Below are 57,671 nucleotides of genomic sequence, written 5' to 3' on the forward strand. Positions count from 1 at the left end.
GTTTTGTCGATTTTGTCCTGTGAGGAAATGCTTGCCAGAATGTCGCTGGCATTCTTGAGTTGCCCAGAAACCAGTTGGTAGTCATCGGTCAAAGGGAACAGTGTGCGTGAAGTCGAGTTGAACAGGCTCAGCCCGATGCGTTCGCCTTTGAAATTGGAGACGAGCCGCTGATAGGAGGCGAGCACTTCGTGATCGTATGACAACATTGAAGGCGAGACGTCCAGGCAGAGCACAATGTCGCGGTTTGAAGCCCTTTCGTCGGCTTCATCGACGGTGGATGGCCTTGAAACCGTCACCAGGGAAAGCAGAAGCGCGATTACCAGCACCACCGTTGCGGTGCGTCCCAATACACGCCACTGGCGAAAAAGCTCGCTGACGACTTCGGTATTAAGGTCCTCGTCAAGGCCGAAGACCGGGATCTGCGCAGAATTGCGGCGTCGACGGGAAGAGACCAGCAGCCAGACGACGATAAGTACGATTGAAAGAGCGAGACCTATTACGCCCGCCCACGGCCAATGCCATTCGAGATTCACTTTCTCCACCTTTCGATCAGGTTGGAGACCCATTCAGCGGCCTGTTCGACGCTGGTGGAGCGGGCTTCGACATGGTGCTCGGCATCCGCGAATTCCGGCGGATAGAGGGCATTGATGGTTTGGCGCAAGAGTTTCATTCCTGGGTCTGAAGAAGCGGAAACAGGTAGATGGTTGATGTCCGCAAGGGTGTAAGTGCTCATGTCCTTGCCGGTTTTCACGCTGGCGAAATCACGTGCCACTTGAGCCAGATCGCGTAGTGCGGCATCGCGCGTCAGTTCGCCGCGCGCGTGGCGTTCGACGATGTCATCGATCCGCTCGCGCCATGCCCGCTTGTCGTTCTGGTTGCTGTGGACGCCATGGGGTTTCGGAGCGGTTTTCCTTTTCGGTTTTGACAACACCAGTATCGCGATGAAAAGAATCACCGCGACCGCAAGAAAGCTGATGAACGCGACGATCAAAGCCGTCGGCATGGTGATAAGGCCTTCGGGCTTGCGTTCGTCTGCGTTCGTCACCATGGCATTGAAGCCGAGGAAACCTTTGGAACGAATGGTTTCCTGCGCGCCCATTGCTTGTCCTATTCGAGGTGGAAGGAGGAATTGCATCGTCGGACTCATGCCATTCCTCCTTCAAGTATGGAAAATGACTGCGGTGATTGGAATGAGGTCTGCTTCAACGTCACACTTACCAGGTTGATGAATTGGGAGAACATATCCTCGCTGGATGTCGCGCGTATCAACATGGTTCCGCTGGCCTTCAGCTGTTCTTGCAACTGCATTGTCACATATTTGCGATGCGTGTCGACGGCATTGGCCGCTGAGTCCCTGATCAGAAACGAGGGGATGCCTCTTCCGTCAAGTCCGTCGGTGATATGGCCGAACCCGACCTTTCTGAAGGGATTCAAAGTCGCCACGTCGATGAGCATCAGCGGATGCATCGCGGCGATGAGCCGCAGAGCATGCAGATGGTCCTGGCTCAAGGCATGCTCGTCAGTGGCGATGACTAAGAGGGAACCCTGGTCGTTGAGGGTTCTGGCATAGCTGAGCAATGCTTCGAAATTTCGCGGGGAACGCTTGGAGCCACCCAACCCGTTGTCGATGGCCCGCTCGAATTGGGCGAGGCCGCCCTTGAACGGTTTGCGGATGATGTTCTTGCTGTCTGCGAATACCAGCGAAATCCTGTCATGCCGGCGTGCACTCAAGGCCGCGAACATGCACATCGCGTTGCCTGCCACCTCAGATGCAGTTTCCCCGGAGGATGTGCGCCCCTCCATTTCCAGGCCATGATCCAGCAGCAGGTGGACCCGTGAGGTCACGAGGCGCTCGCGGTCGATGACCATGGGATGGCCGGCCTTGGCGCTGGCCTTCCAGTCGATGAGTCTTGCCTCATCCTCAAAGGTGTAGTCCCTGGTGGATAGAGGATCGTTATTGCCTCCGAGCCTTGACGAGGAATGTTCGCCTTCGAGCACTCCGAGGGCGCGACGAACCGTGGGCAGAGTCAGTGTCGAGGAAAGGGTCTCGATCTTCCTGCGCACATTTGCCGCTTCGAAAGAGGTCTGACGTGGGTCGGAACTCATGGAACGGGCACCGTTTCGACAATGGAATCGATGATCTGGTCGGTGTTCACGCCTTCGGCCTGGGCTTCGAATGTCAGCAGGATACGATGACGGAGAATCTCATGGACGAACTTTTTGACGTCTTCGGGGATGACGTAGTCGCGCCCGTTGAGCAGGGCCTGGGCCTGCCCGATGCGGACCAGCGAGATTGAGGCACGAGGGCTCGCTCCAAGCCTGACTTTTGCAGCAAGGTTCTTGATCGGGTGGTTGCCTGCGCCTCGTGATGTGGCCACCAGATCGACGGTATAATTCATGATCGCTTCCGAGACATGGACGCGACGTGCGGCGGCGCGAAGGAAATCGACGTCGGCGATGCTCAGGGCATCCTGGGCGGGGACCGTGGGATCCACCACATCCGTTCCTCGTTGGGTAAGCATGGCGAGCATGCGCGTTTCGTCGTCCGCGCTTGGGTAGGTCATGATGGCCTTCATCATGAAACGGTCCATTTGCGCCTCAGGAAGGGTGAACGTTCCCTCTTCCTCGATAGGGTTTTCCGTGGCGATGACCATGAACGGTTTGGGCAACGCTATGCGCTTGCCGCCAATCGTCGTGGCTCCTTCGGCCATCGCTTCGAGCATGGCCGATTGGGTTTTGGCGTTGGAACGGTTGATTTCGTCGAGCAGAACGAAGTTGGCGTGGATCGGGCCAATCTGGGTGGAGAACTGCTGTTTTGAAAAATCGAAGATCTGCGTGCCTACAAGGTCGGAAGGCATGAGGTCGGGCGTGCATTGTACTCGTCGGAAGGTGCCGGAAACAGAGGTTGCCAAGGTCTGTGCGGCCGTGGTTTTTGCAAGACCCGGCACCGACTCGATGAGGATATGCCCTCCTGCGATCATGGTGGTGATCAGCGCCTCACGTAAATTCTCCTGCCCGATAAGCGTTTGGGCGAAGCGCATGCGGATGCGGTCGGCCAGTTGTTTGGCGCGGGTGCCGTCGCTGACTCCGGGCTGAGCGGCGGCAGTCGGCACAGGAATTGAGGTTTCGCCCTGTTGGGCTGCAGATTGTGGCTGTTGCGGACGTGGTGGGAAAAATGCCATGATGATTCATTCCGGTTTCAGATGGTTCGTGTCTCTTGTTGCTCTGTGAGTGGCATTGTACTGGCTGGTACGGTCGAACCCGAAGTGAGGTCCCAGTTGACCGGTTCGGCGCCCATTTGTTCCAATGCCGCGTTGGCGCGCGAAAACGGGCGGGAACCGAAGAATCCCCGTGAAGCGGAAAGCGGGCTTGGATGAGGGGATTTGATGATGAATGCATTGCTCAGCAAAGGTTCCAGGCTTTGCGCGTTGCGACCCCAGAGAATTGCGACCAGAGGCTTGGGACGGCCTTCTTCCTCTTTTCTTGCGTTCAGGGCGGTGATGGCTGCATCGGTTATTTTTTCCCAACCTTTGCCCTGATGGCTGTTGGGTCGACCCACCCCGACGGTCAGGCAGCGGTTGAGGAGCATGACGCCTCTTTCGCACCATGGGGTGAGATCTCCGTTTTGAGGGATCGGCAGGCCCAGGTCGTCGTGCATCTCCTTATAGATATTCTGCAGGCTCTTGGGCACGGGACGCACATCCGGGTTGACACAGAAGCTCAGGCCCACAGGATGGCCTGGTGTCGGGTAGGGGTCTTGCCCGACGATCAGCACCTTGATGGAATCAAAGGGTATGGTGAAGGCACGCAGGATGTTACGGCTCGCCGGCAGATATTGTCGCCCGGCTCGGTGCTCCGCGCGCAGGAAATCTCCCATCCGGTGAATGTCCGGTTCCACATCGGCAAGGGCCTGCGCCCATCCGGCCTCAACTAGCTGTGACAGTGGTTTGATATGGGTTTCGTTCATAGACCCAACCTTAGGTACCGGGCGGTATGTTTGATTTTCTTACTAGACAATATATTTATTTTTTGAGGATTTTTGGTGACGGTCGAGTTTTGGCGCTAGAAGACGCTATAGTTGATAGTAACTGTTTGTAGCGGAAACAACGGAGGAGAATTATGGCGCGCGATGAACGAGGTACCTATGAGTCTTACCAAAAGGACGCGTTCGATAATCCTCCGAAGGGGCCTATAGGCGTTCATCGTGGCAATACTTCTTTGCTTTCACGTTCCATTCCGTACATCGTCGTGGTTGTTGTGGCCATTCTCGCTGGTCTTCTGGTATGGGGGTTCTATTCTGGGGAACTGCAAAAAACCTTTGGCGGGCACAGCCAGAGTCAATCCCAGACGGTGAGCGCACCGAAGGTCGAAAAGAAGCAAACGACAAAGGAAAACACCGATACCAAATCCGATACGGATACTTCTACGAATCAGCCTCAGCAGACGACTCCTCAGCCTGGACAACAAGTGAACAAGCAGACCGCTGTCCAGGTCATCAACGCAACACATACCAACGGGTATGCCGCCAAGAAGACGGATGTGCTGAAACAGGCGGGCTACACCAATGCGACCCCGGCGAATCCCAGCGGTTCGCTTCCTTCCTCGACGGTTGTTTGGTATCAGAATGACACGGATAAGGCCACGGCACAGGATGTGGCGAACACTTTGGGAATTACCGCCGTTCAGCAGAAAAACGGCATCGCCCAGGCGATTGTTGTCGTGCTTCTCAACTGATACAGGTATTTTATTGATTCATATCTGTTAAAAGATGATCCGTTGATCTGGTAATTGTCTTTTTTATGTGTATATTGTTCATTTTCACGGCGTGTTGTGCGTTTTTGACCGGGGTCGTGGCTATAGTAAACGTATGTCATGTGATGTGGTATCCGGAATCAGCCGGGTTCCTCATATTGTTTTCGCGTGACACTCGGATGAGAGAATGGTTATTATGGCACAAGGTACCGTGAAGTTCTTCAATGCTGGCAAGGGATACGGATTCATCAGCCCCGATGACGGGAGCGAAGATGTGTTCGTCCATTATTCCGCTATTCAAAGTGACGGCTTCAAGAAGCTCGATGACGGCGACAAGGTGGAATATGAATTTGAGCAAGGCCCGAAAGGCCTGCAGGCGACTAGCGTCACCAAGCTCTGATTTCTGACCAGTACATATATTTAACGTCGGGTCCCAATTCTTTGGATTGGGCCCGATTTTTTTCATGCCAACAGCGCAATTTCATCAGTTTTGGCACTCGACGCGGGGGAGTGCTAATCTAGCAATTAGCACTCGAAGCCTAAGAGTGATAATCGGCAGCTGACGGTTGGTTATCATGTTTTATCGTTTTGGGTGAGTCAATATTAGCTGTGTAGCCACTTGTGGAGGAAACAATGGCAAAGATGATTGCATATGACGAGGAAGCTCGCCAAGGAATGCTTGCGGGTCTTGATGAACTCGCCAATACCGTCAAGGTCACGCTGGGCCCGAAGGGCCGCAACGTTGTGCTCGACAAGAGCTATGGCGCCCCGACCATTACCAATGATGGTGTTTCGATCGCCAAGGAAATCGACCTTGAAGATCCTTACGCCCGTATCGGTGCAGAACTGGTCAAGGAAGTCGCCAAGAAGACCGATGACGTCGCTGGTGACGGCACCACTACCGCTACCGTGCTTGCCCAGTCACTCGTGCACGAAGGACTGAAGAACGTGGTCGCCGGATCCAACCCGGTGGCGCTGCGTCGTGGCATCGAAAAGGCTTCGGACGCCGTCGTCAAGGAGCTCGTCTCCGTGGCAAAGGACGTGGAAACCAAAGAGCAGATCGCTGCTACCGCTACGATTTCCGCTGGCGATCCTGAGATTGGCGAAAAGATCGCCGAGGCGCTTGACAAAGTCGGCCAGGACGGTGTCGTAACCGTTGAAGACAACAACCGTTTCGGTCTCGATCTTGAGTTCACCGAAGGCATGCGTTTCGACAAGGGCTATATCTCCCCGTACTTCGTTACCAATAACGACGACCAGACCGCCGTGCTCGACAACCCTTACATCCTGCTCACGAGCGGCAAGCTCTCCAGCCAGGAAGACGTGGTTCACATCGCCGAGCTCGTCATGAAGAGCGGCAAGCCGCTGCTCATCATCGCCGAGGACGTTGACGGCGAAGCGCTGCCGACTTTGATTCTGAACAAGATTCGTGGCACCTTCAACTCCTGTGCTGTCAAGGCCCCAGGCTTCGGCGACCGCCGCAAGGCCATGCTGCAGGATATCGCGATCCTGACCGGCGCGCAGGTCGTTTCCGACGATCTGGGTCTGAAGCTCAACTCCATCGATATGTCGGTGCTTGGCCAGGCCAAGAAGGTCATTGTCTCCAAGGACGAAACCACCATCGTTTCCGGCGCTGGTTCCAAGGAAGACGTCGAGGCTCGCGTCTCGCAGATCCGTGCCGAGATCGAGAACACCGATTCCGACTATGACCGTGAGAAGCTGCAGGAGCGTCTTGCCAAGCTTGCCGGCGGCGTGGCTGTCATCAAGGTCGGTGCCGCTACCGAGGTTGAGGCCAAGGAACGTAAGCACCGCATCGAAGATGCCGTTCGCAACGCGAAGGCCGCCATTGAAGAGGGCCTGCTGCCCGGCGGTGGTGTTGCGCTCGTCCAGGCTGCCAAGAAGGCTGAGGAATCCGCAGATGTCAAGGCTCTGACCGATGAAGAGGCTACCGGTGCAGCCATCGTCTTCCGTGCCATTGAAGCCCCGATCAAGCAGATCGCCGAGAACTCCGGTGTCTCCGGTGATGTCGTCTTGAACAAGGTGCGCGAGCTGCCTGAAGGCCAAGGCTTCAACGCTGCGACCAACAAGTACGAGGATCTGCTCGATGCCGGTGTGGCCGACCCGCTGAAGGTCACCCGTTCCGCTCTGCAGAACGCCGCTTCCATCGCCGGCCTGTTCCTGACCACCGAAGCCGTGGTGGCCAACAAGCCGGAACCGAAGCCGGCTCCTGCTGCGGGCCAAGGCGCTGACATGGGCTACTGATCCGTACCTGATGCCTTGGGCGTTAGGGTAGAAACCCGAAGGCGTTAAGGCGTCGATAGGACTGTAACGGGACTGGTATCTCCTAGTGGGATACCGGTCCCTTTCCGATATATGGCCCGGATGAATGAAGATTACGCAAAGGCGGGTTATAGGTCAAAAGTTGGTTGTAATTCAGGTTCGGTCTTGGCGTTTTCGCTGAAACTTGCAATATGCTTTTAATCTTTCGCCAGATTTAAAAATTTTGGTATAAACCAAAAACCGTTTGAAACACAGGAATTCATTTTGTTTATAGGCAACTGCGGGCCGAGTCCTGTGTAGGATTCCTGTCACAGCACATTGCAGGCCCATTGGTGAACCTGCCCGCTACAGTGGTGGATATGTCAGTCAGCACTTCATGTCGTATGAGCAGTACCGAGGACTCCGGAATTTCGTCACATTATGCAAATCGCTTCATGCCTTATGCAGGTCGTCGGCATGTCGCGACAGCGGGACTTGCGTTGGGCTCATTTGTTCTTGCCGTGATAATGCTGATATGTTCCGTCATCGGCCCTGCCGCTTCTGCAAATGCGGCAACAGGATCGGTGGGGGAGCTCAGTTCGGAAGTTACCGACCCCCAGAATCTTCTTGGCGGCCAGGTTTCACGAGTCAATGATGAGATTGCATCGACCAAAACCCAGACCGGAGTGACGGTGCGTCTGCTTTATCTCGCGAATTTCACCGGGACCAAGGATCCCGATAAGTGGGCCGCGGAGACCCTTCAGTCCACCAAACCGCCGGCGAATACGGTTTTGTTGGCGGTGGCTTCGAACGATGGCAGACTTGTGGTGGCGGTGTCCCATAATTCCGACGACTGGTTGAAAGACAAGAAACATGTCTCCGAGCTTTCCCAAGCCGCATTGGGACCCATCCAAAAAGGCGACAATCCGGATTGGCCGGGTTCGGCCTGCGCGATGATGGAGAAGATCAAGGCACTGCATGGCCAAGATACTTCGAAAAAGCCGAAGATCATCATTGCGGTTTGTATTGGTATCGTAGTGCTGTTGGTCGCTGTTGCGGTGGTCCTCCTTGTGCGCCGCTGCAAGGGTTCACGTGCTAAGTCCGGGTCGTCCGGCAAAGCTGGCGAGACCGGAACGGATGGAACCGTAGAAATGACGGAGGCCGGCGGGAGCGGCAATAAGGAACCGTCGGGTCGCCCCACCAGAGGCCCTCGCCACAGGAAAAAGCATTAACGACAGCGGTTTTGCAAGCGATGTTGGCTATGGAAATAAAGGTCTGGTTGATCATGGCCTTTCCTCAGCATTTAGCTGAGTGATGAATCATGCAATTTGTGCAGGAAGCATTCAGGAAACATACAGACAGACGAGTCATTGTTATGGCTATGACCAAACAGATAGAAGCATCAATCGTTGTAGTGGACGATGAGCCGTCGATTCGTGACCTTCTCGTCGCTTCCCTGCACTTTTCCGGGTTCGAGGTCGCTACGGCGGCCTCTGGAACCGAAGCCATCGAAGTCATCGAAAAGACACAGCCGGACCTGATCGTCCTCGACGTGATGCTGCCTGACATCGACGGCTTCACGGTGACCCGTCGCATCCGTCAGGAAGGCATCGACGCACCGGTGCTGTTTTTGACCGCACGCGACGATACCCAAGACAAGATCATGGGACTTACAGTGGGCGGCGATGACTATGTCACCAAGCCATTCAGTCTCGAAGAGGTGGTCGCGCGCATCCGTGCAATCCTGCGCCGAACCCACGAACAGGTGGAGGACGATCCGGTCATCCGTGTGGGTGACCTTGAAATCAACGAGGACTCCCACGACGTTTCCCGCGCGGGTCAGACCATCGATCTGAGCCCGACGGAGTACAAGCTACTCCGTTACCTGATGGACAACGAAGGCCGTGTGCTTTCCAAAGCCCAGATCCTTGATCATGTCTGGCAATACGATTGGGGCGGGGATGCGGCCATCGTCGAATCCTATATCTCCTACCTGCGCAAGAAGGTCGACGGTGTGGTGGTCACCGATTCCGATGGTACGAAACACAAGGTATCCCCATTGATTGAGACCAAGCGTGGCATCGGCTACATGATCCGCGAGCCGAAGGACCAGTAATAGCCATGAATCAAGCACAGGCGTCGGGCAAACCGGAGGACAGCGGGGGTGCTAAGGCGGGTTTCCCAGAAGCGAAGGTCGATTCGGTGCAGCAACCTTACGCACAAAACACTGCCGAGAAGTCAGACAAAGGCAGCAAACCCAGCAGGTTTCCCGCATTTGCAAGAATGCGCAAACGCTGGCTTGGACGTCTCGATGCAGTGCCGCTTTCCACCAAACTGGTAGCTTGTACGCTCGTGCTGCTGATGGTCGGTACCTTTGGCATCTCGCTGACCATACGACAGCTGGTCAGCAGTTATCTCGTCCAGAAGACCGACACCCAGCTGCGCGACCAGGCCCAGCTGGTATACAGCAACGTCGATTTGCTCAGCAGCAAGGACGAAAACGAAAATGTCGGGCCCAACGAATACTTCATGCAGCTGCGCGATACTCATAACAACATCGTCAGCACCCCTCTGGTTCCGGTGCTGCGCAACAGCATCGTCTCGGAACCGGTGCTCCCCGCCAATGGTTCCATGGGCGATGTCCAGTTCGACAAGCCCTTCACCGCCCAAGCAAAGGTTCGAGAACTAAGCTCATCGGTCAAGGCGGACAAACGAACGATGCAGGTGGCCCAGGCCCCATGGCGCGTGCTTGCGCTGGAAGGCCGGGAACGTGGGCCTGATGGCACCAGCGTGTTGAAAATGACCGTATACATCGGCGTTTCCATGGCCGATCAGATTGACATCATCAGTACCTTGACCCAATACTCGATTTTCGTCAGCATCATCATTGTGTTGCTCGGTGCCGTCGTGGCGACGCTGATTATTCAACGCACGTTGCTGCCGTTGAAGCGCATCGAGAAAACCGCTGCCAAAATCGCTGCGGGTGACCTGAGCCAACGTGTTCCGACGGCCCCTGAAAACACGGAGGTCGGTTCGCTCGCCGCATCGTTGAACGCCATGCTGGCGCGCATTGAATCAAGCTTCCGTGAGCAACGTGAGACCACAGAAAAAATGAAGCAGTTTGTCTCCGATGCCAGTCATGAGCTGCGCACCCCGTTGGCGACGATTCATGGATACTCGGAACTGTATCACATGCAGCGTGATCTGCCAGGGGCCTTGGAACGGGCCGACGAGTCCATCGACCATATCGAGGCTTCAAGTCAGCGGATGACCGTGTTGGTGGAGGATCTGCTTTCGCTTGCGCGACTCGACGAGGGGCGTGGCATCGACATGACCCAGCAGGTCAATCTGACCCAGCAGCTGCGCGATGCCGTTGACGATCTGCATGCATTGGACACCAGTAGGACAATACGGCGCGGAAGACTTGAACTCAATGCCAAGGACGGCAACAAGCCGGCGTATCTTGCGTTCAAGGAAGGCCAATTCCCACTGGTGACGCTTACCGGTGATGCATCGAGGCTGCGTCAGGTCATCACCAATATTGTGGGCAACATCCATCGATACACTCCTTCGGATTCCCCCGTCGAGGTTGGTCTGTCCCTTCTTCCTGCCTCAATCAGTCCAGAATCGCTGCAGCGTATGCCGTCCAACCCACAATCATTGCGTTATTTCCTTGAGGCGGTGGAAGTCGGACAATCCATGCAGATGGGTATGAACTATGCCGTGTTCAGCTTCATGGATCACGGGCCTGGCGTTCCTGCCGATCGCCAATCCCAGATCTTCGAACGCTTCTACACCGCCGACCCATCGCGCGCCCGCCAAAAGGGAGGCACGGGGCTTGGCATGTCCATTGCGCAGTCCGTGGTGCGGGCCCACCATGGGTTCATCGACGCGACCACAACGCTGAATGGCGGAGGTCTGACGCTGACGGTGATCCTACCCGTCGGCCCGGTGGAACCCCAAGTGCCGCAACCAGCGTTGAGTGCCGAGGACGGAAAAGCCGGTAAATCGGATAAGTTAAGCAAGTCATCGCGGCAAAACAGGCAGGGGAGTCGTCAAGGCAAGTGGTCACACCGCGAGAAAAACAAGACGAACCGATCCGACCCGCATAGCCACGAAAACTAATCCAAAGAAACTTACTGAGACCGATTTTTCCGATTGTCTCGGTGGATATGGCATTAGGCGACGGGTAGGCGCTTTCGAAACTTATTGTATGACAATTTATCCGATTCGCTTATCCTTTATTTGTCCGTTTCCAGCCCGCTAACGTGCACTGATTGGCTCGTCGTTGAAAAATCTCCTGTTTCCAACCCATGGTTTCGCGGTTTGCGTAGCCGTTAGGCTAAACTGGTGATATTAAGGAAAATACGGAATAAGAACAGAGTGTTCCGTTTGAAGTTTTCAGGATGAATGAGGTGTGTCATGCCCAGTGGAAAAGTGCGTTGGTTCGATTCCAAGAGGGGTTACGGTTTTATCACCGACGAAGAAGGAAACGATGTGTTCTTGCCTGCGGCCGCATTGCCGACAGGTACGTCGACCCTGCGTAAAGGTGCGAAAGTAGAGTTTTCTTTGGTGGACGGACGCAAGGGGCCTCAGGCCATGGATCTGCATGTATTGGGACCGGTGCCTTCCGTGGTGCGTGCAACCAGGCCCAAACCCGATGATATGGCAGCCATCGTCGAGGATCTGATCAAGCTGCTCGACCAGGCCGGTAATTCGCTGAGGCGCCATCGCTATCCGAACCCCGGCGAAAGTCGTAAGTTGGCGACGTTGTTGAGGGCTGTTGCCGATGATTTCGATGTCGAGGACTAAAGAAGGAAACTGGAAGACAGTATGGCAGAGGACAGTATGACGGTAACCACTGCAGACGAGACTGCTGGGGATGACGAGGCGAAGCTCGATCCCCGCGCTTTGGCGAAGTCGGTGGTGCTGAGCGTGGCCGACGAGCCCGAAGAGGTCGGGGACTTCGTGCAAAGCATCGATCTGGGCGACAATGTCACTGATTTTCGTTTTGAGGCCTTAAGAAAGGGCTACGAAGGCTGGCAATGGGCGGTGACGCTCTACCACGATGTTGATCGTGACACTTGGAGCGTCAATGAATCCACGCTGGTTTCCACGAAGGACTCCTTGCTGGCACCGGCGTGGATTCCTTGGAAAGACAGACTTGAGGTAAGCGATCTTTCGGTGACCGATTCGCTGGGCACCGATCCGGATGACCCGCGTATGGAAGACGGATTTCGCAAAACCGAAGCCGTTGGGTCCGAAGACTCCAGTGTTGCCGAAGATGATGCGAAAAGTAGCGGTACCTCTGATGGAATCGACGGTTCTGATGACGGAATGTCATCGGCTGAGAACGTCGACGGCTCAAAAAGCGCCAAGGATGGAGTAGAGAATGCCACGGAGGACGTGCAAAATGCCGTCGATCGCGCTGAATCTGAAAACGCTCCAACCCAGGAAACGCGCTCCGAAGACGATCAGATCGATCCCGAAACCGGAATCAGCACCGAACTCGAGGATACAGTGGAGGAGTTCGCCCTTTCCCGCCGACATGTGATGAGCGAGCTGGGCCGTTCGCAGACCGCCAAACGGTGGTATGAAGGTCAGCACGGTCCGAAATCGCTTTCCACCAAGACGGCTGAAGGCAACCTGTGCTCGACCTGTGCCTTCTTCATCGGCCTCAAGGGTGACCTTGACACCATGTTCGGGGTGTGCGCAAACCGTTGGAGTCCTGATGACGGGCGCGTCGTTTCGTTGGACCATGGTTGCGGTGAACATTCCGAAATCGAGCAGCCTGAGCCTTCGCACCTGTGGGTGCAGTCCAAGCCGGCGTTCGACGACTTGCACATCGATATCATCGCGCAGGCGCCGCGTGAGGAACGTGGGCAGGTGGAGCTCATCGAGTCAATCGACGATGACGAGGACACGGACGAGGATACGGCAACCGAAACCGATATCGCCGAACATGCAGTTCCTGGGTCGTTGGACGATGATGTGGATGCCGATGACGACAATGACAATGACAATGACAATGACAATGACAATGACCAGGGTGCCGTGTCAAGTGCCGTCGCTACCGAAGTTGCCGTGGAATCGACCATTGATTTAAGCGATGACGATGACCTGCAGGATGAGAACGACGATGATGATTCGTCGGACGATGATAGCGATGACGATTCCGATTCACTTGGCGATCAAATCGAGCAGACGGATGAAGACGAATCTGATGACGACGATGAATCAGACGATGCTGATGACGCCGAAGTCGATGGCGAAGGCGAAACGCAAAGACAGTCTGAAGATTCCACGCAGGCCGCGTCTGCTGCCGATGACGATGCCGGCGAAGTCACAACGCAATCTCACGATGACTGAGAACAGGAGCGTAGCGTTGATGACGTCGAACGAAACGGGTCAAAAACGGTATGAATGATTGAAGTCTAGCCGTTTTCGCCGTGTTTGTTGCGTTCTCAGCGCAATCGTCGTGCGGCATGAAATAAACGTCATCGTAAATCGGTAGAGTTAAATGGATTATCAACAGTGGAAGGACAAGTATGTTCGAACGGTTTACTGACCGTGCCAGGCGCGTGATTGTGCTGGCGCAGGAAGAAGCCAAGGCCCTCCAGCACAACTATATCGGTACCGAACATTTGTTGCTCGGTCTGATTCGTGAAGGCGAAGGAATCGCGGCCAAGGCGCTTGCCGCCAAGGGCGTCACCTTGGAGGATACGCGCAAGCAAGTTGAGGAAATGATCGGCAAGGGCAACGCTGCGCCGAATGGTCATATTCCGTTTACCCCGCATGCCAAGCAGGTTCTTGAACTGAGCTTGCGCGAAGCGCTGCAATTGGGCCATAGCTATATTGGCACCGAGCACATTCTGCTCGGTCTCATCCGCGAGGGTGAGGGGGTGGGCACTCAGGTGCTCATCAAGATGGACGTTGATCTGGGCGATCTTCGTAGTACCACCATCGACCTGATCCGTGGAAACTCCGGCGGTGCCGAAGCCGACAACAAAGGTGATCTTGCCAACGCGGGTAGTGTGGAGAACAAGGGTCGTCAGACCGGTTCTGCAATCCTTGATCAGTTCGGCCGCAACCTTACCGCGGAAGCTGCGGAAGGCAAGCTGGATCCGGTCATCGGGCGCGCCAAGGAAATCGAGCGTGTCATGGTTGTGCTTTCCCGGCGCACCAAGAACAACCCGGTGCTGATCGGCGAACCCGGTGTCGGCAAGACTGCTGTCGTCGAAGGCCTGGCTCAAAAGATCCATGCCGGCGACGTGCCGGAGACCTTGAAGGGCAAGCAGGTCTATTCGCTTGACTTGGCCTCCATGGTGGCCGGTTCGCGTTATCGTGGCGATTTCGAGGAACGTCTGAAAAAGGTTCTGAAGGAAATCAAGACCCGCGGCGACATCGTGCTCTTCATCGACGAAATCCATACTATCGTGGGTGCAGGTTCGGCCGACGGCGCATTGGGCGCTTCCGATATTTTGAAGCCGATGCTGGCCCGTGGCGAGCTCCAGACCATCGGTGCCACCACGACCGACGAATATCGTAAGTACATCGAAAAGGACGCGGCGCTCGAACGTCGTTTCCAGCCCATTCAGGTCGACGAGCCGTCCATCGCGGACACCATCGAGATCCTGAAAGGCCTGCGCAGCCGTTATGAGAATCACCACAAGGTGACCATCACCGACGGTGCGCTCCAGGCCGCGGCCGAGCTTTCGTCGCGTTACATTCAGGATCGCAATCTGCCCGACAAGGCCATTGACCTTATCGACGAGGCAGGTGCCCGACTGCGCATCAAACGCCTCACCGCACCGCCGGAGCTTAAGGAGCTCGACGGCAGGATCGCCAAAATCTCCGACGAGAAGGACAAGGCCATCAAAGGCCAGGACTTTGAGAAGGCCGCCGAACTGCGTGACCAGGAAGGCAAGCTGCAGACTGAGCGCAAGGAAAAGGAAAAGACCTGGCGCGAGGGCGGCAGCGATGTCAAGATGGTCGTGGACGAAGAAGTGATTGCGGAGGTCGTTTCCTCGACCACTGGCATCCCGGTCTTCAAGCTCACACAGGCCGAATCCAAGAAGCTCCTGAATATGGAGTCCGAACTGCACAAGCGCATCATCGGCCAGGACGAAGCGGTTTCCGCGCTTGCCCGTTCGATTCGCCGTACGCGTGTCGGCCTGAAGGATCCGAAGCGTCCCGCAGGTTCGTTCATCTTCGCAGGCCCTACCGGTGTCGGCAAGACCGAGCTGGCCAAGGCATTGGCGCAGTTCCTCTTCGATGACGAGGATGCGCTGATTCGCGTCGACATGTCCGAGTTCTCCGAGAAATACGCTGCCTCGCGCCTCTTTGGCGCGCCTCCAGGGTACGTCGGGTACGAAGAGGGCGGCGAGCTCACCGAGAAGGTCCGCCGCAAGCCGTTCTCCGTCGTGCTTTTCGACGAGATTGAGAAGGCCCACCCCGACATCTTCAACACACTCTTGCAGGTGCTGGACGACGGCCATCTGACCGACGGTCAAGGCCGCAAGGTGGACTTCAAGAACACCATCATCATCCTGACGACCAACCTCGGCACCAAGGACATCGCCAAGGCCGCCAACACCGGCTTCAGCTCCGGCAATGACCAGGAGTCGAGCTATGAGCGCATGAAGAGCCAGGTGACCAGCGAGCTCAAGCAGCAGTTCCGTCCTGAGTTCCTGAACCGCTTGGACGACATCATCGTCTTCCGTCAGTTGACCGAGCCACAGGTCCGTCAGATCGTCGATCTCGACTTGGGCCAGCTCAATGACCGTCTCTTCGAGCGTCACATGACCATCGAATTGACGGATGCCGCCAAGGATCTGCTCGCGCAGAAGGGCTTCGACCCGCTGCTTGGCGCCCGTCCGCTGCGTCGCGTCATCACACGTGACATCGAGGACGCCGTCTCCGAGAAGATTCTGATGGGAGACCTCAAGAACGGTGAGAAGGTGGAAGTCGACGCCGAAGGCGAAGGCATCCTGGGGGAGTTCACCTTCAAGGGTGTGCCCTTCGAGGATCCGAGTGCCAAGCCGGCCGACACCGATGCTGATGGTAAGCAACCAGAATTGGTAGGTGTCGGTGCCCCGGTTGATACGGCTGCCGGCGCAGCTGCATCAACTGATTCAGGCGATGCGCCAGCCGCTCCGTCATCAACGCCAGCACCCGATTCGTCAGCGGATACGCCGCCGAACGCGTCGAATGATTCTTCGGTTGAAGGCTCTGACAGTGGTTCTGATGCCTCAGCCAATTCGAATGAGTGATATTTGCATAAGCGGGCGCTGATTCAGTAGCCCCTACTGTGTGAAGACCCGGTTTCCTCAAAAAAGGAGCCGGGTCTTCACACATACTCGTTCCTGAACGCCTCACAGCACAAACCCTCTGCCAGTGAGAAAAGCACGATTTGATTCCGTTTCGGTACTTTTCTCACTGGCTCGATTTGGAATAGGGAAGTGATAGCGGCAATTTATTCACTGATCTCTTCTTGGCGTACAACAAACTCTGCATTTCGCCAACGGTGGGGTGTACACACTTGAGCGGACGATGACTCAATTGAGTTTGTGGGTTGAATAGTTTTTCAGATGTTTGCCAATGTGGCCGATGACAAGCTTTCCCCCGGTTTTATCAGCAGCCCAGCAGTAGTATATGCGCACGCTTCGGCTGTCGTCTTTTCCTCCGCCACGTTTCAGATGGCTTTCGATGCTGATGATGTGGCCCTGGTACCCGACTTTTCGTAGATTCATGTAATCATCATCTTTGTGCGTCTCATGGCCTTCGTGCAACGCTACCGTAAAACCTCCGACGACATCATCCTGCTCTAGGAACGTCTTCGTGATATTGGAGTTTTTCGTCTCTTTATAGGTACGGTATAGCGGCTGGCACATCATATACATTGCCTGCCATAAATAGTTTGGACGGGTTACGCAGTCTTTTAGACTCTCGTATGCCTCTTTTGTCACGACGATGCGATCGCTGAAGATTGCGGCAAAAAACGTTACGATTTTGATGTCGGTTTCGTGGTTTCTGGTTGTATTGTCCGCCATCAGATTCTGCGGGGAAGACGAAGTGATCAGCTGCTGGATTTCGAGGTAATCGTTTTTGCCCTCTCCTCCCTTTTCAAGATTGGAAAGCCGGTTGATCAAATTGTAATTCTTTGTCTGCAGCTCATAGTTGTTCTGCTGGCTCTTGGAAAGGTCGCTTTCGTATGATTTGGCCAGTTTCAGCATGTCATCCGCATTGTTTCTGCTGCTTTTTAGATTGTCCAGTAAACCGGTGATCTGAGCCTGCAGATCCTTAACACTAGTAGTCTGCGAATGTTGCGGCTGTTCATACTCAATTGTTTGGTTTACCTGAGTAGCAATGGATGCACTGAGCTTTTCCAGTTTTTCCTTGTAGTCATTGAAGTGCTGCTTTGATTCGACAAGGTTCTGCTCAAGTCTGGATTGCTGGAGGTCATCCTTGACGTCCGACAAGCTGATAAGATCATCCGTCTCGTATGAGTGGACATCCTGGGCCAGAGCCTGCCGAAGAATGTTTTCTACACTATCAGTGTCTTTTTTATCCTGGCCTTCTCGAAGCTGTGTTATCGCCTTGCTCGACAGACAGCGATGCCTGCGCAGGTCCCTGTAGATTTCCTGCTTGTTGTTCAACCGTGGATGGGTTGCGAACAAGCGGATCGAGTAAGGCTGATAATTGAAGGCGACGATGGGTCGTTTGCGCATGATTTCCCTATCCTCATCTGCGCTTTGCGGACTGCAAACCAAGGCATTGGGGTAAAGTTTTGTGTCCAGATCGAAAGGATCCACGGGGTAGCGTCCCTGGCTATCAGGGCTGATATACAGAATCGGGTAATCCCGGTCTTCATCGCGCACCAGATTCCAAAACTTTTCTGCGGATATACCTCCATTCCCCACGACCATATTCATTTTGGTAATATCGAATCCCGATTTGGTGCATTTCAGTGTGCCATCCTCAACCAAAATCCGAATCAGTGCCGGAACCGAGGGCACAGGAGCATTTTTGGAAGGTCCGATAAAACCTGGTTGGTCTAAATAAGAGACAATGAGGGAAAATTGTGCGGAAGATGAGTCTTCGGACTGTCGAAACCCTATTTCCGTCATCCATTCGCGTGGTGCATAGACGACTCCTTCGACTTCCCTGGCTTTTCTTTTTTCGCAGAATTCGCACGCCCATTCCTGTGCGATGTTCTTATAGTTGGTCACCGAGGCAGTGGATAGGGAGAGGTCGACATTGTTGTCATGCCTGTACAGGTTGGTCCCGGATTTTGCATAGGTGAGGTCGGTGTTGTCCTTCAGGAAATTGTAATATCTTTTGTGATGTATCCACTTTTTGATATCCAGAAGAATCTGCCACAAAAGATCCGTGTATTCGCTGGAATCTGACAGCGAAATATCAAACCGACATTTATAAAAAAGAACTGCGCCCAACTTCATTGCCGACCTACCAGTATTGTTATTTGCTAATAATCAATAATATATAATTAATGGCTGCCACATGAATATTCTATGACAGCCATTATGTTTGTTAATCGATTCTGCTTACTTCACGGCGTTGAGCCACTGTTCCTTGGTGGCCTTTTCGGCTTCGAGCTTGGACTTCTTGGCCGGGTCGGACTCGGCGGCGATCTGGGCGTTGAGCTCATCAAGCTGGGCCTTCAGCTGGGTCTCGAAGCTTGATACGCGGGCATCGGCTTCCGGGTCGCTCTTCTTCCAAGCGGCTTCCTCAACGGCCTTGATCTGGTTGTCGACGGCGTCAAGGCGGCTTTCGATGCGGTGCATGTCCTCGCGCGGCACATAGCCAATCTGATCCCACTCGTCCTGAATGTCAGCCAGCGCCTGACGTGCCTTCTTGGCGGCCTTCTCGTCGGCGACCGGCACCAGCGCCTCGGCTTTCTTCAGCAGCTCTTCCTTCTTGGCGAGATTGTCCTTTTCGTTGGAGCTCATTTGGTCACGGTCGGCCTGGCGCGCATTGAAGAACACGTCGCAGGCCTCGCGGAACCTGGCCCACAGTTCGTCGTCTTCCTTGCGTCCGGCGCGGCCGGCGGCCTTCCAACGGTCCATGAGCTCGTTGAACTGATGGGAAGTGGCGCCCCAGTCAGTGGAGTCCTTGATCTCGTTGGCTTCCTTGATGATTTCTTCCTTGACACGCTTGGTCTCCTCGCGGGAGGCATCGCGGGCCTGCGCCCACTTGCGGCGGTGCTGGTTGAACGTGGTGCGGGCGGCGGAGAAGCGTTTCCACAGCGCGTCGGCGGTCGGCTTGTCAATGCGGACACTGTTGCGCTGATGCTCCTGCCATTGCTCGAAGAGCGAACGGAACTTGTCAGCGGTGGAACGCCAATTCGTGTTCTCTGAAAGCGAATTTGCAAGTGCCTCAGCCTTCTCCACGATGGCGGTGCGCTCCTTGATGGCCTTTTCGAGAGCGGCCTTGCGAGCCTCGGCAAGCTCGGCCTTCTTGGTCTCTCCGGCTTTCTTCAGCTCCTCATACTGCGCCTTGAGGGCGGCGATGTCGCCTACGATAGCGGGGCTGGCGGTTTCCTCGCCGAGCGTCTTGATGGATTCATCAATCTCGTGGGGCTTGATGTTCGCGGCCTTGAGGCGTGTGGCGAACAGGTCGAGCTTGGCCTTGAGGTCGAGATAACGACGTGCGTAAAGTGTCAATGCCTCGTCGTTGGTGACACCGGGGAACTGACCGACCTCGCGCTCACTTTCGCCTTCCTTGACATACACAGTGCCTTTGTCGTCGACACGACCGAATGCTTCGGCGGCCTTGACGTCGGTTTCCGAGTATGTGTGAGCCGGGGCTGTGACCGGGTGCTTCGCCGGTTTCTTGGCAAAGGCCAGGGGGGAGGGGACATGCGGCTTTGGTGCGGGCTTGGCTGGGGCTGCCGGCGCGGCCACAGTGGGCGCTGCCTTGGCCGGTGCAGGAGCCTTCGGCGTGTCGCCAACCTTAGATGTCTCGGGTTGCGTAGCCTTGACGGGTGCAGGAGCCTTCGGCGCTGCAGGCTCAGCAGGAGCCGGTGTGTTTGCCGGTTCTACCGGTTTGGACGTGGCGCTGGCCTGTGCGTCCGCGGCAGGCTGCGCTGCCTGTGCGTTGGGTTCATTGGTGTTTTTCGATTCAGTGACTTGTTCGTCGGCCATGGCCAGCTCCTTGAGAGTCTTCGTGTAACAGGCGTCGCAGAGTCGAGACGGTCGTCTCGATTTTCCGCAACACCACTTATTATAGGGAGTTATGGCAAAAGGCGCATCAATTTCAGGATTTCCGGAGTGGCTACCTCAAGAAAGGGTGGTCGAACAGCGTGTCATCGACACGGTCCGCAGGGTTTTCGAACTCAACGGATTCATCGGCATCGAGACCAGGGCAGTGGAGGAAGGCTCGAGTCTTCTGAAGAAAGGCGAGACGAGCAAAGAAATTTATCTGCTCTCGCGTCTGCAGGAGGTCGGCCACGAATCCGACACGCCTATTGAGCATCGCCTTGGCCTGCATTTTGATTTGACCGTTCCTCTGAGCCGTTACGTGGTCGAGCACTCCGGTCAGCTCGCGTTCCCGTTCAAGCGTTGGCAGATCCAGAAGGTCTGGCGCGGCGAGCGTCCGCAGGAAGGCCGCTTCCGTGAGTTCGTCCAGGCCGATATCGATGTGATCGGCAATGGCGAGTTGGAGGACCATTATGAGGTCGAATTGCCGCTGGTCATGGTCCAGGCGCTTGAGGAACTGCGTAAATTCGGCCTTCCGAGGGCCACTGTGCATGCCAACAACCGCAAGCTTTCCGAGGGCTTCTACCGCGGGCTTGGCCTCACGGATGTCGAGGGCGTGTTGCGTGAGATCGATAAGCTCGACAAGATCGGTGCCGACGAAGTGGTCAAGCTTCTGGTCAGCGAGTGCGGTGCCGACGAAGCGCAGGCTCGCGCTTGCCTTGAACTGGCGGAACTCACTGCCAAAGACGGCAAGGAACTTCTAGAGAAGTTTGATGAGCTGTGTGCCAAGCACGGTATTGCACAGGACAGCGACGCATACCGGCTTGCCCGCGAAGGCCTCGATACGTTGGCGATGATCGTCGATGAAGCGGCCATCACCCGTCCCGGCTCCGTCATTGCGGATCTGAAGATTGCGCGTGGTCTTGATTATTACACCGGTTCCGTCTACGAGACCTTCCTTGACGGTGCCGCTGAGCTTGGTTCCATCTGCTCCGGCGGGCGGTACGACAACCTCGCTTCACAAGGCAACAGGAAATATCCGGGTGTAGGCCTGTCGATCGGCTTGTCTCGTTTGGTCTCCTATATGCTGCACACCGCAGGTGCGCACGCCTCCCGTGTTTCGCCGGCAGCCGTCATGGTGGCCGTCTGGAACGAGGACGATCGCTTGGATTGCAACCATATCGCCGCTGCCCTGCGCAAGCGCGGCATCGCCGCCGACGTGGCTCCGAAGGCCGCAAAGCTCGGCAAGCAGATCAAATATGCCGACAAACTGGGCATTCCCTATGTCTGGTTCCCGGCCGACGCATCGGGCGACGGCGAGGGCAGCGACCATGACGAGGTGAAGAACATCATCACCGGTGAGCAGGTTCCCGCCGATGCCAAGTCATGGCAACCCGATACTGTGTATGCTCAGCAAACCGTCTCTTTGGACAAGTAAAAGAGCGCGGATTTTCGCGGTTTTCGAGCGGTTAGTAGATAAGGAATAGAGGGAGCATGAGCCAGACGGCATATAGAACACACCATGCCACTGAAGTGACCGAGGAACTGATCGGCCAGAAGGTAACCCTTGCGGGCTGGGTCGACCGCAGGCGCGATCACGGCGGCGTCGCCTTCATCGACTTGCGTGACAGCACCGGCTTGGTGCAGATCGTCATTTACGACGAGGAGATCGCCCGTCCGTTGCGCAGCGAGTTCGTCATCCAAGTCGTCGGCGAGGTGCGTGAGCGCCCGGATGGCAACGAGAACGAGCACCTTTCCACCGGCAAGGTCGAGGTCGTCGTCGAAAGCCTCAAGGTGCTGGCCAAGTCCGACGCGCTGCCGTTCCAGGTTTCCACCGCCCTGGAAAACGAGGCCGAGAACAAACTTCCTGGCGAGGATGTGCGTCTGAAGTATCGTTATCTCGATCTGCGTCGTCCTTCCATGCAGCGCAACTTGAAGCTTCGCAGCGACATGACCCGTGCGGCGCGCCACGCGCTGGAGGATATGGACTTCACCGAAGTCGAGACACCGACCTTCATCAAGTCCACGCCGGAAGGTGCGCGCGACTTTGTGGTGCCGGCACGCTTGGTGCCCGGCTCCTGGTACGCGCTGCCGCAGTCCCCGCAGCTTCTGAAACAGCTGTTGATGGTAGGTGGTGTTGAGCGTTACTTCCAGCTCGCACGGTGCTACCGTGACGAGGACTTCCGCGCCGACCGCCAGCCCGAATTCACCCAGCTCGACATGGAAATGAGCTACGTCGATCAGGAAGACGTGATGGCCATGGCCGAGAAGGTCATCGCCGCCATCTGGAAGACCCAGGGCTATGACGTCAAGCTGCCGATCGACCGCATCACCTGGCAGGACGCGATGGACAAGTACGGTTCCGACAAGCCCGATCTGCGTTTCGGCAACCCGATCGTCGAACTCACCGATTACTTCAAGAACACGCCGTTCCGCGTCTTCCAGGCACCCTACGTCGGTGCCGTGGTCTTCGAGGGCGGGGCCGATACGCCGCGTCGTCAGTTCGACGCATGGCAGGAATGGGCACGCCAGCGCGGGGCCAAGGGCCTCGCCTACGTCCAGTTCACCGGCGACGGCACCCTCAAGGGGCCTGTGGCCAAGAACCTTTCCGACGAGGAACGCAACGGTCTGAAAGAGGCCGTGGGCGCCAAGGACGGGGACGCGGTGTTCTTCGCCGCGGGCACCCGTGAATCCTCGCAGCTGCTGCTCGGTGCTGCCCGCGTTGAGATCGCGCGTCGCGCAGGCCTGCTCGATCCGAAGAAGTTCGCCTTCACATGGGTGGTCGACTTCCCGCTCTTCAAGCGCACCGACGACCCGGACGACGACGATGTGGCCGTTGGCCATTCCAAGTGGACTTCGATGCATCATCCGTTCACCATGCCGAGCGCCGACTGGATCGATAAGTTCGACAAGGACCCGGAACACGCCATGAGCGACTCCTACGACATCGTCTGCAACGGTGAGGAGATGGGCGGAGGTTCGGTGCGTATCCACCGCAACGACATCCAGGAGCGTGTGCTCGATGTGCTCGGCATCGGCGAAGAGGAAGCCCAGGAGAAGTTCGGCTTCCTGCTTGAAGCGTTCAAGTACGGTGCACCGCCTCACGCGGGCATCGCTCTTGGCTGGGACCGCACGGTTTCGTTGCTCGCCGGCGTTGACACCATCCGCGACGTCATCGCCTTCCCGAAGGCCGGCGGCGGCCGCGATCCGCTCACTGGTGCCCCGGCTCCGATTTCCGATGCTCAGCGCGCCGAGACCGGCGTCGACTACGATCCGGATGAGGACAAGGACTAGTTCGGTTTCGTAGGCTTTGTTCCAAATACGTTGGTATTGAAATGTGCCCGGTTGTGCTTGCAAGCCGGGCACATTTGTGTATTGAGTCAGTGATTGGAAGGTGGCAACCGAAGCGTTTCCCAGAATGAAGACCCTTGCAAAATGCGCAGATGTATGACAAGGAGATTTTCGTGATTGCTGGAATCTTTCTCTTCTTTTTAAGTTAATTTGACGTGATAAAAAGCAATGAAATATATACAAACCGCCGGATTGATGGCAAGTGTTAGTTGTGTAACACTAATTGCTGATATGTTCCAATAATTTCGCTGGTAACTATGTAGTAACACTGTGCAGGTATACTGCTTTTCATGTCTGATACCAAAGAAACCATCATTAAAGCGCATGATAATGGCGCGCTGAGTGCAACGGTGGAGGAGAACCAGCCGTTGGTCGAACTCTCTCATGTGGAAAAGCATTTCGGCAAGCTCCATGTCTTGAAGGACATCAACCTCAAGGTCGACAAGGGCGAAGTGCTCGTCGTGGTCGGGCCTTCCGGATCCGGCAAATCGACGATGTGCCGCACCATCAACAGACTGGAAACCATCGACTCGGGCACTATCCGCATCGACGGCCAGCCGCTTCCGCAGGAAGGCAAGGACCTTGCCAATTTGCGCGCCGAAGTCGGCATGGTCTTCCAGCAGTTCAACCTTTTCGCCAACAAGACGATCCTGCAGAACGTCACGCTTGCGCCGGTCAAGGTGAGGCATATGGACAAGAAGGACGCCGACGACCTCGGCATGGATCTTCTGGCCCGCGTCGGCGTCGAGAGCCAGGCCAACAAGATGCCGTCCCAGCTTTCCGGCGGCCAGCAGCAGCGTGTGGCCATCGCCCGCGCGCTGGCCATGCAGCCGAAGATTATGCTTTTCGACGAGCCCACCAGCGCCCTCGACCCGGAAATGGTCAACGAGGTGCTTGACGTGATGATCAAGCTCGCCAGCGAGGGCATGACGATGATCTGCGTGACCCACGAGATGGGCTTCGCACGCAAGGCGGCCGACCATATCGTCTTCATGGCCGACGGCAGGATTCTTGAAAAGGGAACGCCGGACGAGTTCTTCGACCATCCGAAAACCGAACGTGCCAAGGATTTCCTTTCCAAGATCCTCACGCACTGACGTTCTATGTATTTGATATTCGAGCGGCGGCACCGGTTCCTGTTGCGCTACGGGCTATCCGGCAGGAATCGGCAATCGCGGCAGATATTCGGCAGTAAAGACCGAGAAGCGCAATACATGAAAGCACAAAATCGTCAATCCGCTCAATAGCGAATGGGGAAGTATCGGGAAGCAAGTATATGAAACCATTATCCAAACAATTTTTGCGCACCTGGCGCAGGATTCTCGCGGCCTTCTGTGCTTTGGCCTGCGTGTTCACCGTGGCTGCGTGCGGATCGAGCAACGAGGCGGGCAAGATCCGCATTGGCATCAAATTCGACCAGCCAGGCGTCGGCTTCAAGAAATCCGGCACCTACGTCGGCTTCGACGTGGACGTGGCGCGCTACATCGCCCGCAGGCTTGGCTATTCCGACGACCAGATCGTCTGGAAGGAAGCCCCAAGCAAGCAGCGTGAAGCAATGCTGCAGAACGGCGATGTCGACATGATCGTCGCCAGCTATTCCATCACTGATGAACGCAAGAAGGCCGTAAGCTTTGCCGGACCATATTTCGTGGCCGGGCAGGACCTGATGGTGCGCAAGGACGACCATGAAATAACCGGACCGGACAGCCTGAACGGCAAGCGCCTCTGCTCGGTGACCGGTTCCACATCGGCTGAAGTGGTCAAGAAGAAATTCGCCTCCAAGGTGCAGCTGATGGAGCAGCCCGGCTACGCGGAATGCGCGACGGCACTGTTCAGCGGCATCGTCGACGCGGTGACCACCGATGACATCATTCTGGCCGGTCTCGCCTCCAACGCCCGCGGCAAGCTTCGTCTGATCGGCAAACCGTTCACACAGGAATATTACGGTGTCGGTGTCAAGAAGGGTGATGTCGCGTTTGCCAAGAAGATCGACAAGGCCATCGCCCAGATGGAAAAGGATGGGTCTTGGAAGCGCTACATCAACGACAACACGCGTGGCGTCGCTTATAAGCCGAATATGAAATACAATCCGCCGAAGCCGGATCTCGGAGAGACGGGAGCCTCGAAATGAGTGAATTCCTGCAACTGTTCAGCCAATACAACGTTCCTGGAGCGTTTCTTGTCAATATCGAACTGACGCTTTGGTCGGCTCTGTTCTCGCTGTTACTCGGTGTCGTTCTGTTGATGATGCGCATCTCGCCGATTTCCTCGCTGCGCACGGTGGCGGGCGCCTATGTCGAATTCTTCAAGAACATGCCGTTGACCATCATCATGGTCTTCATGGTGCTCGGTGCCTTCGCCCAGCTCAAACTCACGTTCTCCAGCACCTTCGCCACGAACTTCTTCTGGCTGGCGGTCACTGGCCTTTCGCTGTACACAGCGGCCTTTGTCTGCGAATCCCTGCGTTCCGGCATCAACACCGTTCCGCTGGGGCAGGCCGAAGCGGCGCGCGCGTTGGGTTTGAGCTTCATGCAGTCGGCCACGCAGATCATCCTGCCGCAGGCCTTCCGAGGATCCGTCGCGCCCCTTGGCAACACGCTGATCGCGCTCTTGAAGAACTCGACGGTCGCCGCGGCCGCATCGGTGGCCACCGAAACGTCGAGCCTGATGAGCGAGATGATCGAGTTCCACGCGAACTCCATCGTCGCCATCTTCCTGATCTTTGCGTTCGGTTACGTGATCCTGATCATCCCCATCGGGGCGCTGACCACATTCCTTTCCAACAAACTCGCGGTACGGAGGTGAACGCATGAGCAAGAACAACAACGAATCGGCCGTGCTTTTCGATGAGCCGGGGCCGAAAGGCAAACGCAACATCCGCATCGCCAACTGGATTGGCGGCATCATCGTCGCCATCCTCGTGGTCCTCATCCTCATGCGCCTGCACAACCCGCCGGACGGCGAAAATCAGCTCGACTGGGCGCTGTGGAAACCGGCGCTCGACGGCGAGGCCTGGACGGACTTCTACCTGCCGGGTCTGTGGATGACCATCAAGGCAGCCGTGCTCGCCGTCATCGGCTCGGTGGTTTTCGGCCTGATCTTCGGCGTCGGCAGACTATTGCCGAGCAGGATCGTACGCGGGGTGTCCGGCGTCATTGTCGAATTCTGCCGCGCGGTGCCGGTGCTGATGTTCATGATCTTCTTCTGGCGCCTGTTCTCCTTCATAGGTATTCAGAGCGCCTCCTACTGGGCCGTCGTGCTGGGGCTTATCCTCTACAACGGCTCCGTGGTCGCGGAACTGGTGCGAAGCGGCGTCGGCAACCTGCCTGGCGGCCAGCGCGAGGCTTCATTGGCCTTGGGCCTGACAACCACGCAGTCGCTGATGCAGATCGAAGTGCCGCAGGCGATCTACGCCATGCTGCCCGCCGCCGTGACCCAGCTGGTCGTGGTGCTGAAGGACACCGCGCTCGGCTCGATCATCATGTATACGGATCTTTTGCAGGAATCCCGCCGTTTGGGCTCGATGTACTTCAACATCCTGCAGACGTTGGTGGTCGCCGGCGTGGTCTACTTCATCGTCTGCGCACTGCTTTCCAAGCTTGCGGAATGGCTCCCCAGCCGCATGCAGGAACGCACCGCCGCCCCGGCCGAACCCGAGCCGGTCGCGCCGATCGCCATCATGGATGCCTCGAACGTCAACCAGATCGCGGTGGCCAAGGAAGTGGACGAGGACCATTACGGTGGCGTTCCTCGCCAGTATCATGTCCATCACCGTGGCACCAACGCCTCGGTGCATCACTGGAGGCGCACCCGCTACGAACAGGGATACGACGCCACGCACCCCGAAAGTGAAAAGGAGCCGGATCATCTCGAGCTTCCCGACATCCCGCTTCCAGGTCATAAGCCTCATCCGCATGGAGACAAGCCCAAGAAACCAAAAGATGAGTAGTTTGTAGGCTGGGTTTTGAAATGGTGACCATTGATTTTTCAGTGGTCACCATTTTGTTCCATCCACTTTTCATATTCCTCCACTCCGCTCGTTTTGGAAAGTAATCTGTCGTTTTCGTTTTGAGAGAAGTATCGTTTTGCTTAATTTTGAAACTTATCTTAAGCGTGGAGCGGAGAGATATGCGATGTTCGAGCGTAGGCTTGGCCTAAACAAAATCAGAGATTTTGTCTTCGCGCTCGATATGTCGCGCTCACTTCGCCTGAACGGAGGCCACAGGGCTTCGTTCTTAACGGCTCAGCCAAAGTGTCTCGAACATTGTATATCTCCCCGCTCCACGGTTCACTATGAAAACTGAACGATGCTATTAAGCGATTTACAGTAGCGAGCGGACGATAGAGTTGGGATTATGACACAGAGTTTAGGGGAATTGGCGCCGAGTTGGGACGGCGACGGGGACGAGCAGCGCAATATCGACGCCGACGAGATTTATGACAGGTTTTTCGAATGGGTTCGTGAGAGTAAAGGCATCGACCCATGGCCGCATCAGGAAGAGGCCGTCATGGATCTCTTGGCCGGCGACCATGTCATATTGAGCACGCCGACCGGTTCCGGCAAATCGCTGGTGGCGTTGGGCATGCATTTCGCGGCGTTGTGCACCGGACGCCGTTCGTATTACACGGCGCCGATCAAGGCGTTGGTGTCAGAAAAGTTCTTCGATCTGGTTGAGGCGTTCGGGCGCGACAATGTCGGCATGATCACGGGGGACACCAGCATCAATTCCGATGCGCCGATCATCTGTTGTACCGCGGAAATCCTTGCTAATCAGGCTTTGCGTGAAGGCGACCATGCTGATATCGGCTGCGTGGCGATGGACGAGTTCCATTATTACGGCGATGCCGATCGCGGCTGGGCCTGGCAGGTGCCGCTGCTGACGTTGCCCAAGACCCAATTCCTTCTGATGAGCGCGACGCTCGGCAATGTCACCGCCATCGCCGGCAAACTCGAGGACATGACCCGCCGTGATGTGGACGTCATCGATGACGCGCCGAGGCCGGTGCCACTGAGCTACGAATACACCGACAAACAGCTTGCCAGCACCGTTGAACTGCTCTTCAACCGCAGCGACACCCCAATTTATGTCGTCCATTTCTCGCAGGACGCGGCGCTGGAAACCGCACAGGCGCTTGCCAGCACCGGCGTTTCCAGCAAGGAACAACGCAAGGCCATCACCGAAGCCATCAAGGGTACGCGCTTCACCACGGCGTTCGGCAAGATTCTGCAACGGCTGCTGCGTACAGGCGTCGGCATCCATCACGCGGGGATGCTGCCGCGTTACCGTCGTTTGGTCGAACAACTCGCGCAGCAGGGCCTGCTACCGGTCATCTGCGGTACCGATACGCTCGGCGTCGGCATCAATGTGCCGATTCATTCCGTGGTGCTTACCCAGCTTACCAAATTCGACGGGTTCAAGATGCGCAAGCTGCGCGCCCGCGAATTCCACCAGATCGCCGGACGCGCCGGACGCATGGGCTTCGACACCGAAGGATTGGTGGTGGCGGAAGCCCCCGAATTCGAGATCGAGAACGCGCGGGCCATCGCCAAAGCCAACGGAGACCCGAAGAAGCTCAAGAAAATCAAGCGCAAGAAGCCGCAGGAGGGCTTCGTCACCTGGAACGAAGGTACGTTCGATAAACTTATCGAAGCCGCACCCGAAACGCTGGTGCCCCACATGAAGATCAGCCATTCCATGGTCTTGAACGAGGTAGCGCAAGGCGGCGACGCACGAGCCCGTATCGACAAGCTCATCGACGATTCTTCACAGACCCCCGAGCAGAAAGAGCATCTGCACGAGCGGGCCGACGAGATCTTCCAGACCATGTTCGACTCGTCCTTCATCGAGGCCGAAGACAACGGCCGAGGTGGCAAGGATTACTTCCTGGCCGTCGATGTTCCAGACAATTTCGCGCTCGACCAGCCGCTTTCGCCGTTCCTTTTGGCCGCGCTGGAACTGCTCGACCCGCAATCCGACACCTACGCGCTCGACGTCATCTCGATGGTCGAGGCGACGCTGGAAGACCCCAAGCAGGTCCTGAAAGCGCAACAACGGCAGGCACGCGACAAGGCGATGGCCGAGATGAAGGCCGACGGGATCGATTACGATGAGCGCATCGACAAGCTGCAGGAGGTCACCTGGCCCAAGCCGCTCGAGGAAATGCTCGATGCCGCCTTCGACGAATACCGCCACGACGTGCCGTGGGCCAACGACTACGAGTTGAGCCCCAAATCCGTGGTGCGCGACATGGTGGAGACGGCCAGCGATTTCACCGGCTATATCGCCCGATACAACATCGCACGAAGCGAAGGCACGCTGTTGCGCTATCTTTCCGACGCTTATCGATCGCTCGCTCGTACCGTCCCCGTCGAGAAACGCAACGACGAGTTGGAAGACATCATTTCGTGGCTGCGCGTGGTCGTGCGTTCCGTCGATTCCAGTCTGGTCGACGAATGGGAGAACGCCGGCAGTGATTCGGCAGCCGACGCCGAAGGCGCCGCTCTTACCGCGGCCGCACCCAGCGGCAAACCTGCCGTGGTGGAGGACAGGCGCGGGCTCATCGTCCTCATTCGCAACGCCATGTTCCGCCGCATCCAGCTGATGGATCAGGATAGGCCGGAGGAGCTCGGCGCGCTCGACAAGGACTGGAGCTACGGCGTGCACGAGTGGGAGGATGCGCTGGACGATTATTACGACGAGCACGAATACGTCGGCATCGACCAGAAGGCCCGCAGCGGCGATTTGTTCATCTTGGATGATCGCAACGAGGCCAAGGAACACACCTGGAAGGTGCGGCAGATCATCGACGATTCCGACGGCGACCATGACTGGGCCATCACCGGCACCGTCGATCTCGACGCCACGCAGGAAAGCGGCGAGGTGGTCTTCGTGGATTATCGAGTCGGCAATGAACTTGTGATGTGAAGGCATCGCCTTCTCGGTCCGCTTCTCGATTCTCTGCTTCTCTTTTTACGTTATTTTGGTACTGTTGGCGCACCAAGAGCCCTATAAAATAAAGATTGAGCGTAATTCTGCAGTATTTAGGTGTTCTTGGCGCGCCAAGAAGGTCGAAAATGGCAGAATGGGCGTTGAATCTTCCGAAAATGGCCTTCTTGGTGCGCCAAGAGGGTAAAAATAAGAGTTTTGGTGAATATAGTAAACGGATTTCCGATACGAACAAATGTTCGAATGAGGGAGTAAGATGAAAGCATGACCGAAGACTTGTTCAGCGCTGCCGATGCGCCCGAAGACGTGACCCGCCCGCTTGCCGTGCGGATGCGGCCGACGACGCTTGACGATGTGGTGGGGCAGCAGCAGGTGTTGGGCGAGGGCTCGCCGTTGCGCCGGCTTGCCAGCCCTACGTCGAAAGGGTCGCTGACCGCGCCGAGCTCGATTATCCTGTTCGGGCCTCCGGGGGTCGGCAAAACCACCTTGGCCTATATCGTCGCGCAGCAATCCGGACGTGATTTCGAGGAGCTTTCCGCCGTCACCTCCGGCGTCAAGGATGTGCGTGTCGTATTGGAGCGCGCCCACGAGCGTTTGGTGACGCAGGGGCGGGAGACGGTGCTGTTCATCGACGAGGTGCACCGCTTCTCCAAGTCCCAGCAGGACGCGCTGCTTCCCAGCGTCGAGAACCGTGATGTCACCTTTATCGGGGCGACCACGGAAAACCCGAGTTTTTCCATCAACAAGCCATTGCTGAGCCGGTCGGTCGTCGTCAAGCTCGAATCGATGGAACCTGACGATCTGAAAACCTTGATTACCCGTGCGCTGGAAAGCAAACACGGGCTCAAAGGCGAAGTCAAAGCCAGCGATGAAGCGGTAAACGAGATCATCCGCATGGCCGGGGGAGACGGGCGCAAGACGCTGACTATCCTCGAGGCCGCGGCAGGTGCGGTCACCGGGGACAAGGAACGCAAGAAAGGCGCTCGCAAGCCGGTTATCACCCCGGAGATCGTTTCGAAAGTGATGGATTCCGCCACCGTGCGCTACGACAAGGACGGCGACGACCATTATGATGTCGCCTCTGCATTCATCAAATCGATGCGGGGTTCGGACCCCGATGCCGCGCTGCATTATCTCGCGCGCATGCTGAGGGCGGGGGAGGATCCCCGTTTCATCGCCCGTCGCATCATGATCGCCTCTGCCGAGGAAGTCGGCATGGCCGCTCCACAGATTCTCGAACTCACTGTCGCCGCAGCGCAGGCGGTCGCTATGGTTGGCATGCCTGAGGCTCGGATTATTCTTTCCGAAGCCGTCATCGCCGTGGCCACTGCACCCAAGTCGAATGCCAGCTACAATGCTATCAACCAGGCGCTCGCCGACGTCGACGCCGGAATGATCGGTCAGGTGCCGCTATGGCTGCGCAACGCGCCGACCAAGCTTATGAAGGACTGGGGTAATAAAAAGGGCTATGTCTACGCGCACGATGTTCCTGGTGCCGTTGCCACGCAGCAATACATGCCCGACGAGTTGGTAGGGCGCGAATACTATCATCCCAACGATCGCGGCTATGAACGGGAAGTCGGTCCAAGACTCGAGAAAATTCGTGAAATTTTGCATGCGAATGATCCCAAAAATCGAAAAGAGCCGGATATCAATTCCAACGACAATCAAGACAAATAATCAGAAAAGCGATTAAGGTTATTAAAGAATGAGGAATTGCTTTTGATTAAGGAGCAACTATGACGGAAGAAAACAACAAGGCTGAGAAATTCATCGTCAATTGCATACCGGTTAACGATAAAGACCAGCAGCGGTTCATTGAGGCGGCAGGCGATGTGCGCATTGAATTCTGTGGAGACCCCAAGAATTATGGCGATATGAGCGTGAAGGCCCAGATTCCTAAGAAACTGCGCAGTCGGGCAACAGCGGTGTTGGGCAATTTCGACCCTGCTATTGCCCATGAATTCACCAATCTCGAATGGCTTCAGACATGGAGCGCCGGCGTCGACGCGTATATCAAACCCGGCGTCTTACCCGAAGGTGTGACCGTCACCAGTGCCACCGGCGCCTACGGCCAGTCGGTTTCCGAGCACATGATTGCCATGATGTGGGCGTTGATGAAGAACCTGCCGCTTTATGTCCGTGATCAGACGGCCCATCGCTGGCAGGACGAGGGTACCGTGCTCACTCCCGAAGGCGCGACGGTGTTGGTTATCGGTACCGGTGACATCGGTTCGCATTTCGCTCGCCTTGCCAAAGGTACGGGGATGCGTACCGTCGGTGTGCGTCGCAGCGCTGACAAGCCTGCGGACGGCATCGACCAGATGCACGGCTTCGATGAGCTTGATACATTGTTGCCGCAGGCCGATGTGGTTGCATTGTCGTTGCCGAAGGCGGCTGATACCCACCATCTGATTGATGCACACAGGCTTGCCTTTCTGAAAAAGGATGCCATCCTCGTCAATGGCGGTCGAGGTGATGCGGTCGATGACGATGCTTTGGCTGAGGCCTTGAGTAACAACGCCATTCGAGGTGCCGGGCTCGACGTCTTCGAGACGGAGCCATTGCCGCCTACGCATCCGCTGTGGAACGAACCAAGCTGCCTGATTACTCCGCATGCCGCCGGTGGTAGCCATTTGGCGAGCAACGACGCCCATATCGTCGATATTGCCGTGGCCAATGTACGCCGGTATGCCAATGACGAACCGCTGCAGGACAACGCCCATCGGTGAGGCTCAGACCTAAGCCGCTTCCAGCTTTGCCTGGTCCCACTTTGTTTGAGCATGGATTTTAGATGTTACATTGATGAGATAAATGTAATACCTAAAATAAAAGTCCCTGCGATTGGAATATAGAACAACCTACGAGAAATCCGCCACTGATACATAAGATCTGCGACGGATTTCTTTGTATATATAACCCGGAACGAATCAGGGCTTACTTGTATGCCTCGTCCAACTGGGCTTCCATGTCGTCGAAACGATTGACCTGCGGATGGAAGATCGGGTGGCCGGCTGCGACCACGAGCAGCGGCTTCTCCAGTGTGCGCAGGTTGTCGACGGGGTTCTCGTTCAAGACCAGCAGATCGGCGGACTTGCCGACCTCCAACGAACCGGTCTCATCGCTCAGGCCGAGGATTTCGGCGGTGACTTGCGTGCCGGCGTGGAACGATTCGGCCGGGGTGAAGCCGGCGAAGCGAACGAGCAGCGCCATCTCGCGCCAGGTGCCATACTGCGGCACGAACGGCATGGCGGAATCGGTGCCGACGCCGACCTTGATGCCGGCCTCGTGCGCCTGCTTGGCGCCGTTGACCATGCCTTCGACCACAGGCACGGAGTTCTGCATCTGGATGTCGGTCATGTTCAGTGTTTCCTGTGAAAGATACTTCATCGGCAGACCCGCGGAAAGCGTCGGTTCCAACGCGCTCCAGCCGCGCAACGAATTCGGGTTGTGCAGGAAGAGATCGGTCAGTTCGTCGTCCAGCGTGCAGCCATGTTCGATGGTGTCGACGCCGGCCTTCAACGCGCGGCGAACGCCTTCCTCGCTTTGGGCGTGGGCGGCGACGATGATGTCGTTGGCGTGCGCGGCCTCGCAGATAGCGCGCATCTGTTCCTCTGTCATCTGCGGGGCACCGGCCTCGCCGAGCACCTGCGAGTCGGTGACGCCGCCAGTCGCCGCGATTTTGAGTGCGTTGACGCCGTGGTCGATGCTGTATTCGGCCTCGCTGCGCGCTTCTTCGGGGGTAGTGCTTTCCATGGCGACGAGCGGTGCGCCGTGGCCGTCGGGGATCGCGAGCATGGGGCCTGCGGCCATGATGCGCGGACCGACCATTTTACCGGCGTTGATGCGGTCGCGGATGGCGACGACTTCATAGCCGACATCGCCCACGGTGCGGATCGTGGTGACCCCGGAGTTGAGCAGCGTCATGATATTGGACTTGCTGGTCTCATACATAAAGAGCTTGCCCGGCGCCGAATGCATGATCTTCGCGGTTTTGCGCTGGCCTTCAGGCGTGCTGCCTTTCGGGTCGAGCGGCTTGCCCTGCGAGAACGTGTGGGTGTGGCCGTTGATCATGCCGGGGGAAACGACCTTGCCGGTACCGTCCAACCTGTGGTAGCCCGGAGGCACCACGACACTCGATGAGGGGCCGATCTCGCGGATCTTGCCGAGGCCGTCAACGACGACGGTAGTGTCGCTTAAGGTGCGGCCGTCGAGGTTGCCGGTGGCAACGGTGGCGTGTTCGATGGCGAATGGTTCTATAGCGGTATTACGTGGTGCGTGCATATCGTCTCCTTGATAGGCAAAACAGTTACAACAGGCTCTGTTCCACTCTATCAGGATTTAGCACATAACGTTGCGAACAGTAAGAATTTAATCCCTATGATGTTCTCGCCGTTTCTCGCAAAATCGGCAAAGGAACCCGTGATGGTTCCAGGGCACTTACAGGCGTACTACCGAAAGCAATCCGGCCTTGAGACTGAGCAGCACCACCAGATACAGCGCGCACAGGAGGATAAACATCATGTCCCTGCCACGTATCCGCATGGCGTTCCAGTGGGTGCGCCGTATGCCTTCCTCGTAGCAGCGCGCGTCGAGCGCAAGCGAAAGATTGTCCGAATGACGCAGCGCGCCGGCGAAAATGGGGACGATGATGGCCACCAGCGCCTTGATGCGTTTGGTTGGGGAACCGGTTTCGATGCTGCCGCCGCGCGCCGCCTGTGCGTCCATGATGTTGCGGGCTTCGTCAGCCAGTGTCGGCAGGAAGCGCAGCGCAAGGCTCATGACCAGCGCCAGTTCCTGGGTATGGAGACCGAGTTTTCGTAATGGTGAAAGCAGAGAGCCGAAGCCGTCGGTAAGCGCAGTGGGCGTCGTGGTCTGCAGAAGGATGATTCCCAGCAGAATGACCAGCCCGAAACGGCAGGTATAGAGCACCGCGGCCATCACGCCCTCGTCGGTGATGGGAAAATTCCAGAAGGTCACCAACGGTTTGCCGGTACGTACGAAAAGCATGTTGATCACGCCCATTACCAATAGCAATACCAGGAATCCGCGCATTGAGCGGAAAAGCTGTTTCGGACCAAGTTTGGCTGCGGCAGCGAGGATGATGACCATCACTGCAGTCAATCCCAGTTGCGGCAGGGAGCTGACTATGAACGAGGTGAACATCAGCACAAGGAATACAACGAGTTTGACGCGTGAATCGAGCCGCTCGATGATGCTTTTGCCATTATGAACCTTGCTCCGTCCGCCGGATGTGTTGCGTTTGGCTACCTTGTCCGTTGCCTCGCCAAACGAGGATTTGATGGATTGTGTTGTCTTTCCAGGCTTTGATTTGGTGGGTTGCGCAGTCCGGTCTAGGTTGGATTTGGCGGTTTGTCTCGTTTCGCTGTGCCGGTGTTCGATGACCGGTTGTGTGGTCTTGCCTGTTGGATTGGTAGAGTTGCCGTCGGCACGGGTCCAACAAGCCTCAGTTGTCGATGATAATGCGCCACAGCTTGCCGGACTGGATTGGAATTGTGGCGTTGTATCAACGGATTTGGTCGCTGTGAAGTCACGGTTTGCACTCGCTGCAGCTTGTTCGTCGGCAGTGTTCGCGTCCGCTGTCACCGGTTCGCCCAGCGTGATGACGCGGTCGGCAAGTTGACGCGCCTGACGCGGGGAATGGGTGATCATCACGATGGTGACGCCGTGCGTGTTGAGCGTGCGCACCAGCGCGTAGATGCGTTCGCTGGCCGTGGCGTCAAGCCCGGCGGTCGGCTCGTCGAGGATGAGGATTCGCGGGTCGCAGGCGATGATGCCCGCGATGGCCGCAAGCCGTTGCTGTCCGCCGGAAAGTGAGAAGGGAGAGCGTTCGGCAAGTGCACTGATGCCAAGCAGATTCAAGGCTCTATCCACGCGCTGGTCGACCACCTGCTGCGGCAGGTCTTGGTTACTGGGGCCGTAGGCCACATCCTGCCGCACGGTTTCGGCGAACAGCTGGTGTTCCGGCTGTTGCATCACCAACCCGACGCTGGAACGCAAGGCTTTTTTGTCCCGTCGCTTCATCGAACCCAAATCGATGCCGGCCACGTTGATGGTGCCGTCATCAGGTTTTGATAACGCGGTCATGAGCTTGGTCAGCGTTGTTTTGCCAGTCCCGTTGCGGCCCATGATGGCCACGACCTCGCCCTGTTCGATACGCATCGAGAAGTCGTGCAGGGTATCGGTATCCGATTTGGGATAACGGAACGAAACGTGTTCGAAACTGATGGCTGGTTCACCGGAAGAATATCGGGGATCTGGCGTTGGTGCCGTGTCTGGTTCTTTATGGTCTTTGAAGCTGTGCAAGGACGAATTGCCGGAAACGGTCGGTTCTGATACTTTGGTGTCGTCGGTTCCGAAACGATTCTGTCTATCTGCGGGTTTTGCGGCGTGTATGTTGCCCGGTTTGCCAAGCCCCCCATCGATGACGAGGCCATCGGACTTGAACATGCCGATATCGTCGGCGTTGGTCACTGAAAGCCGCAACGTGGCCTCGGTCAGGTTGAGCTCGATTAACCTGCCGTTTTCGAGACTTACAATGCGATCGGCCGCTTTCAGTTCCTCCGGCCGGTGCGTGACATGGACGATCGTGGTGCCGGCCTTCTGCAGGTTGTCAAGCACGCGAAGCACATCGTGTTGGGCAGCCAGGTCGAGCATCGCAGTCGGTTCGTCAAGCACGATCATCTTCGGGCGCATGGCCAGTATGCCGGCGATGGCGGTACGTTGCTGCTGGCCACCGCTCATTCGGGAGGGATCAGCGTTGAGGAAACCACTCATTTCCACGGCATCCAAGGACTCGTTGACCCGTGTGGTGATTTCTTTCGGGTCGAGAGCAAGGTTTTCCGGGCCGAACGCCACATCGTCGCCGACGACGGTGGTGATGATCTGGTCCACCGGATTCTGGAACACCGCTCCGATGCCCTTGCGCGCTTTCCGATACAGGTCGCTGTGCGGGATGCCTTCACAAAACACGTCGCAGCCGAGCAAGGTCACCGAACCGCTGTCGGGCGCGGCAAGGCCGGCGACAAGCCTGGCCAACGTCGATTTGCCCGAACCGTTGGGTCCCACCAGGCAGAGGCGTTCGCCGGCGTGGATATCAAGGTTGATGCCGTCCAACACCCATGATTTGCCGCTGTCATAACTGAAACAGGTGTTCTTAAGCCGGGCGGCGAAGCCGTTGGCAACGTTTGCTTGATTAGCATCGGAATTTGCGGCACGGTTAGTTTCCGAGGAGCTGCTTGTATTGCGATCGGTACGATATGCCAAAGCCGAGCTTTCGCTGCCGTAAGGTGTTGCAGGCTCGGTTTCGGTGGATTTGCGGGGAACCGTAGTCATTGTCTGTTGCGGATTCCTATCGGTTCAAGAGATTCGAGATCGGCTTGTAGATGATGAAGGTCACCACGCCGTGAATCGCGAATTTGATGAGGTTGAACGGCAGAAGAACCGGTACGACCATCTTCAGCACCTGGGCGGTGGTCATATGCGCGTAGATCGGGGTAATCAAAAGATTGCCGCCGATGGCCGCGATAAGTCCGAATACGATGCCGACCAGGATGCCGACCAATGCTCCGACGCGGGTGCGCATGCGCTTGTAGACCATCGCAGCCGGAACGCTCAGGAACACGGAGACCGCAATGGACATGATGGCGCCCCATGGGTTCATGAAGAGGTGGGGAATCCAGCTCAAGACGCTGACGATGAAGGCCGCCATCGGTCCGAATGCGAAGCCCGCTACCAGGCAGATAATGCCGGAAAGGTCGTACTTGAGCCACGGGGTGCCCGGCATGATCGGGAACTCAATGAAAGAGGCAACCATGGCCAGCGCCACAAAAAGCGCATAGACCGCGATGCGTTGGGTGGACCAGCGCCCTTGGTCGGCCACGCCGGTGGAGTGTGAGGATTGCGTCTTGTCCCGGCTATGGGAATCAGACGAATTTTGGGTATCAGAAATATCGCTCATAGTGAGCCCCGTTTCTTTCATCCGGACTGTAACCGTTGGCCTCGGATTTTCACCGGATCGACCGCTTTTGCGGCTCGCGGGCTTCGGCTTGCTGTCGTTTTTAGTCCGACAGTGCCGTTACCGCCAATAAGGAATTTCACCTTCCCTGAAACTTGCCTTTCTATCTATACCCGTATGTGTAGTCATCTGTCAAACGATTTCGTACCGTTCGACGGATATGGATATGGGACCGTCAAGATTTCCGCATTCTGCAATCACCGTACCCGGTTTCGCCGCCATCGTGTGGGGGTGCAACAATAGGGATATGACTCAAAACGAGAAAACTGTGGAAACCGGTGCCGGAGAAGGCAAGGGGCTCGCGTACCCCGCGGTGTCACCGATCGAGAAACTGGCGATCGTCGTGGTGACCTACAAACGACAGAAACTGCTGGCCGGCCTGTTCGAGTCGATCAAGGCACTCAAGGTGGCCCCGTGGCGTGTGGTCGTGGTCGACAACGAGCACAGCAATGAGACCAAGGGCATGGTCGAAGATTTTTCTACCGACATCACTGTGCAGTGGGGTAAGACCGAACCGGACGATAGCGGCAACACCGCTCGTGTGGTCTACGCCCCTCAGAAGGGCAATATCGGTGGTTCCGGCGGATTCTCTAATGGAGTGAAGAAAGCTTACGAACTGGGTGCTGAGTGGTTCTGGGTGATGGACGACGATGTGGCGGTGCTGCCAAACGCCATCGAGCAACTGGCCAAGTGGACGCCGCGTCACGACGTGATTCAGGGTTCGCGCCTCGACTATGACGGTGGCCCCTTCTACTGGCAGTATGATTTCATCGTGCCGTTGGGTATCCCGAACCCCATTGCCCCGGCCGCGTTCGGCCCTTCCGGATACCGTACAATGGATACGATGTGTTTCGAAGGCGGCTTGTTCCGCCGCAATATCGTCGAGCGGATCGGCCTGCCCGATCCCCGCTTTTTCATCTATTGGGATGATACGATTTACGGCTATCTGGCCAGCAAGGTGACCGATCCGATCGTAGTCAACGACAAGATCATTCAGCGCACCCGCGATATCGGCAATTGGGACATCGCCGGCCTGCGCCAGCTCAATTCCACCTCCGACATGAACCGGTACCATATCATGCGCAACCGCGGCTACATGGCCCGTTACTTCATGGCCCATGGCGATTATCGACCGGCCTTGTTCGGTTTGGGAACGCTGCTTACGGCGGCCAAGGAGGTCATCCGTATCCTCGCCGTCGACCGCGAACACGTCAAGCCCGGGCTCAAGGCCATCGCCAAGGGCTGGGTCGATTCGCGCAAACTGTTGCACGACCCGAATTGGCAACCGATGCCGCCACTGAAGTAACGCTACAAATAAACAAGATAAGGTTTTCAAATAAATCGTTGATTCAAGCGTGTTGGGCTTTAATTGCGGTACAATATCTAGGTTATCTGTTCCGTTACCAGGTGGGGGTTAGCGATGATTGAGACAGCACAGGCCTTTGGCGTTGATATCGGCGGTTCTGGTATCAAGGCTGCTCCAGTGGATTTGGAAAAAGGCGAATTCGCTTTACCGCGTTTGAAGATCCTTACTCCCGAGGTCTCTACCCCCGATGCCGTTGCGGCCATCGTGCGTCAAGAACTCGAACATTTTGAGGTGCCGGCCGGCGCCCCGGTGGGCATTGCGTTCCCGGCCCCCATCAAGCCTGGCAAGCCGCTCGATTTCATTGCCAACCTCGACAAGTCATGGATCGGCCTCGATGTTACCGAAGTCTTCTCCAAGGCATGCAACCGTCCTGTCACCGTAGTCAATGATGCGGATGCGGCAGGCCTTGCCGAACAGCAGTATGGTGCGGCCAAGGGTGAGGACGGTCTGGTTATCGCGACTACGCTCGGTACCGGTATCGGCACGGCGCTTATCTACAAAGGTGTGCTGCTGCCCAACACGGAGCTCGGCCATATCCAGCTTGAAAAAGGCAAGGGTGAGGCCGAAAAGTACGCGGCATCCTCCGTACGCGACAAGAAGAGCCTCGGATACAAGAAGTGGGCCAAGCGTCTGACCAAATATTACGGATTGCTTGAAAAGTATTTCAGTCCGGATCTTTTCGTCGTCGGCGGCGGCGTGAGCCGTATGGCCGACAAGTTCATTCCTTATATTGACATCAAGACCCCGATCGTGCAGGCCAAGCTGCGCAACGAGGCTGGTATTGTAGGTGCTGCGTATTATGCAACCACCAGACTTGTCTGAGGATTGAGTTCTTGGGTTCCGCTCGGCCGCAGGGTCGGGCGGAACTTTTTGTATGTGTGAGTACGCTGAAGTAGGGTTGTCTTTGACGCCGACACATATTGTTGCTGCCAATGGGCATTATCGCTAATAGGGATTGTGATGGGCAATGGACGGTGGTGGTTCGCAGTAGCCGGCATGCATTACATCATCAACTGAATATGCGGGAATGGGAGATTATGCGTTTTTCGTCAAGGGTGGGTTCGACGCGGCTCAACCTAATCGCCAAGGCAGAGGCTGCGGCCCGCAACCAGGGAATTGCGTTGGAAACCGTGAACGATTCCAACCCGACAAGGCACGGCCTTGCACCAAACCAAGTGCCAGGCGTTTATACTGCAGACCCGCGCGGCCCGTTGGCGGCGCGGCAACAGCTGGCCCGGTTTCTGACCAAACGCAATCTCAAAGAGGCGGCTGCGGAACACAATCCTTCGGTATCGGTCGATCCGAATCGGCTTTACCTGCTCAGCTCCACTTCCGAGGCCTATTCCTGGCTGTTCAAGCTGGTGTGCGATCCGGGCGACATTGTTCTGGGGCCCAAGCCCGGCTACCCGCTGATCGAGTCCATCGGCGGGTTGGAGAACGTGGACACGTTGGAATATCAGTTGCGCTTCGATGGCTCATGGTTCATCGATGTCGCTTGGCTTCGTGAACTATTGGGAAGTGGTCAAGGGCAAAAGATACAGGCCATCGTCCTCATCAACCCCAACAATCCCACCGGTTCGTATGTCAAACCCGACGAGCGCGAGGAACTGGTGGCGTTATGCCGCGAACACGATGTCGCCATCATCGCCGATGAGGTTTTCTTTGATTATTCTTTGGAACCGTTTGTTGGCAACCGTCGGCTGGCAGGGGAGAGAGGTGCGCTGACCTTTGCGCTTGACGGTTTTTCCAAGCTCCTGGCTGCCCCGCATGCCAAAGTCGGCTGGATCGAAGTCAGCGGACCTGGCGAACTGGTGCAGGAGGCTCAGCGCAGGCTTGACATCATCGCCGACGATTATCTGCCGTTCAGCGATATCATCGCCGAGCGGATGCCAGAATTGCTCGGTGCCGTTTCAGGGCAGCTCGATCGTGTGCGGCAACGCATCAGAACCAATCTCAAGCGGCTGCATACGATATTGGATGAGGACGAGGCGGGTATGGTTTCGCTGCTGCGTGCCGAAGGCGGTTGGAACGTGCTGTTGCGTTTCCCGTCGGTTATCGACGAGAATGTGTTGGTGCTTCGCCTCATCCACGATTTCAACCTGACCGGGCAGCCCGGCTATTATTTCGACATGACCGAAAACGGTTATCTTGCGGTCTCGCTGTTGCCAGAGCCAGAAGTCTTCGAGCGCAATATTAGGGCTATTCTTGCGGTGGTTTCCCGAGAGCTTGATATGGTTTGAAAAGTTGGTGAAAAGAACTGCGGATAGGCGAATATGCTTTTTGCACAGCAAGAGCTTGCTGATTCCCTTATGTAATACTTTTTTGGCTCGCTTTATAATCAAAAGTGCATGTGCAAAGGACGCGAGCGCAGACTCACCCAATCATGAACCACGAGGCGACGGCCTGAAATGTCACGGGGTCGGTGCGTGTCAGGGCGTCTTCACGTCCGGGAACGAACATGGTGAAGAACGCCAGAATGATGCTCAATAGCACAAGCAGGAGCATGACCAAGCGTATGGCGACAAGCCCCCAATCGATACGTGATCGGGGAGATCGGGATGTGGCAGCACGGTGAGGTATCAGTTTTCCGAACTGATTACGAGGGTTCGGTTGTGGCAATGATGTTGATGTTTCGTGTGTGCCCACATGGGACCGCATCTTTGCCGAGAGCATTCCGGTGTCACGGCATGGCCTTGCATCCCCCAGAATCACGCCAAGCACCACAACAGCGCTCAGGGCGACCAACCATCCGAAATCGACCATGTAGCGCCAGCCGATACCGCCTTTGAGGCTGTCAACAAGCAAAAGCAGCAAGGCCAGCGGCAACGCCGTCAGTATGGTTCGCAGCAATCCTGAGCGGCGGATATGCCGTCTTACGCTTGGCAGGAGCAACAGCGCGACGACGAGCAGTGCCGGGCACAGCGCGAACAGGCCGCCGACCATCGGCTCCGCATAACTCCAGGATGGCAGAGGCGTCGGGTTGATGGTGAGGAATGGGAATTCGTGTGAGAACCGCAATGGCAGGAACAGGTAATAGCCGACCGTCGGCAGCAGGTTCACGGCGGTGTTGCGGTAATGGGTCATATCGGCCACGGTGATCTGGTAGCGTTCGCCGAAATTGAAGGGCGAGCCGAAACGGACCGCGTTATAGATGCACAATGGCACAACCACAACCAAAGCGGGCAACAGCATCGAGCACAATACCATGCCGACGGCCTTGCGTTTTGCGTTTCGTTTGTCTGTAACCGGTGTGTTACCGGAATGATTGGCGGCTGTCGTCTTGTTTTTTTGTGTCCTGTCGGTAGAATCGTCTTGTTTGGTCTTGTCTGACTTGGTGGGGCCGTTACAGGGATTTAGAACGGGCGTCGGCGTTTTCCGAAATATCTCGCGGATTTGAGGCCAGAATATCGGAAAGGCCAATAAAGCGACCAGTGCGAACGTAGGTCGGCAACCGAAATTCGCTGCCAAAGCCAATGATCCCGCCGACAGATGCGGCCACGAAATCGGCGGTGCTTGGCCAATGACGATCATATGATGTCGGCCTGCCCGGCGTTTTCCTTTTGTCTGTGGCAAGGGCTGCGATAGATTGTTGTGCTCAGACCGAATGATTGCTGATTCACTGCTTGAATCGGCACGTTGATATCCTGCCACGCCAAGCCAAAACCAAATGCCCATGACGCTCAGGGCCATCGAAGCCGCGAATGGTACCGAATAGAAATTCAGGCGGAACGCAAGGTATCCTGCCTGTGAACCTAGCACGAACAGGGTGATGGCCATAGAAACAGCGGCTACGGAAATATTTGGACGCACCATTTTGAGTACCCGGATGACCAGCAAGGCTGCGAAAATGACAAAGACGAGCAGCAGCAGCGCCACGGCAGCACCTGCCGGAAGCATCAGACCGCCAGGGGTGAACAGCGAAGTCACCAAACGGTACGGCACGAACAGGAGCAAGGCTGGCAACACGCCGAAATAGGAATACCAATGGTTCTGGTAGAAGGCATAGTCCCAATAGATCGGGTTGACGCCTTGCTCAAGCAGTGCTTCCCTCGTGTGCGGATCATAGGGATTGGCGGTGGTTTTGAGCGCCTGTGGCACCGGCAGGTCGATTGAGGTTCGGCCGTGAATGAGCGAGTCGGCCATATGGCCGTATTGGTTGAAATCGTAGGTGTAATTGTCAGGCTCGTGAAATGCCGAAGGGTTTGTCCATATCGATTGCGTTATGGATACCGCCGTAAGAATGGCGGCGATGACGATGAATACGGCGAACGCAATCCGTTGAGCGATGCTTGTGGTGTCCAAGCGAATGCGCCACAGCTTTGACGCCGGCATCCATGCCGTGATCAGCAGAACGAGTGCCGCCATGGCCGCCACGCGTCCCCAATCGGCATGGAACGGCACACGTACATTGGCGTGTACGGCGGCGACGTCGACCTTCGTGCCTGCCGGTTCTTCAATCCAAACCTTGACGAGGGTGGATGGGGATCCCGTGTCGAGTTTTGGAATATGAAGGTAAAGGGAATGAGCGACGGTCGTGGAAACGGGACGGGTATGGGAAGCGTGTCCAGCGGCATCGACCCGGACTTGGAAGGTGGTCAGCGGAAATTTCGACCTGCCTTTGTCCGTGTCACCGGTTTTTCCTGCGCTACTTGCAGCTCCCTGCACGCGTGAGGGCGATGTGAACCGGAATGTCGTTTCGGCCGAATCCAGACGAAGGTAGGGTGAACTGCCGTCGGCCTGTGTTATCAGAAACGCCGAGGTGGGATCGGTGACGAGCAGTGTCCCATTCTTTTGGCGTTTGAGCCCTGATCCAAGCGTATTCAGCGCAGAGGTGGAATCCCGGCTGGCACCTAGGGTGCTCCAGAACTGGATATTGAATGCGAAACATTCGAGCAGGAGTATGATCACCCCCGCCAGGGCCATGAATATGGCGGTCTTGTGGCGCGAGTGGAAGCTATGCTCGGAAGTGTTCACACCATTATTCTATAAGCATCATGTCTGGCTGAATTGAAACAATTACCCATATGTCCAATTTCACACAGCATTTGCATGATTTCGCCTCCTCACCGCGTTTTGGCAGGTTCATCAAAGGTGCCAAGGGTCTTGCGCATCGTGTGAATACGGCGGTCGGTAGCGGTGTATCGAAGAGCACCGTGAGGGATACCGGTTCCTTCTCCTCAGTCCGGCCTCAGGGCAAGCCTGGCACCGATGAGATGGTGAAAGAGCTTTTTGAGCGTGCCATCGAATTGGGGCCAATGGTCAAACGCCATATTTTCGAGGACTTTCCCGACGTTCCGGATGGACTTCGCCTTGGTTGGGCGCAGTTGCCCCAGCTTGATGGCCGGTTTTTCGCAATCGGCGTGTTCCTTGGACCTAACCAATTCTGTCAGGTTGCACTGGTCGATGGAAAGGGACGTGTGTTTTTGGGCACCGATCCGCAAATGGACACCCATGATGATGACCCGGTGCTTATTTTTGGCAAGGAGGGTGATTTTTCGCTTTCCGATGATAGCAGAATGAGCGGTGGCGGGGGCACGACGCAGGTTTCTTTGTCTGAAACCGGGCGAAACGGCGTGTCGGCGGCACAAACAGCAGGTCAAAACCGCTCGGATCATACGGGTCAAGGCATTGAAGTGGTACAGGGTGGCATTGTCGGTCGTGACATGTTCGGCAGAATGACCTGGTTGGCTTCCTGGCTCAAACGTGGCAACCGCTACACCTTGGAACAGATGCGTTACCGGCTGCCCGAATCCCTGCGTCTTAATTTGGAATATCGGGATGCTATGGCCATCGCCTTTTTCGCCACCTACATGCTTCCGCAGATGAGCGGCCAGCTCATCGGTTTTGGCGCCGGCAACATCTTCCGCAGGCTGAACCGCGAGGCACCGCTCGGCGCGATCCGTCGCAGTGTGCGCGACAGCTTGGAGGCTCGAACCCACGGCCTGCGTGTGTCCGGTCTTGAGGATTACTTTGCGGATTTGATGCGTGAATCAGGCGCATTGAAGGAATCCGCAGGGCTGGAGGCCGTTCATGGCGCTGAACCCTTGCATTTGTACACTTCCAGTTATTCCGGCGCGTATTTCTTCACCTGGGATGATTCGTTGGATCTTGCTCCGGCATTGGAAGCCCTGAACATCGAAGGCAATCTCAATCGTTTCTCCGCGATAAGCGCTTGGTTGGAGCATAACGCGCATACCGGCGCGTTGCCCATCGAAGACACGGTCACCCGTGCGCAGGCCGCCCAGATCGATCATGCCTTGCTCGAAAACCCGGCACTGATGGCGCTCAAACCGCTGCCCAACCAGGGGGCCGATCTTGATGAGCCGAGTTCCGCGTCCCTGTCCCGCATGCTATCGATTGCGGCACAGACCGCCGACCGCATCGCCGCTGACGCGCCCGACCGGAACGGTGTGCCGGGGCTAGGGGCAGAAAGGAAAACGGGACGCGGCGAATGGGTGTATCGCCAGACACTCTCCACGTTGTTGAGGCAGGTCAGGGTTCCCTACCGCTTCGATACAGAATTCCGCTCCAATCTTTCACAAGGCAATGTTGCCGTCGCCTTCACCACGGCAGGGCGCACCTTGATGCCCACCAGCCGATACGATTCCAAGCGCCATGCCTGGATTGCTCTGAGCGATGCCGAACGTACGTCGATGAGCGAGCGGTACAACCTGCGGGTCGGATTGATGATCGCGGCGCTGTGTTTCGGCAGCGACGAATCGATTCAGAACGTATCAATCCGCATCGATTCCATGGGGTTGGAGGAAGCGGTCGAGCAGCAGGATTCCGCCATTTCCAAGTTGATGGCGCAGGCGTTGGGCACATTCGAACGCATGCCGATGGGGGACAAACGCAAAGGCGGCTCGAAGGCGGATCCCAAGGATGGCGACATCCATGGCGACCCCTCGCAGGCCGGTGCCGTGGCTGCGGGACGTGATTCCATGCCGTTCGCTTCCTCGTCCGCGCAAAGCCCACAGGAGTCGGGCGAAAACGGTCCGGCGGATTCTGAAGACGGAAATGGACAGCGCGATCAGACAAGTTCGGTTTTCGATGACGGAAAAGAAAACCCGGCCGATATTCCGCAGAACGCTGCAGCTGCCGAATCGTCCGTCAATTCTCAGGATAATGATCCTCAACCGGGTACTGACTTTACCGGCACGCAGGGAAACGTCGCTGGAGCTCAGAGCGGGAATGGGCCTGCGAAGGATGAGCCTTTTGCGACTTTCGATTCCGGTGAGGCGGATGGGGCCGGTGAGCCGCATGATGATGAGGATCAGATCGATGCCCGATTCGCAGATCTGATGAAAGGTGTTGATTTCGACAGCATCGCCATGTCCGTGCCGCAGGGGGGCCAGCAGGCGGACATCGATGACGCCGACGGCGATGGCACAGACAACGAGGACAACGATCCACTCGCCGTGCTACGTAGCGGTCCCAGCGCTCACAATATGGCTTCGGTCACTTTTACGCGTGAGGAATTCATACGCTGTGCATGTTCTGCCGGTTTGGACCACCCTATCGAGACGTATCGCAGATTCGGTGCCTCACTCAATATCGAAGGCGTGATACCGCGTAATGCCAACCCAGAGTTCAACCTGCGTGACAAGCGCTTCTCGCCCCTCGGAAGCCAGGAGGAACCGGAACTCGCCGACGTGTCGATCGACGGAAAAGCCAGAAAAGTGCTTGGTACCGATAACATCATGGGACTTTCCATTCAGCGCGCCGATCTATTGCAGCGTGCCGTCAGCGATTTTCATCGTCTTGCTGCTCAAGGCGATCTACCTAGTGTTTCGAAGGCGCAGGAGGCCATGGCAATCGTCGAAGCCAATGGTGATCCTGAGCTCAAAAGGCTCGCACCGTCGGTAAGCAGTGCCCTGATTGACGGGGTGGATACCCCTGATCTGGATTTCACACTTGCCAAGGACCTTGACGCCGAGCGTGTCAAGGCCCGTGACCTGCTGTTTTCCGGTCAGGTCGATCAGGCCATTGCAAGCCTTGAAGAGGCAATTTCCAAGGTCGATGCCATGTACGCTCCGACCGGCGCCCCGCGTTATTTCAACTCCTACGCGGAGCGCGTGGTCTACAATCGCCTGTTCGCTACGAGCGACGAGCGAACGGTGCTCATCCCCGATAACCTGTTCTACGCCCACATGGAACTTGCCGATGTGCTCGCCCAACTGCAGGGGGCGAAGGCCGCCTTGCCGCACCTCAACGCCATGGTGTCGTATGCGCCTGCCTATCCGCTTTCGCACATGAGGCTTGCGGTGCAGTTGGCCCGCGAGGAGGACTGGGATTCCGCCCGTGCCGCCTGCCTTAACGCCTTGCGTGTCTCACTGGACCGTGATGATGCGGCCTATGCGTATTACCGGCTGGCCTATGCCGAATGGATGCTCGGTGACTTCGATGTTGCGGCCGCAAGCTACATCATGAGCGAACATATCTCCCCAGGGAAAATCGCTTCGCTCGACAGCGAGCTGCAGGAACTGCTGGCGCGTGCGCAATCGCAATGCATTCTCGTGCCTGTCTCCTTCGAGGTCGCTCAACAGGTGCTTGCCTCTCACGATCTGCCGGTCTGGCCACATACCGAGGTTGGCGATATCGTGCGTGACGCGGCACAGGTCTGCGTCGACAAGGCGCTTTTTGTCCCTGCACGTACGCTTTCGGTTGCGGCCGCGAGGATGGATGACAGTGCCGATGATGGAATGGACATGGCTCAAGCGCAATTCCTACGCTCGCTTAGTGCCTAGATTGTACTTTGAAACAGGTCCCATACGCACTGGTTTTCTTGGGGTATCACGGCAAAAGGTGGTGGCGCCGTGCTGTCCTGTCTTAAAGAATCGGTCTTTTGTTCCTCTTTCCTCGCATGACCGTACAATCGGGAAAGAACGATGCATGGCCCATAATGTAATACTATTGGGTTCCGCAGATGGATTGGATGGGTGACATGGTCAAGTCGACGAAACCGAAAACCGCACAGGGCAAGGCGAACGCAACGGCGCAAGGTGATCAGCTGGCTTGGGATTTTCAAAGTGGCAGAACCGACGCTGCCGAGAATACCGGCGCCGCCCGATACGCCTCCGGTTCTCTGGAGTGGATTGCCGCGTTGCAGCACACCGACGCCGATGCCGAACGGCTTGGAAAACTTGATGTCTCAAAACTCACCAGCGAGGCTGCGGCAAGGCTTTGGGCGCGGGTGGCTGCATGGGTAGAAAGCGATCAGATCGCCTACTACATCGATTCCGAGCCGGTTTCCTCGGATGCCGCCTACGATACATTTTTACGGTGTTTGCAGGCGCTTGAGGCTGATTTCCCGGCGCTTGACAACCCCCAGTCGCCCACGCATCGCGTCGGTGGCACATTCTCCAACGAATTCCCCGATGTGGTGCTCCCCTCCAAGATGCTGAGTCTGGACGATGTATTTTCCATCGCGGAGCTCAGGGAATGGTATGACGGCGTTTTGAAGGCGCTTGAATGGCCGGACGGCAAGCTTTTGCCGATGACCTGCGAGGTCAAGATCGATGGACTGGCGCTTGATTTGCTCTACCGCGACGGTGTACTGGAACAAGGACTCACCCGCGGCGACGGCACGACCGGCGAAGATATCACCACCAACGTGCGCACCATTGCCTCGATTCCGCAGAATCTCAAGGGTTCGCCCGAAGACATTCCGAGATTTGTCGAGATTCGCGGCGAGGTCTTCATGCGTTGGGATGATTTCCATGAACTCAACAAGGTGAATGAGAATGACGGCAAAGCGCCATTTGCCAATCCTCGCAACGCTGCCGCAGGGTCGCTTCGTCAGAAGGATCCGCGGATTACCGCCTCCCGCCATCTGAGTTTCTACGCACACGGCCTAGGCCTTTTGCAATGGGCGCCCGGCAGTGTGAACGTTGGCCATGACGCTGTTGACGACCAGTCCGAGGCTTATGACTTGTACAAGAAGTGGGGGATTCCTGTTTCCCCGCACAATCGTGAGATTACGAGCTTTGACCAGATTCTCGACATGATCGACTACTACGGCGAACACCGCGGCGACATCGAGCATGCGCTCGACGGCATCGTGGTCAAGGTCGACGATCTGGCGTTGCAACGCCGCCTCGGTGCCACTTCGCGAGCCCCGCGCTGGGCCATCGCCTACAAATACCCGCCTGAGGAAGTCAACACCAAACTGCTCAACATCATCGTTCAGGTCGGGCGTACGGGGCGTGTCACGCCTGTGGCTGTGTTGCAGCCGGTCTATGTCGCCGGTTCCACGGTTGCGGCGGCGACCTTGCACAACCCTTCCGAAGTCAAGCACAAGAACGTGATGATCGGCGACACTGTCGTGGTGCGCAAAGCCGGGGATGTCATCCCTGAGATCGTGGGGCCCGTATTGGAACGGCGTAAAGGCCATGAAAATGAGTTGCGCGAATTCGTCATGCCGGAATATTGCCCGTCCTGCGGCACCAAACTTGCTCCCGCTAAAGAAGGCGACAAGGATATTCGCTGTCCGAATGTGGAAAGTTGCCCGGCGCAGTTCACCCAACGAGTCATGAACCTAGCCAGTCGCAAAGCGTTGGATATCGAGCATTTGGGGGAGCAGAGCGCTATCGCCCTGACCAACCCTGAGGAGAACAGGCCGGAATCAGTGGCGACATACGCGCCGGACCTGCGTGATATCGAGGTTGAGCCGGGCGAAGAGCCTGAGCCGTATGAACCGGTTGCGGGGCTGCAGTTGCCTGCGAAACAGGATCCTGTGCTCACCAGCGAGGCGGATGTCTTTACGCTGAATGCCGACGATCTGAAGGATGTCGAAGTCTGGAGAGAATCCGCCATTATCGAGGTCAGCGAACATATCGACGAAGAGGGACGTAAGCACAAGCGTCGCAAGAACCGCGGTGGTTCCGGTCTCTGGCATCGTGTCCCGGCTTTCTGGACGGCTCCTATTGAGGCTAAGAAGGGGAAAGCCTTAAGTTCGCGGGTTGCTGCTGGAAGCCAGACCTTAGTTGATGACACCGGTGAAGAATCCAACCGGATCGAGGATCAGGCGCATGCTTTCGGTAGTGAAGAGACTTCCGTTCAAAACGGAGGCCAGACACAAGGCGCCGGTGTTCAAGATGTTTCTGCTCAGGCTCAAGACCATGCATCAGTGCAAGTTTCTTCGTCAGCTCAACTCCATCAGCCTAGTTACCCAGGCTATGATGTCCCTTCCGATGCCGTGGTCATTGCCACGAATCGTCGCAAGACGCGCGATGGCATCAGTGAGCAGCCGGTCTATGTGCGTCCGGGGGAGAATACCAAAAAGATGCTCGAGGAAATCGACAAGGCTAAGCAAGCCGACCTCTGGCGGGTGTTGGTGGCTCTTTCGATTCGTCGTCTTGGCCCGCCTACCGCTCGCTTGATCGCCAACCGTTTTGGTTCGCTAGATGCCATCGCCGACGCGAACGTGGATGATCTGGTCGCCATCGACGGCATCGGTCAGGAAATCGCCGAATCCGTGGTCTCATGGTTCTCCAACGCCCGCAAGCCGGGGGATTGGCGTGGCAAGATTCTCAAGGCGTGGAAAGCCGCAGGAGTCGGGCAAAGCGTGGAGAAAAACACGCTGCCGCAGACGTTGGTCGGAAAGACCGTGGTCGTCACTGGCTCGTTGGAAGGCTTCAGCCGAGAATCCGCCAAAGAAGCAATCGTCGAACGCGGTGGCAAGGCAGCAGGTTCGGTGAGCAAGAAAACCGATTACGTCGTCGTCGGTGCCAATGCCGGCTCCAAAGAGGCCAAGGCCGAGGAACTCGGCGTTCCGATGCTTGACGAAGATCAGTTCAAGAGGTTGCTGGAAACCGGCGAACCGGGAGACAAGAGCTGAATGTTACTGAACGCTGAAAGTCACGGAACGTTGAACATTATGAAACGCCGAAATCTACAGAACATTGAATGCTACGAAACGTTGAGCATGGCGGAACACTCAATCGGCAATCGTGTCGTTGGCGTCAATGGCATAACGTGTGAAGCGATGTCATAGTCGCGCATTGATTGTGCACACTCATTGGCAGGTGGAATCGGTGGATTATGTGTCCCAAAAGCGTTGGTCCTGATTGCGGTTTAGTCCTTACCATGTTTGGCCTCTACCGTGATCTAGTCGACTAGCCATTTCAGCATTAGGTAATACGTAAAAACACTGGCGAGCCTTCGTCGGAAACGATACAGTGGGAGGCAAGTGAAAAAGGAAGGTACGATGACGCAGAACGACACGATTGAACAACGGATCGAACAGCAGGTCTACGAACGTTTGAGTCATGTCATCGACCCTGAATTGGGTCGTTCTGTCACCGATTTGGGGATGGTTCCTGCGGTTGAGGTATCAAAAAACGATGATGGCGACAACGCCTACGATGTCATCGTTCATGTCGAGCTGACGGTGCCTGGTTGCCCGCTTTCCAAAACCATCAGTGAACGTATTACGCAAGCTGTGCTCGCCTATCCCGACGCAAAACTTACGCCGAAAATCGAAATCAGTGCAATGAGCCGTGAAAAGCTGGGCAACCTGGTCAACGAGCTAAAGGCAGAACGTCGTCAGAACCCGTTCAACAAACCTGGGACGAAAACCCGTATCTTCGCCATCGCCTCCGGTAAAGGTGGCGTGGGCAAATCCTCGGTCACCGCCAATCTCGCGGCCACGTTCTCGGCGTTGGGCTATGACACTGCGGCTATCGATGCCGATATTTACGGGTTCTCGCTGCCGTCCCTGTTCGGCGTGCATTCTCGTCCGACCGACTTGAACGGTATGCTAATGCCGGTGGTTGCCTGGGGTGTCAAGATGATTTCCATTGGCATGTTCGCCGGGGCTGACCGTGCGATTCTTTGGCGTGGTCCGCGTCTGCAGCGCTCGCTTGAACAATTCCTCGCTGACGTATGGTGGGGAAGTCCCGACGTCCTCCTGCTTGACCTTGCGCCTGGTACCGGCGATATGGCCATTTCCGTGGCCCAGACCCTGCCCAACGCCGAGCTGGTGGTTGTTACCACCCCGCAGCCCAGCGCCTCCGACGTGGCCGTACGCTCCGGCCTTGTCGCCCTGCAGGTGCCGATGAAAGTGCGCGGCGTGGTGGAGAACATGAGCTATTTCGACTATAAGGGCGAGCGTCTGCATATCTTCGGCGAAGGTGGCGGCCAGCGTGTTTCCGATCAATTGACGGAAGCCCTTGGCTACGATGTCCCGCTCCTGACCCAGCTTCCTTTGCAGCCTGAAATCCGAGAAATCGATGATTCCGGCCGACCTGCCGTCCTGAATCCCGATGGTTCCCTCGCATCGACACCGGTTGCCAAGTCCTTCAATGATTTGGCAACCCAATTGATGCGATAATACCTAAGCAATTTACATTTTTGCTGCCTTAAATCTTTGTTCATTGAATACAGACAAGTAAGTATCCATATTTCAGAACATTCTGAAAGCAATAGTGCGCTTTATTGTGTCGATTATTATGAGGACTTGTGAATTAATCCAATTGCAATTGGGAGAGACTGCTGGTGACAGATATGAGAGATAGTGATGACAATCCCGTTACGGGCGGGCGATGGAATTCGGCGGCATTTCGCAAAGCCATTGTGACGTTTGATGATGCACCTACCCCTCCGGGCGAATCCCCGTTTGTCGGTGGGGTAGAGCCACGGCGTGATATTGCCGTCGTCCCTTACGATGCAGCGTGGTCGACGGTCTTTGAACGGTTGCGTGAGGAAATTGTCGAATCGCTTGGCTTCGGTGCACTGTCCGTCGAACATATCGGTTCCACGTCGGTACCGGGACTGGCCGCGAAACCTGTGATCGACATTGATGTCACCGTCGCCGATTCAGCAGAGGAGCAAGCGTACGCTCCTGCACTCGAGAAGCTGGGATTCCATTTGATAATTCGTGAGCCTTGGTGGTATGGGCATCGTATGTTCCGCGGCGACGATCCGGCCTGCAACCTGCACGTATGGTCGGTTGGATCACCCGAGGCTGTGCGGCATCTCATATTTCGCAACTGGTTGCGTCACAATCCAGAGGACCGGAACTTGTACATTGCGGTAAAGCAGGAAGCCGCAAAATATACAACTGCTGAGGGAGGCTTGGTATCTGAGTATAACCAGCGCAAGCAGGACGCTATTCGCTCGATTTACGCCCGGGCTTTCGCTGCTGCGGGACTTACCGAAATGGAATCAGAATAGTTTCTCATTGATGCAATACATGACTGGACAAACCGCCCTTGTACAGTCATGCATCGTGTGATGTGCGGTAATCAACGAAACAAAAAACAGAGGGGATTTTAGCTTCTTGATGCCATAAAATGCCTTCTATCCATTCATATTATTGATTCGTTGAAAAGAACAAACAATAAAATGTCTGCCACCTCGGTGAAGTGGCAGACATTTTAATGATGAGCGATGAACCGGCTCAGCAGTTGAAGTAGAGCTCGTACTCGAGCGGAGTCGGGGCCAAGCGCTGCTGGTCAATCTCCTCGCGCTTCAAGGCGACCCAGGTCTCCAGAAGGTCGGTGGTGAAGACGTCGCCGGCGGTCAGGAAATCGTTGTCTTCCTCGAGGGCGTCCATCGCTTCGCCAAGCGAGGCGGGGACGTGCTTCATGTTGTCCAGCTCTTCCGGCGGCAGCTCATAGATGTCCTTGTCGACAGGGGCCGGAGGCTCGATGTGGTTCAATACGCCGTCCATGCCGGCCATCAGCTGGGCCGAGAAGGCGAGGAACGGGTTGCAGGAGGGATCGGGGACACGGAACTCGATGCGCTTGGCCGCGGGAGCGGTGCCAGCGAACGGGATGCGGATGGCGGCCGAACGGTTGCGGGCCGAGTAGACGAGGTTCGTCGGGGCTTCGTAGCCGGGCACCAGGCGCTTGTATGAGTTGAGCGACGGGTTGGTGAAGGCGAGCACCGAGGAGGCGTGCTTGATCAGGCCGCCGATGTACCAGCGGGCGATGTCGGAAAGGCCGCCGTAGCCGTTCTCGTCGTAGAAGAGCGGCTTGCCGTCCTTCCACAGCGACTGGTGGCAGTGCATGCCGGTGCCGTTGTCGCCAGCGATGGGCTTGGGCATGAAGGTGACGGCCTTGCCCGCCTCGAAGGCGGTCTCGTGCACGACGTACTTGTACTTCTGCAGGTCGTCGCCGGCGTGCGTCAGCGTGTTGAAGCGGTAGTTGATCTCCTGCTGGCCTGCGCCGCCGACTTCGTGGTGGCTGCGCTCAAGGATCAGTCCGACCTTCTGCAGGTTGGCGACCATGTCGTCGCGCAGGTCCTGGTTGTGGTCTTGCGGAGCCGGCGGGAAGTAGCCGCCCTTGACGCGGTTTTTGAAGCCGACATTGGCTGAACCGTCGGCCTCCACTTCGGCACCGGTGTTCCATGGTGCCTCGATGGAATCGACTTCGTAGAAGGAACGCTGCATCGTGTTCTCGTAGCGCACGCTGTCGAAGAGGAAGAATTCGGCTTCGGGAGCGAAGCAGGCGGTGTCGGCCACGCCGGTCGACTTGATGTAGGCTTCGGCCTTGGAGGCGACTTGGCGCGGATCGCGCGAATACGGCTCCATGGTGATCGGATCGACCACGGAATGTGAGACAACGAGCGTCTTGTGCTTGCGGAACGGGTCAAGGAAAGCCGTGGAAACATCCGGAACCAGCTTCATGTCGGAGTTTTCGATGGCCTGGAAGCCGCGGATGGAGGATCCGTCGAACGGCTCGCCGTCGGTGAATGCGTCTTTCAGGAATTCACTCGCCGGTACGGTGAAGTGCTGCTGGCCACCCAGCAGATCGGTGAAGCGCACGGAGATGTATTCCACACCTTCCGTGTTGATGAGGGCTTCGAGGTCTTCCTTCGTTTCGAGTGCAGTCAATGGACCGCTCCTTTCGTTGTGCTAACAATGTTCAAGTGTAAGGTAACGAGTTTCCAGAGGTCGCGTATTGGGTTACGAATATGTTTCGGACGGGGATTTTTCATTGAAATTCGTTGATTTAAAGAGGAAACCGTATATGAAAAATCCTCTCGCAATTTGGTCACGAGAGGAAGGAGGTCACCGGCCGCGCATGGCCCGTTGGCTGATGTGCTGCGGACGCATCGGGTCAACGCCTTTGGGGATGCCGAGGCCACGCTTGTTCTGAAGGGTGCGTAGACGGTCATTCAGGGTGTCAAGTTCTTCTTTGGTCAGCAGGAAACGACGCCTGGGATGGATCTTCCTGATAATGGAGAACTTGTAGTCGGTCGGCTCATAGCTCTTGCATTTCAGCACGGTTTTGCGCAGATCCTTTAGACGTACCTGGCCTTCCTCCGTGCCTACCGAAATGCGGTAGACCGGGATGTCGCTGCCTGCGGTGATGCCTTTGATGGCCTGTTCCTGACGCTGAAGAGGACGTTTCGTGCGGTTTTTACTGCCCTCGGCGAGCAGGTAGATGCCGTTATAGCCTGTGCCGCGCCAGATGGCTTCCTTGGTTCGCGGGTCGATCCACACCGGGGTTTGCGGGAAGCTGTATCCAGCCTTGTTGATGTTGCTCAGCACGCTGATTGCGGCGCCAGGCTTGCCATCGAGTTTGGCATAGCCGACCTTGTCGGCACGGTTGGTGAGTGTCATTGTGAAGAACAGCACACCGAGCATCACCACCATGATCATCATCAGGATCCATGACAGCCAACCCCAATGCAGGAATATGCCGGCCACGATACCGATGACGACAGGCAACAGGAAAACGCCAAGCAGCAACCATGGCAAGGTCTTGTCTTCCTCATGGGTGTACTTGTAGATCTGGATGATCTGCTTGATGACTTTTGGACCCTTTTTCTTGTCTTTCTTTGCCTTTTTCTCTGTGGCCATCGACTTCCTCACTTGTTTTCGAACATGTAACAGACTAAATCCCGATTTTAGGGAGTGGTTCAGACGCGAGATGTCAGCACCATTTGGATGCTGGCAAAAAATATGTCATTGACCTGCAACATTATCGCGTATGCAATGGCCTGCCGTCGGCCTTGAGCAGGGCCTCTCCGAATGCCTCACTGAACGTAGGGTGAGGGTGTACGAGTCGGGCTGCATCGGAAAGGGGAATGCGGTTGCCGACCAGTTCTTCGGCCTCGGCGATCAGGTCGCCAGCATCCGGGGCGAGCATATGCACGCCGAGTACCACCTGCGTATCCGGCTTGTCGGCATACGCTCCGGTCACCACCGACATGGATGCGGCCTCACCGCTCATCAGAACGCGGGCGTTGCCCATCATCGGATAGGCGGACTCCCCCGGATCGAGGATATCCGGGTTCGTCTTGGCTTGGTCGAGGGTCAGCCCGACACTGGCGAATTCCGGAGTGGAAAACACGACTTCTGGAACCGTACTGTTGTCGACGGGTTTGGGGGTCAACCCGGCTATGGATTCGGCGATGACCATGCCCTGTTCGAAAGCCCGGTAGGCGAGCGCCGGCCCGACCGTGATGTCTCCGAGTGCCCAGATTCCCGGCTGTCCGGTGCGGCCGAAAGCATCGGTGGCCACCAGACCGTTCTCGTCCAATCCGATGCCGTTGGCTGCGAACCAATCGGCGTCGGTATTCGGATCGCGTCCGATCGCGGCCAGCACCACGTCGGCTTCGATTTTTTGCGGTTCCTTGTCCTTGTCGGTTCGATAGCGCACGGTTGAGCCTGCAATAGCCGAAGATCGGCCGTTGTCGATATCGATGACCTCGCTATGGGCAACGACATGCACGCCGTTTTTTGCCAAGGTCCGGGTCAACGCCATGGAGGTGCGCCGGTGCATGTG

Annotated in this window: 38 protein-coding genes, 1 pseudogene and 1 riboswitch (2 of these 40 running past the window's edge); of the genes and pseudogenes, 25 read left to right on the plus strand and 14 right to left on the minus strand. The window is 56.6% G+C overall.

Annotation, left to right across the window (positions count from 1 at the left end):
- The 5 genes in view from PT275_RS02100 to PT275_RS02120 are tightly spaced (at most 44 nt apart) and all read right to left on the minus strand, a layout consistent with a single transcriptional unit that may run on beyond the window.
- On the minus strand, window positions 1–533 hold the 5' portion of the coding sequence (locus PT275_RS02100; protein WP_277151900.1) for a VWA domain-containing protein. The gene continues 526 nt to the left of window position 1, outside the view; only the first 533 of its 1,059 coding nucleotides appear in the window; its start codon is at window positions 531–533; its stop codon lies off the left edge, out of view.
- Window positions 530–1,099, minus strand: coding sequence for a hypothetical protein (locus PT275_RS02105; protein WP_277151902.1), 570 nt, complete (start codon window positions 1,097–1,099; stop codon window positions 530–532). Before PT275_RS02105 ends, PT275_RS02100 begins: the two co-directional genes overlap by 4 nt.
- A 44-nt stretch (window positions 1,100–1,143) precedes the next feature.
- A complete protein-coding gene (locus tag PT275_RS02110) occupies window positions 1,144–2,106 on the minus strand; it encodes a DUF58 domain-containing protein (protein WP_277151904.1) in 963 nt (320 codons plus the stop codon).
- Window positions 2,103–3,182, minus strand: a complete 1,080-nt coding sequence (locus tag PT275_RS02115; RefSeq protein WP_277151906.1) for a MoxR family ATPase — start codon at window positions 3,180–3,182, stop codon at window positions 2,103–2,105. Before PT275_RS02115 ends, PT275_RS02110 begins: the two co-directional genes overlap by 4 nt.
- 17 nt (window positions 3,183–3,199) lie before the next feature.
- Window positions 3,200–3,967, minus strand: a complete 768-nt coding sequence (locus PT275_RS02120) for a uracil-DNA glycosylase (RefSeq protein WP_277151908.1) — start codon at window positions 3,965–3,967, stop codon at window positions 3,200–3,202.
- 152 nt (window positions 3,968–4,119) lie between these two features.
- Between PT275_RS02120 and PT275_RS02125 the strand changes: the two genes are divergently transcribed.
- From PT275_RS02125 to PT275_RS02165, 9 genes and pseudogenes are all read left to right on the plus strand, one after another.
- Window positions 4,120–4,734, plus strand: coding sequence for a LytR C-terminal domain-containing protein (locus PT275_RS02125; protein WP_277151910.1), 615 nt, complete (start codon window positions 4,120–4,122; stop codon window positions 4,732–4,734).
- A 214-nt stretch (window positions 4,735–4,948) separates the two neighbouring features.
- Complete coding sequence (locus tag PT275_RS02130; protein WP_277141744.1) at window positions 4,949–5,152, plus strand: cold-shock protein; 204 nt, start codon at window positions 4,949–4,951, stop codon at window positions 5,150–5,152.
- A 233-nt stretch (window positions 5,153–5,385) separates the two neighbouring features.
- Window positions 5,386–7,014, plus strand: coding sequence for a chaperonin GroEL (gene groL, locus PT275_RS02135; protein ID WP_277151912.1), 1,629 nt, complete (start codon window positions 5,386–5,388; stop codon window positions 7,012–7,014).
- Window positions 7,015–7,466: 452 nt separating this feature from the next.
- Window positions 7,467–8,243, plus strand: a complete 777-nt coding sequence (locus PT275_RS02140) for a hypothetical protein (protein WP_277151914.1) — start codon at window positions 7,467–7,469, stop codon at window positions 8,241–8,243.
- Between the two features lie 149 nt (window positions 8,244–8,392).
- Window positions 8,393–9,127: a response regulator transcription factor gene (locus PT275_RS02145; protein ID WP_277153621.1), complete on the plus strand. Its 735-nt coding sequence runs from the start codon at window positions 8,393–8,395 to the stop codon at window positions 9,125–9,127.
- Window positions 9,128–9,294: 167 nt separating this feature from the next.
- Window positions 9,295–11,136, plus strand: a complete 1,842-nt coding sequence (locus tag PT275_RS02150) for a HAMP domain-containing sensor histidine kinase (RefSeq protein WP_277153622.1) — start codon at window positions 9,295–9,297, stop codon at window positions 11,134–11,136.
- 297 nt (window positions 11,137–11,433) lie between these two features.
- Window positions 11,434–11,823, plus strand: a complete 390-nt coding sequence (locus PT275_RS02155) for a cold shock domain-containing protein (RefSeq protein WP_277151917.1) — start codon at window positions 11,434–11,436, stop codon at window positions 11,821–11,823.
- 21 nt (window positions 11,824–11,844) lie between these two features.
- Entirely contained in the window at window positions 11,845–13,380 is a 1,536-nt protein-coding gene (locus tag PT275_RS02160) for a DUF3027 domain-containing protein (protein WP_348519503.1), read from the plus strand.
- 179 nt (window positions 13,381–13,559) lie between these two features.
- Window positions 13,560–16,070, plus strand: a pseudogene (locus PT275_RS02165) (ATP-dependent Clp protease ATP-binding subunit); the annotation flags it as partial.
- A 498-nt stretch (window positions 16,071–16,568) separates the two neighbouring features.
- On the opposite strand, the gene PT275_RS02170 reads toward PT275_RS02165, so the two are convergent.
- Window positions 16,569–18,473: a hypothetical protein gene (locus PT275_RS02170; protein WP_277151919.1), complete on the minus strand. Its 1,905-nt coding sequence runs from the start codon at window positions 18,471–18,473 to the stop codon at window positions 16,569–16,571.
- Window positions 18,474–18,578: 105 nt separating this feature from the next.
- Window positions 18,579–20,177, minus strand: coding sequence for a DUF349 domain-containing protein (locus PT275_RS02175; protein WP_277151921.1), 1,599 nt, complete (start codon window positions 20,175–20,177; stop codon window positions 18,579–18,581).
- A 91-nt stretch (window positions 20,178–20,268) separates the two neighbouring features.
- Here PT275_RS02175 and hisS point away from each other — a divergent pair, with 91 nt between their 5' ends.
- The 9 genes from hisS to PT275_RS02220 all read left to right on the plus strand — a co-directional run bounded on the left by hisS (window position 20,269) and on the right by PT275_RS02220 (window position 33,261).
- A complete protein-coding gene (hisS, locus tag PT275_RS02180) occupies window positions 20,269–21,669 on the plus strand; it encodes a histidine--tRNA ligase (protein ID WP_277151923.1) in 1,401 nt (466 codons plus the stop codon).
- A gap of 56 nt (window positions 21,670–21,725) precedes the next feature.
- On the plus strand, window positions 21,726–23,525 hold the full coding sequence (gene aspS, locus PT275_RS02185) for an aspartate--tRNA ligase (RefSeq protein WP_277151925.1): 1,800 nt from the start codon (window positions 21,726–21,728) through the stop codon (window positions 23,523–23,525).
- A 347-nt stretch (window positions 23,526–23,872) separates the two neighbouring features.
- Window positions 23,873–24,679: an amino acid ABC transporter ATP-binding protein gene (locus tag PT275_RS02190; protein WP_277151927.1), complete on the plus strand. Its 807-nt coding sequence runs from the start codon at window positions 23,873–23,875 to the stop codon at window positions 24,677–24,679.
- A gap of 179 nt (window positions 24,680–24,858) precedes the next feature.
- A complete protein-coding gene (locus tag PT275_RS02195) occupies window positions 24,859–25,713 on the plus strand; it encodes a glutamate ABC transporter substrate-binding protein (RefSeq protein WP_277151929.1) in 855 nt (284 codons plus the stop codon).
- Window positions 25,710–26,387 (plus strand): ABC transporter permease subunit, encoded by a 678-nt coding sequence (locus PT275_RS02200; protein ID WP_277151931.1) that lies wholly within the window; start codon window positions 25,710–25,712, stop codon window positions 26,385–26,387. Before PT275_RS02195 ends, PT275_RS02200 begins: the two co-directional genes overlap by 4 nt.
- A 4-nt stretch (window positions 26,388–26,391) precedes the next feature.
- Window positions 26,392–27,531 carry an amino acid ABC transporter permease gene (locus PT275_RS02205; RefSeq protein ID WP_277151933.1) on the plus strand — a complete coding sequence of 380 codons (1,140 nt, stop codon included), beginning with the start codon at window positions 26,392–26,394 and terminating at the stop codon, window positions 27,529–27,531.
- Between the two features lie 406 nt (window positions 27,532–27,937).
- A complete protein-coding gene (locus tag PT275_RS02210) occupies window positions 27,938–30,508 on the plus strand; it encodes a DEAD/DEAH box helicase (RefSeq protein ID WP_277151935.1) in 2,571 nt (856 codons plus the stop codon).
- 285 nt (window positions 30,509–30,793) lie between these two features.
- A complete protein-coding gene (locus tag PT275_RS02215; protein ID WP_277151937.1) occupies window positions 30,794–32,209 on the plus strand; it encodes a replication-associated recombination protein A in 1,416 nt (471 codons plus the stop codon).
- 59 nt (window positions 32,210–32,268) lie between these two features.
- Window positions 32,269–33,261: a D-2-hydroxyacid dehydrogenase gene (locus tag PT275_RS02220; RefSeq protein WP_277151939.1), complete on the plus strand. Its 993-nt coding sequence runs from the start codon at window positions 32,269–32,271 to the stop codon at window positions 33,259–33,261.
- Between the two features lie 205 nt (window positions 33,262–33,466).
- Here the strand turns inward: PT275_RS02220 and PT275_RS02225 are convergent, their stop codons facing one another.
- The 3 genes from PT275_RS02225 to PT275_RS02235 form a co-directional block, all read right to left on the minus strand.
- Window positions 33,467–34,813, minus strand: a complete 1,347-nt coding sequence (locus PT275_RS02225; RefSeq protein WP_277151941.1) for an amidohydrolase family protein — start codon at window positions 34,811–34,813, stop codon at window positions 33,467–33,469.
- Window positions 34,814–34,969: 156 nt separating this feature from the next.
- Window positions 34,970–37,885: an energy-coupling factor transporter ATPase gene (locus PT275_RS02230; RefSeq protein ID WP_277151944.1), complete on the minus strand. Its 2,916-nt coding sequence runs from the start codon at window positions 37,883–37,885 to the stop codon at window positions 34,970–34,972.
- A gap of 16 nt (window positions 37,886–37,901) precedes the next feature.
- Window positions 37,902–38,531, minus strand: coding sequence for an ECF transporter S component (locus PT275_RS02235; RefSeq protein ID WP_277151946.1), 630 nt, complete (start codon window positions 38,529–38,531; stop codon window positions 37,902–37,904).
- Window positions 38,516–38,667: riboswitch (FMN riboswitch) on the minus strand. Its footprint overlaps the gene before it by 16 nt.
- 147 nt (window positions 38,668–38,814) lie before the next feature.
- Between PT275_RS02235 and PT275_RS02240 the strand changes: the two genes are divergently transcribed.
- From PT275_RS02240 to PT275_RS02250, 3 genes are all read left to right on the plus strand, one after another.
- Window positions 38,815–39,873: a glycosyltransferase gene (locus PT275_RS02240; RefSeq protein WP_277151948.1), complete on the plus strand. Its 1,059-nt coding sequence runs from the start codon at window positions 38,815–38,817 to the stop codon at window positions 39,871–39,873.
- 114 nt (window positions 39,874–39,987) lie between these two features.
- Window positions 39,988–40,755, plus strand: a complete 768-nt coding sequence (gene ppgK, locus PT275_RS02245) for a polyphosphate--glucose phosphotransferase (RefSeq protein ID WP_277151950.1) — start codon at window positions 39,988–39,990, stop codon at window positions 40,753–40,755.
- 215 nt (window positions 40,756–40,970) lie between these two features.
- Entirely contained in the window at window positions 40,971–42,173 is a 1,203-nt protein-coding gene (locus tag PT275_RS02250; RefSeq protein WP_277151952.1) for a pyridoxal phosphate-dependent aminotransferase, read from the plus strand.
- A 133-nt stretch (window positions 42,174–42,306) separates the two neighbouring features.
- On the opposite strand, the gene PT275_RS02255 is transcribed toward PT275_RS02250, so the two are convergent.
- On the minus strand, window positions 42,307–44,907 hold the full coding sequence (locus PT275_RS02255) for a glycosyltransferase (RefSeq protein WP_277151955.1): 2,601 nt from the start codon (window positions 44,905–44,907) through the stop codon (window positions 42,307–42,309).
- A 50-nt stretch (window positions 44,908–44,957) separates the two neighbouring features.
- Between PT275_RS02255 and PT275_RS02260 the strand changes: the two genes are divergently transcribed.
- The 4 genes from PT275_RS02260 (at window position 44,958) to PT275_RS02275 (ending at window position 54,108) form a co-directional block, all read left to right on the plus strand.
- A complete protein-coding gene (locus tag PT275_RS02260; RefSeq protein ID WP_277151957.1) occupies window positions 44,958–48,680 on the plus strand; it encodes a tetratricopeptide repeat protein in 3,723 nt (1,240 codons plus the stop codon).
- A gap of 197 nt (window positions 48,681–48,877) precedes the next feature.
- Entirely contained in the window at window positions 48,878–51,772 is a 2,895-nt protein-coding gene (ligA, locus tag PT275_RS02265) for an NAD-dependent DNA ligase LigA (RefSeq protein ID WP_277153624.1), read from the plus strand.
- A 369-nt stretch (window positions 51,773–52,141) separates the two neighbouring features.
- Window positions 52,142–53,266 (plus strand): Mrp/NBP35 family ATP-binding protein, encoded by a 1,125-nt coding sequence (locus PT275_RS02270; protein WP_277151959.1) that lies wholly within the window; start codon window positions 52,142–52,144, stop codon window positions 53,264–53,266.
- Between the two features lie 173 nt (window positions 53,267–53,439).
- Complete coding sequence (locus PT275_RS02275) at window positions 53,440–54,108, plus strand: GrpB family protein (RefSeq protein WP_277151961.1); 669 nt, start codon at window positions 53,440–53,442, stop codon at window positions 54,106–54,108.
- Window positions 54,109–54,334: 226 nt separating this feature from the next.
- Here the strand turns inward: PT275_RS02275 and glnA are convergent, their stop codons facing one another.
- The 3 genes from glnA to PT275_RS02290 all read right to left on the minus strand — a co-directional run.
- Window positions 54,335–55,771: a type I glutamate--ammonia ligase gene (glnA, locus tag PT275_RS02280; protein WP_277151964.1), complete on the minus strand. Its 1,437-nt coding sequence runs from the start codon at window positions 55,769–55,771 to the stop codon at window positions 54,335–54,337.
- A gap of 177 nt (window positions 55,772–55,948) precedes the next feature.
- A complete protein-coding gene (locus tag PT275_RS02285; protein ID WP_277151966.1) occupies window positions 55,949–56,743 on the minus strand; it encodes a DUF4191 domain-containing protein in 795 nt (264 codons plus the stop codon).
- A gap of 121 nt (window positions 56,744–56,864) precedes the next feature.
- Window positions 56,865–57,671: the 3' portion of an FAD-dependent oxidoreductase gene (locus PT275_RS02290; protein ID WP_277151968.1), read on the minus strand. The gene runs 729 nt beyond the window's last position; the window shows 807 of its 1,536 coding nt (coding positions 730–1,536); its start codon lies beyond the right edge, outside the window — the gene reads right to left on this strand; the stop codon is at window positions 56,865–56,867.

This window comes from Bifidobacterium sp. ESL0745 (assembly GCF_029433335.1).
In the GTDB taxonomy this organism is placed as follows: Bacteria; Actinomycetota; Actinomycetes; order Actinomycetales; family Bifidobacteriaceae; genus Bifidobacterium.

Excerpts from the sequence above, each read along its gene's own strand:
- PT275_RS02105 (WP_277151902.1), bottom strand. The coding sequence starts at position 1,099 with ATGGGCGCGCAGGAAACCATTCGTTCCAAAGGTTTCCTCGGCTTCAAT.
- PT275_RS02110 (WP_277151904.1), bottom strand. The coding sequence starts at position 2,106 with ATGAGTTCCGACCCACGTCAGACCTCTTTCGAAGCGGCAAATGTGCGC.
- PT275_RS02115 (WP_277151906.1), bottom strand. The coding sequence starts at position 3,182 with ATGGCATTTTTCCCACCACGTCCGCAACAGCCACAATCTGCAGCCCAA.
- PT275_RS02120 (WP_277151908.1), bottom strand. The coding sequence starts at position 3,967 with ATGAACGAAACCCATATCAAACCACTGTCACAGCTAGTTGAGGCCGGA.
- PT275_RS02125 (WP_277151910.1), top strand. The coding sequence starts at position 4,120 with ATGGCGCGCGATGAACGAGGTACCTATGAGTCTTACCAAAAGGACGCG.
- PT275_RS02130 (WP_277141744.1), top strand. The coding sequence starts at position 4,949 with ATGGCACAAGGTACCGTGAAGTTCTTCAATGCTGGCAAGGGATACGGA.
- groL (WP_277151912.1), top strand. The coding sequence starts at position 5,386 with ATGGCAAAGATGATTGCATATGACGAGGAAGCTCGCCAAGGAATGCTT.
- PT275_RS02140 (WP_277151914.1), top strand. The coding sequence starts at position 7,467 with ATGCCTTATGCAGGTCGTCGGCATGTCGCGACAGCGGGACTTGCGTTG.
- PT275_RS02145 (WP_277153621.1), top strand. The coding sequence starts at position 8,393 with ATGACCAAACAGATAGAAGCATCAATCGTTGTAGTGGACGATGAGCCG.
- PT275_RS02150 (WP_277153622.1), top strand. The coding sequence starts at position 9,295 with ATGCGCAAACGCTGGCTTGGACGTCTCGATGCAGTGCCGCTTTCCACC.
- PT275_RS02155 (WP_277151917.1), top strand. The coding sequence starts at position 11,434 with ATGCCCAGTGGAAAAGTGCGTTGGTTCGATTCCAAGAGGGGTTACGGT.
- PT275_RS02160 (WP_348519503.1), top strand. The coding sequence starts at position 11,845 with ATGGCAGAGGACAGTATGACGGTAACCACTGCAGACGAGACTGCTGGG.
- PT275_RS02170 (WP_277151919.1), bottom strand. The coding sequence starts at position 18,473 with ATGAAGTTGGGCGCAGTTCTTTTTTATAAATGTCGGTTTGATATTTCG.
- PT275_RS02175 (WP_277151921.1), bottom strand. The coding sequence starts at position 20,177 with ATGGCCGACGAACAAGTCACTGAATCGAAAAACACCAATGAACCCAAC.
- hisS (WP_277151923.1), top strand. The coding sequence starts at position 20,269 with ATGGCAAAAGGCGCATCAATTTCAGGATTTCCGGAGTGGCTACCTCAA.
- aspS (WP_277151925.1), top strand. The coding sequence starts at position 21,726 with ATGAGCCAGACGGCATATAGAACACACCATGCCACTGAAGTGACCGAG.
- PT275_RS02190 (WP_277151927.1), top strand. The coding sequence starts at position 23,873 with ATGTCTGATACCAAAGAAACCATCATTAAAGCGCATGATAATGGCGCG.
- PT275_RS02195 (WP_277151929.1), top strand. The coding sequence starts at position 24,859 with ATGAAACCATTATCCAAACAATTTTTGCGCACCTGGCGCAGGATTCTC.
- PT275_RS02200 (WP_277151931.1), top strand. The coding sequence starts at position 25,710 with ATGAGTGAATTCCTGCAACTGTTCAGCCAATACAACGTTCCTGGAGCG.
- PT275_RS02205 (WP_277151933.1), top strand. The coding sequence starts at position 26,392 with ATGAGCAAGAACAACAACGAATCGGCCGTGCTTTTCGATGAGCCGGGG.
- PT275_RS02210 (WP_277151935.1), top strand. The coding sequence starts at position 27,938 with ATGACACAGAGTTTAGGGGAATTGGCGCCGAGTTGGGACGGCGACGGG.
- PT275_RS02215 (WP_277151937.1), top strand. The coding sequence starts at position 30,794 with ATGACCGAAGACTTGTTCAGCGCTGCCGATGCGCCCGAAGACGTGACC.
- PT275_RS02220 (WP_277151939.1), top strand. The coding sequence starts at position 32,269 with ATGACGGAAGAAAACAACAAGGCTGAGAAATTCATCGTCAATTGCATA.
- PT275_RS02225 (WP_277151941.1), bottom strand. The coding sequence starts at position 34,813 with ATGCACGCACCACGTAATACCGCTATAGAACCATTCGCCATCGAACAC.
- PT275_RS02230 (WP_277151944.1), bottom strand. The coding sequence starts at position 37,885 with ATGACTACGGTTCCCCGCAAATCCACCGAAACCGAGCCTGCAACACCT.
- PT275_RS02235 (WP_277151946.1), bottom strand. The coding sequence starts at position 38,531 with ATGAAAGAAACGGGGCTCACTATGAGCGATATTTCTGATACCCAAAAT.
- PT275_RS02240 (WP_277151948.1), top strand. The coding sequence starts at position 38,815 with ATGACTCAAAACGAGAAAACTGTGGAAACCGGTGCCGGAGAAGGCAAG.
- ppgK (WP_277151950.1), top strand. The coding sequence starts at position 39,988 with ATGATTGAGACAGCACAGGCCTTTGGCGTTGATATCGGCGGTTCTGGT.
- PT275_RS02250 (WP_277151952.1), top strand. The coding sequence starts at position 40,971 with ATGCGTTTTTCGTCAAGGGTGGGTTCGACGCGGCTCAACCTAATCGCC.
- PT275_RS02260 (WP_277151957.1), top strand. The coding sequence starts at position 44,958 with ATGTCCAATTTCACACAGCATTTGCATGATTTCGCCTCCTCACCGCGT.
- ligA (WP_277153624.1), top strand. The coding sequence starts at position 48,878 with ATGGTCAAGTCGACGAAACCGAAAACCGCACAGGGCAAGGCGAACGCA.
- PT275_RS02270 (WP_277151959.1), top strand. The coding sequence starts at position 52,142 with ATGACGCAGAACGACACGATTGAACAACGGATCGAACAGCAGGTCTAC.
- PT275_RS02275 (WP_277151961.1), top strand. The coding sequence starts at position 53,440 with ATGAGAGATAGTGATGACAATCCCGTTACGGGCGGGCGATGGAATTCG.
- PT275_RS02285 (WP_277151966.1), bottom strand. The coding sequence starts at position 56,743 with ATGGCCACAGAGAAAAAGGCAAAGAAAGACAAGAAAAAGGGTCCAAAA.